At 68.6% G+C, this 54301-nt stretch carries 65 protein-coding genes and 1 tRNA gene (1 of these 66 cut by a window edge); 34 read left to right on the plus strand and 32 right to left on the minus strand.

All coding sequences use genetic code 11. From position 1 onward, the window contains the following. Positions 1–50 precede the first annotated feature (50 nt). The 7 genes from Aco04nite_RS40960 to pdxH all read right to left on the minus strand — a co-directional run bounded on the left by Aco04nite_RS40960 (position 51) and on the right by pdxH (position 5957). Positions 51–812: a DUF4230 domain-containing protein gene (locus tag Aco04nite_RS40960; RefSeq protein ID WP_213002577.1), complete on the minus strand. Its 762-nt coding sequence runs from the start codon at positions 810–812 to the stop codon at positions 51–53. Positions 813–873: 61 nt separating this feature from the next. Next, positions 874–2034, minus strand: coding sequence for an acyl-CoA dehydrogenase family protein (locus tag Aco04nite_RS40965; protein WP_213002578.1), 1161 nt, complete (start codon positions 2032–2034; stop codon positions 874–876). A gap of 18 nt (positions 2035–2052) precedes the next feature. After that, positions 2053–2349, minus strand: coding sequence for a type II toxin-antitoxin system VapB family antitoxin (locus Aco04nite_RS40970; protein ID WP_203836935.1), 297 nt, complete (start codon positions 2347–2349; stop codon positions 2053–2055). Between the two features lie 130 nt (positions 2350–2479). After that, on the minus strand, positions 2480–3085 hold the full coding sequence (locus tag Aco04nite_RS40975; RefSeq protein WP_213002579.1) for a nitroreductase family protein: 606 nt from the start codon (positions 3083–3085) through the stop codon (positions 2480–2482). 4 nt (positions 3086–3089) lie between these two features. Next, a complete protein-coding gene (locus Aco04nite_RS40980) occupies positions 3090–4019 on the minus strand; it encodes an aldose 1-epimerase family protein (protein ID WP_213002580.1) in 930 nt (309 codons plus the stop codon). Positions 4020–4029: 10 nt separating this feature from the next. Then, positions 4030–5334: an MFS transporter gene (locus Aco04nite_RS40985; RefSeq protein ID WP_213002581.1), complete on the minus strand. Its 1305-nt coding sequence runs from the start codon at positions 5332–5334 to the stop codon at positions 4030–4032. Beyond that, complete coding sequence (gene pdxH, locus Aco04nite_RS40990; RefSeq protein ID WP_213002832.1) at positions 5331–5957, minus strand: pyridoxamine 5'-phosphate oxidase; 627 nt, start codon at positions 5955–5957, stop codon at positions 5331–5333. Before pdxH ends, Aco04nite_RS40985 begins: the two co-directional genes overlap by 4 nt. 208 nt (positions 5958–6165) lie before the next feature. On the opposite strand from pdxH, the gene Aco04nite_RS40995 reads away from it, so the two are divergent. From Aco04nite_RS40995 to sepH, 4 genes are all read left to right on the plus strand, one after another. Beyond that, positions 6166–7290, plus strand: coding sequence for a citrate synthase 2 (locus Aco04nite_RS40995; protein WP_213002582.1), 1125 nt, complete (start codon positions 6166–6168; stop codon positions 7288–7290). 26 nt (positions 7291–7316) lie between these two features. Further along, positions 7317–8438, plus strand: a complete 1122-nt coding sequence (serC, locus tag Aco04nite_RS41000; protein ID WP_213002583.1) for a phosphoserine transaminase — start codon at positions 7317–7319, stop codon at positions 8436–8438. 60 nt (positions 8439–8498) lie between these two features. After that, on the plus strand, positions 8499–9767 hold the full coding sequence (locus Aco04nite_RS41005) for a pyridoxal phosphate-dependent aminotransferase (RefSeq protein WP_213002584.1): 1269 nt from the start codon (positions 8499–8501) through the stop codon (positions 9765–9767). 295 nt (positions 9768–10062) lie between these two features. Beyond that, positions 10063–11148 (plus strand): septation protein SepH, encoded by a 1086-nt coding sequence (gene sepH / locus Aco04nite_RS41010; RefSeq protein WP_213002585.1) that lies wholly within the window; start codon positions 10063–10065, stop codon positions 11146–11148. A gap of 8 nt (positions 11149–11156) precedes the next feature. Here sepH and Aco04nite_RS41015 read toward each other — a convergent pair whose 3' ends face one another. Continuing rightward, positions 11157–11576 (minus strand): hypothetical protein, encoded by a 420-nt coding sequence (locus Aco04nite_RS41015; RefSeq protein ID WP_213002586.1) that lies wholly within the window; start codon positions 11574–11576, stop codon positions 11157–11159. Positions 11577–11667: 91 nt separating this feature from the next. Beyond that, complete coding sequence (locus Aco04nite_RS41020; RefSeq protein ID WP_244876671.1) at positions 11668–12855, minus strand: CynX/NimT family MFS transporter; 1188 nt, start codon at positions 12853–12855, stop codon at positions 11668–11670. Positions 12856–12877: 22 nt separating this feature from the next. Between Aco04nite_RS41020 and Aco04nite_RS41025 the strand changes: the two genes are divergently transcribed. Next, positions 12878–13546 (plus strand): FadR/GntR family transcriptional regulator, encoded by a 669-nt coding sequence (locus Aco04nite_RS41025; RefSeq protein ID WP_213002587.1) that lies wholly within the window; start codon positions 12878–12880, stop codon positions 13544–13546. Here the strand turns inward: Aco04nite_RS41025 and Aco04nite_RS41030 are convergent. The 3 genes from Aco04nite_RS41030 to Aco04nite_RS41040 form a co-directional block, all read right to left on the minus strand. Continuing rightward, positions 13529–14890, minus strand: coding sequence for an MFS transporter (locus Aco04nite_RS41030; protein ID WP_244876672.1), 1362 nt, complete (start codon positions 14888–14890; stop codon positions 13529–13531). The two genes, Aco04nite_RS41025 and Aco04nite_RS41030, sit on opposite strands and share 18 nt — an antisense overlap. 71 nt (positions 14891–14961) lie before the next feature. Continuing rightward, positions 14962–15405 (minus strand): MarR family winged helix-turn-helix transcriptional regulator, encoded by a 444-nt coding sequence (locus Aco04nite_RS41035; protein WP_213002835.1) that lies wholly within the window; start codon positions 15403–15405, stop codon positions 14962–14964. Positions 15406–15507: 102 nt separating this feature from the next. After that, positions 15508–16983: an NCS2 family permease gene (locus tag Aco04nite_RS41040; protein WP_213002588.1), complete on the minus strand. Its 1476-nt coding sequence runs from the start codon at positions 16981–16983 to the stop codon at positions 15508–15510. Positions 16984–17394: 411 nt separating this feature from the next. On the opposite strand from Aco04nite_RS41040, the gene Aco04nite_RS41045 reads away from it, so the two are divergent. Further along, positions 17395–17607, plus strand: a complete 213-nt coding sequence (locus Aco04nite_RS41045; RefSeq protein ID WP_213002589.1) for a DUF2530 domain-containing protein — start codon at positions 17395–17397, stop codon at positions 17605–17607. 390 nt (positions 17608–17997) lie between these two features. Here Aco04nite_RS41045 and Aco04nite_RS41050 read toward each other — a convergent pair whose 3' ends face one another. Then, positions 17998–18840 (minus strand): DUF3027 domain-containing protein, encoded by an 843-nt coding sequence (locus tag Aco04nite_RS41050; protein ID WP_213002836.1) that lies wholly within the window; start codon positions 18838–18840, stop codon positions 17998–18000. A 119-nt stretch (positions 18841–18959) separates the two neighbouring features. Here Aco04nite_RS41050 and Aco04nite_RS41055 point away from each other — a divergent pair, with 119 nt between their 5' ends. The 3 genes from Aco04nite_RS41055 to Aco04nite_RS41065 all read left to right on the plus strand — a co-directional run bounded on the left by Aco04nite_RS41055 (position 18960) and on the right by Aco04nite_RS41065 (position 22862). Continuing rightward, on the plus strand, positions 18960–20942 hold the full coding sequence (locus Aco04nite_RS41055) for an MFS transporter (RefSeq protein ID WP_213002837.1): 1983 nt from the start codon (positions 18960–18962) through the stop codon (positions 20940–20942). 124 nt (positions 20943–21066) lie between these two features. Beyond that, on the plus strand, positions 21067–21930 hold the full coding sequence (mqnB, locus tag Aco04nite_RS41060; RefSeq protein ID WP_213002590.1) for a futalosine hydrolase: 864 nt from the start codon (positions 21067–21069) through the stop codon (positions 21928–21930). A gap of 113 nt (positions 21931–22043) precedes the next feature. Further along, entirely contained in the window at positions 22044–22862 is an 819-nt protein-coding gene (locus tag Aco04nite_RS41065) for a 1,4-dihydroxy-6-naphtoate synthase (RefSeq protein ID WP_213002591.1), read from the plus strand. Positions 22863–23027: 165 nt separating this feature from the next. On the opposite strand, the gene Aco04nite_RS41070 is transcribed toward Aco04nite_RS41065, so the two are convergent. The 3 genes from Aco04nite_RS41070 to Aco04nite_RS41080 all read right to left on the minus strand — a co-directional run bounded on the left by Aco04nite_RS41070 (position 23028) and on the right by Aco04nite_RS41080 (position 24282). Beyond that, entirely contained in the window at positions 23028–23414 is a 387-nt protein-coding gene (locus Aco04nite_RS41070) for a cold-shock protein (protein WP_213002592.1), read from the minus strand. A gap of 62 nt (positions 23415–23476) precedes the next feature. Continuing rightward, complete coding sequence (locus tag Aco04nite_RS41075) at positions 23477–24097, minus strand: HAD family hydrolase (RefSeq protein ID WP_280519485.1); 621 nt, start codon at positions 24095–24097, stop codon at positions 23477–23479. Continuing rightward, on the minus strand, positions 24094–24282 hold the full coding sequence (locus tag Aco04nite_RS41080; protein WP_213002859.1) for a hypothetical protein: 189 nt from the start codon (positions 24280–24282) through the stop codon (positions 24094–24096). Before Aco04nite_RS41080 ends, Aco04nite_RS41075 begins: the two co-directional genes overlap by 4 nt. An 85-nt stretch (positions 24283–24367) precedes the next feature. On the opposite strand from Aco04nite_RS41080, the gene Aco04nite_RS41085 reads away from it, so the two are divergent. Beyond that, the gene (locus tag Aco04nite_RS41085) at positions 24368–26785 is read left to right on the plus strand and encodes a helicase-associated domain-containing protein (protein WP_213002594.1); all 2418 of its coding nucleotides are present in this window, start codon (positions 24368–24370) and stop codon (positions 26783–26785) included. 189 nt (positions 26786–26974) lie between these two features. Continuing rightward, positions 26975–28636 (plus strand): DNA repair helicase XPB, encoded by a 1662-nt coding sequence (locus Aco04nite_RS41090; RefSeq protein WP_213002595.1) that lies wholly within the window; start codon positions 26975–26977, stop codon positions 28634–28636. 408 nt (positions 28637–29044) lie between these two features. Here Aco04nite_RS41090 and Aco04nite_RS41095 read toward each other — a convergent pair whose 3' ends face one another. The 4 genes from Aco04nite_RS41095 to ligD (Aco04nite_RS41110) form a co-directional block, all read right to left on the minus strand. After that, positions 29045–30451 (minus strand): HAAS signaling domain-containing protein, encoded by a 1407-nt coding sequence (locus tag Aco04nite_RS41095; RefSeq protein ID WP_213002596.1) that lies wholly within the window; start codon positions 30449–30451, stop codon positions 29045–29047. A gap of 149 nt (positions 30452–30600) precedes the next feature. Beyond that, on the minus strand, positions 30601–30942 hold the full coding sequence (locus Aco04nite_RS41100) for a PadR family transcriptional regulator (RefSeq protein ID WP_203836898.1): 342 nt from the start codon (positions 30940–30942) through the stop codon (positions 30601–30603). Positions 30943–30974: 32 nt separating this feature from the next. Continuing rightward, positions 30975–31895 carry a non-homologous end-joining DNA ligase gene (ligD, locus tag Aco04nite_RS41105; RefSeq protein WP_213002597.1) on the minus strand — a complete coding sequence of 307 codons (921 nt, stop codon included), beginning with the start codon at positions 31893–31895 and terminating at the stop codon, positions 30975–30977. Continuing rightward, entirely contained in the window at positions 31885–32841 is a 957-nt protein-coding gene (gene ligD / locus Aco04nite_RS41110; protein ID WP_213002598.1) for a non-homologous end-joining DNA ligase, read from the minus strand. Before ligD (Aco04nite_RS41110) ends, ligD (Aco04nite_RS41105) begins: the two co-directional genes overlap by 11 nt. A 199-nt stretch (positions 32842–33040) precedes the next feature. On the opposite strand from ligD (Aco04nite_RS41110), the gene ku reads away from it, so the two are divergent. Genes ku through Aco04nite_RS41125 form a run of 3 tightly spaced genes read left to right on the plus strand, consistent with a single transcriptional unit; the run spans position 33041 to position 35834 of the window. Continuing rightward, positions 33041–34012 carry a non-homologous end joining protein Ku gene (gene ku, locus Aco04nite_RS41115; protein ID WP_213002599.1) on the plus strand — a complete coding sequence of 324 codons (972 nt, stop codon included), beginning with the start codon at positions 33041–33043 and terminating at the stop codon, positions 34010–34012. Positions 34013–34031: 19 nt separating this feature from the next. Beyond that, positions 34032–34514, plus strand: coding sequence for an NUDIX domain-containing protein (locus Aco04nite_RS41120; protein WP_438874991.1), 483 nt, complete (start codon positions 34032–34034; stop codon positions 34512–34514). A gap of 42 nt (positions 34515–34556) precedes the next feature. Further along, positions 34557–35834: an MFS transporter gene (locus tag Aco04nite_RS41125; RefSeq protein ID WP_213002601.1), complete on the plus strand. Its 1278-nt coding sequence runs from the start codon at positions 34557–34559 to the stop codon at positions 35832–35834. Here Aco04nite_RS41125 and Aco04nite_RS41130 read toward each other — a convergent pair. From Aco04nite_RS41130 to Aco04nite_RS41165, 8 genes are all read right to left on the minus strand, one after another. Next, the gene (locus Aco04nite_RS41130) at positions 35818–36912 is read right to left on the minus strand and encodes a geranylgeranyl reductase family protein (RefSeq protein WP_213002838.1); all 1095 of its coding nucleotides are present in this window, start codon (positions 36910–36912) and stop codon (positions 35818–35820) included. The two genes, Aco04nite_RS41125 and Aco04nite_RS41130, sit on opposite strands and share 17 nt — an antisense overlap. A 133-nt stretch (positions 36913–37045) precedes the next feature. After that, a complete protein-coding gene (locus Aco04nite_RS41135) occupies positions 37046–37567 on the minus strand; it encodes a DUF6226 family protein (RefSeq protein ID WP_213002602.1) in 522 nt (173 codons plus the stop codon). Positions 37568–37606: 39 nt separating this feature from the next. Beyond that, the gene (locus Aco04nite_RS41140; protein WP_213002603.1) at positions 37607–37798 is read right to left on the minus strand and encodes a DUF397 domain-containing protein; all 192 of its coding nucleotides are present in this window, start codon (positions 37796–37798) and stop codon (positions 37607–37609) included. Between the two features lie 453 nt (positions 37799–38251). After that, positions 38252–38446 carry a DUF397 domain-containing protein gene (locus tag Aco04nite_RS49320; RefSeq protein WP_244876673.1) on the minus strand — a complete coding sequence of 65 codons (195 nt, stop codon included), beginning with the start codon at positions 38444–38446 and terminating at the stop codon, positions 38252–38254. A 70-nt stretch (positions 38447–38516) separates the two neighbouring features. Further along, on the minus strand, positions 38517–39410 hold the full coding sequence (locus Aco04nite_RS41150; protein WP_213002605.1) for a helix-turn-helix domain-containing protein: 894 nt from the start codon (positions 39408–39410) through the stop codon (positions 38517–38519). Between the two features lie 181 nt (positions 39411–39591). Then, on the minus strand, positions 39592–40035 hold the full coding sequence (locus Aco04nite_RS41155; protein ID WP_213002606.1) for a DUF6232 family protein: 444 nt from the start codon (positions 40033–40035) through the stop codon (positions 39592–39594). 249 nt (positions 40036–40284) lie between these two features. Beyond that, positions 40285–40728, minus strand: coding sequence for a DUF6232 family protein (locus tag Aco04nite_RS41160; protein ID WP_213002607.1), 444 nt, complete (start codon positions 40726–40728; stop codon positions 40285–40287). Positions 40729–41053: 325 nt separating this feature from the next. Then, on the minus strand, positions 41054–41407 hold the full coding sequence (locus Aco04nite_RS41165) for a DUF1304 domain-containing protein (protein ID WP_213002608.1): 354 nt from the start codon (positions 41405–41407) through the stop codon (positions 41054–41056). A gap of 166 nt (positions 41408–41573) precedes the next feature. Here Aco04nite_RS41165 and Aco04nite_RS41170 point away from each other — a divergent pair, with 166 nt between their 5' ends. Then, the gene (locus tag Aco04nite_RS41170; protein ID WP_213002609.1) at positions 41574–42050 is read left to right on the plus strand and encodes a DUF2231 domain-containing protein; all 477 of its coding nucleotides are present in this window, start codon (positions 41574–41576) and stop codon (positions 42048–42050) included. A gap of 62 nt (positions 42051–42112) precedes the next feature. Further along, a complete protein-coding gene (locus Aco04nite_RS41175) occupies positions 42113–42676 on the plus strand; it encodes a type 1 glutamine amidotransferase domain-containing protein (RefSeq protein ID WP_213002610.1) in 564 nt (187 codons plus the stop codon). A gap of 82 nt (positions 42677–42758) precedes the next feature. On the opposite strand, the gene Aco04nite_RS41180 is transcribed toward Aco04nite_RS41175, so the two are convergent. Continuing rightward, positions 42759–44507: a metallophosphoesterase gene (locus Aco04nite_RS41180; protein ID WP_438874988.1), complete on the minus strand. Its 1749-nt coding sequence runs from the start codon at positions 44505–44507 to the stop codon at positions 42759–42761. A gap of 122 nt (positions 44508–44629) precedes the next feature. On the opposite strand from Aco04nite_RS41180, the gene Aco04nite_RS41185 reads away from it, so the two are divergent. Next, a tRNA-Thr gene (locus tag Aco04nite_RS41185) sits at positions 44630–44703 on the plus strand. A 71-nt stretch (positions 44704–44774) separates the two neighbouring features. Here Aco04nite_RS41185 and Aco04nite_RS41190 read toward each other — a convergent pair. The 3 genes from Aco04nite_RS41190 to Aco04nite_RS41200 all read right to left on the minus strand — a co-directional run bounded on the left by Aco04nite_RS41190 (position 44775) and on the right by Aco04nite_RS41200 (position 46782). Further along, positions 44775–46034 (minus strand): tyrosine-type recombinase/integrase, encoded by a 1260-nt coding sequence (locus Aco04nite_RS41190; RefSeq protein WP_213002611.1) that lies wholly within the window; start codon positions 46032–46034, stop codon positions 44775–44777. 2 nt (positions 46035–46036) lie between these two features. Beyond that, a complete protein-coding gene (locus Aco04nite_RS41195; RefSeq protein WP_213002612.1) occupies positions 46037–46243 on the minus strand; it encodes a hypothetical protein in 207 nt (68 codons plus the stop codon). Between the two features lie 131 nt (positions 46244–46374). Continuing rightward, positions 46375–46782, minus strand: coding sequence for a helix-turn-helix domain-containing protein (locus tag Aco04nite_RS41200; RefSeq protein WP_244876674.1), 408 nt, complete (start codon positions 46780–46782; stop codon positions 46375–46377). A 209-nt stretch (positions 46783–46991) separates the two neighbouring features. Between Aco04nite_RS41200 and Aco04nite_RS41205 the strand changes: the two genes are divergently transcribed. From Aco04nite_RS41205 to Aco04nite_RS41285, 17 genes are all read left to right on the plus strand, one after another. Beyond that, the gene (locus Aco04nite_RS41205) at positions 46992–47270 is read left to right on the plus strand and encodes a hypothetical protein (protein WP_213002613.1); all 279 of its coding nucleotides are present in this window, start codon (positions 46992–46994) and stop codon (positions 47268–47270) included. Between the two features lie 69 nt (positions 47271–47339). Then, a complete protein-coding gene (locus Aco04nite_RS41210; RefSeq protein ID WP_213002614.1) occupies positions 47340–47723 on the plus strand; it encodes a hypothetical protein in 384 nt (127 codons plus the stop codon). Between the two features lie 29 nt (positions 47724–47752). Then, on the plus strand, positions 47753–48052 hold the full coding sequence (locus tag Aco04nite_RS41215; protein ID WP_213002615.1) for a hypothetical protein: 300 nt from the start codon (positions 47753–47755) through the stop codon (positions 48050–48052). Beyond that, complete coding sequence (locus tag Aco04nite_RS41220) at positions 48049–48504, plus strand: hypothetical protein (protein WP_213002616.1); 456 nt, start codon at positions 48049–48051, stop codon at positions 48502–48504. The genes Aco04nite_RS41215 and Aco04nite_RS41220 overlap by 4 nt, the downstream gene beginning before the upstream one ends. Continuing rightward, positions 48497–49054, plus strand: coding sequence for a sulfotransferase family protein (locus tag Aco04nite_RS41225; RefSeq protein ID WP_213002617.1), 558 nt, complete (start codon positions 48497–48499; stop codon positions 49052–49054). The genes Aco04nite_RS41220 and Aco04nite_RS41225 overlap by 8 nt, the downstream gene beginning before the upstream one ends. Before the next feature lie 7 nt (positions 49055–49061). Beyond that, on the plus strand, positions 49062–49406 hold the full coding sequence (locus tag Aco04nite_RS41230; protein ID WP_213002618.1) for a hypothetical protein: 345 nt from the start codon (positions 49062–49064) through the stop codon (positions 49404–49406). Continuing rightward, positions 49403–49714 (plus strand): hypothetical protein, encoded by a 312-nt coding sequence (locus Aco04nite_RS41235; protein WP_213002619.1) that lies wholly within the window; start codon positions 49403–49405, stop codon positions 49712–49714. The genes Aco04nite_RS41230 and Aco04nite_RS41235 overlap by 4 nt, the downstream gene beginning before the upstream one ends. Next, positions 49711–50019 carry a hypothetical protein gene (locus tag Aco04nite_RS41240; RefSeq protein ID WP_213002620.1) on the plus strand — a complete coding sequence of 103 codons (309 nt, stop codon included), beginning with the start codon at positions 49711–49713 and terminating at the stop codon, positions 50017–50019. Before Aco04nite_RS41235 ends, Aco04nite_RS41240 begins: the two co-directional genes overlap by 4 nt. A gap of 63 nt (positions 50020–50082) precedes the next feature. Continuing rightward, entirely contained in the window at positions 50083–50400 is a 318-nt protein-coding gene (locus Aco04nite_RS41245; protein ID WP_213002621.1) for a hypothetical protein, read from the plus strand. A 73-nt stretch (positions 50401–50473) separates the two neighbouring features. Beyond that, positions 50474–50863 carry a hypothetical protein gene (locus Aco04nite_RS41250; protein ID WP_213002622.1) on the plus strand — a complete coding sequence of 130 codons (390 nt, stop codon included), beginning with the start codon at positions 50474–50476 and terminating at the stop codon, positions 50861–50863. Further along, positions 50860–51132 carry a hypothetical protein gene (locus Aco04nite_RS41255; RefSeq protein WP_213002623.1) on the plus strand — a complete coding sequence of 91 codons (273 nt, stop codon included), beginning with the start codon at positions 50860–50862 and terminating at the stop codon, positions 51130–51132. Before Aco04nite_RS41250 ends, Aco04nite_RS41255 begins: the two co-directional genes overlap by 4 nt. 579 nt (positions 51133–51711) lie before the next feature. Beyond that, positions 51712–52557: a hypothetical protein gene (locus Aco04nite_RS41260; RefSeq protein WP_213002624.1), complete on the plus strand. Its 846-nt coding sequence runs from the start codon at positions 51712–51714 to the stop codon at positions 52555–52557. A gap of 2 nt (positions 52558–52559) precedes the next feature. Continuing rightward, positions 52560–53222: an ATP-binding protein gene (locus Aco04nite_RS41265; RefSeq protein ID WP_213002625.1), complete on the plus strand. Its 663-nt coding sequence runs from the start codon at positions 52560–52562 to the stop codon at positions 53220–53222. Continuing rightward, complete coding sequence (locus tag Aco04nite_RS41270) at positions 53219–53485, plus strand: hypothetical protein (protein ID WP_213002626.1); 267 nt, start codon at positions 53219–53221, stop codon at positions 53483–53485. The genes Aco04nite_RS41265 and Aco04nite_RS41270 overlap by 4 nt, the downstream gene beginning before the upstream one ends. Next, positions 53482–53682: a hypothetical protein gene (locus Aco04nite_RS41275; RefSeq protein ID WP_213002627.1), complete on the plus strand. Its 201-nt coding sequence runs from the start codon at positions 53482–53484 to the stop codon at positions 53680–53682. The genes Aco04nite_RS41270 and Aco04nite_RS41275 overlap by 4 nt, the downstream gene beginning before the upstream one ends. Positions 53683–53735: 53 nt before the next feature. Further along, positions 53736–53999 (plus strand): WhiB family transcriptional regulator, encoded by a 264-nt coding sequence (locus Aco04nite_RS50140; protein ID WP_369076669.1) that lies wholly within the window; start codon positions 53736–53738, stop codon positions 53997–53999. Beyond that, positions 53996–54301, plus strand: the start of a protein-coding gene (locus Aco04nite_RS41285; RefSeq protein WP_213002629.1) for a hypothetical protein. It continues 318 nt past the right edge of the window; only the first 306 of its 624 coding nucleotides appear in the window; it begins with the start codon at positions 53996–53998; its stop codon lies off the right edge, out of view. The genes Aco04nite_RS50140 and Aco04nite_RS41285 overlap by 4 nt, the downstream gene beginning before the upstream one ends.

The following is a 54301-nucleotide window of genomic DNA, read 5'->3' on the forward strand; positions in this document are numbered from 1 at the left end:
TGACCATCCCGGCCCCCACCCGTCAACAGTGAGAAACCCGCAAAAAGGAATCAGGGCTTATCAAACGACACAGTCACAGTCGTGTACCCGAGCCGAGCGAAAAGGCTCTGCAGCATCTTCTCGGTATTGACCTGGGCCCGCTGATCCAACCCGCTGGAGTTGGCAGCCTCAGTGATCCGCTGCTGGGCGAGCTGATACACCCGCTGCTGCTGATTGATGTCGCTCTTGAACGCATCGCCGATCCGATTGAGCAACCCCCGCTCCTCGGCGACGACGTAGCTCTTCTGCATGTCGAGGGCGGCCTGCCCCTGCTGCGGGGCGGGGAGCGTGATGGTGATCTTCTTGTTGGCCTCGTCGACGGTGAGGGCCTTGTCGGAGAGCTGGGCGAAGTCGACGTATTCCTCGACGGTGCCGGAGCCGACGAAGAGGGTGCGCTGGTTGATCAGGAAGTCGGGGACGTTTTCCTTGTTCTCCTGGAGGTCGACGATGACCTGGAAGGTGCCGTCGGCGGCGACGTAACGGCTCAGGTCGCGCATCGACTGGAGGAGGACCGGCTGGCTGCGGTCGGTGGTCTTGTCGGCGAACGGGTTGTCGAAGCTGGGGAGCACGTTGACCGCGCGCAGACCCAGGCAGGACGCGACGATGAGCGCGAAGACCACGCCGGTGAAGATGAGGACGCGTGCGAAGCCGCCGATGCGGCGGGGCGCTTCCTGCTCCTCCAGCGTGGGCGCGGGGGCGGGCGGTGCCGCACCCTCCTCAAGGGCCAACGGATACTCCCTGGTCGGCTCGTCGATATCGGGCGATTGCGCCATCGGAGACACCCCCTTCACCTCAGGTCTTCTATACCCACGTTAGAGAGGGGGTACGACATTTTCAGCCGGCGAACGCGTTCAGACCGGTCAATTTCTGGCCGATCACGAGTTGGTGCACCTCGGAGGTTCCCTCGTACGTGAGGACGCTTTCGAGGTTGTTGGCGTGCCGGAGCACGGGGTACTCCCCGCTGATGCCGTTCGCACCGAGGATGGTGCGGCACTGGCGGGCGATCTTCAAGGCTTCGCGGACGTTGTTGAGCTTTCCCATGCTGACCTGCGCGGGGGTCGGTGAGTCCAGCCGGCCGAGGTGCAGCGCCAGCAGGTAGCCCTTCTGCAGCTCCAGCGTCATGTCGGCCAGTTTCGCCTGGGTCAGTTGGAAGCCCGCGATCGGCCGGCCGAATTGCGAACGGCTCCCGGCGTACTCGAGGGCGGTTTCCAGGCAGTCGCGGGCCGCGCCCAGTGCGCCCCAGATGATGCCAAAACGGGCTTCGGTGAGGCAGGACAGCGGGGCTTTCAGGCCGCGTGCGAGGGGGAGCTGCGCCGAGGCCGGGAGCCGGACGTCGTCCAGTGTGATCTCCCCGGTCGAGGAGGCGCGCAGGGAGAGTTTCTTCTTGACCTCGCGGACGCTGAAGCCGGGGGTCGAGGTCGGCACGGCGAAGCCTTCGACGCCGGCGTCGGAGCGGGCCCAGATCACGGCGACGTCCGCGACCGGGGCGTTGGTGATCCACATCTTGCCGCCGTTGAGGATCCAGTCGTCGCCGTCGCGGCGGGCGCGGGTGGACATGTTGGCGGGATCGGAGCCGTGGTCGGGCTCGGTGAGGCCGAAGCAGCCGATCAGTTCGCCGGCCGCCATGCCGGGCAGCCACTGCTGCTTCTGCTCTTCGCTGCCGAATTTCCAGATGGCGTACATCGCCAGCGAACCCTGCACGGAGACCAGCGAGCGCACGCCGGAGTCGGCTGCTTCGAGCTCCAGGCAGGCCAGGCCGTACTGCACCGATGACGCCCCCACGCAGCCGTAGCCGGTCAGGTGCATGCCCAGGAGGCCGAGCTTGCCGAACTCCAGGGCCAGCTCGCGCACCGGGACCGTGCCGCTTTCGTACCAGTCGGCGATGTGGGGGCGCACCCGATCGTCGACGACGCGGCGGGTGACGGCGCGTACGTCGCGTTCCTCGTCGCTGAGCAGATTGTCGAGCTCGAGCAGATCCAGCGGGGAAGCGGCCATGCCCTAAAACTAGCGGTGTTAGTTGTTGATGACGAGTACCCGGGCGTGGATCTGGTTTCGCTGCTGCAGGGCCGCCCGCAACGCGCGGTGCAGACCGTCCTCGAGATAGAGGGCGCCGTGCCACTCCACGACGTGCGGGAACAGGTCCCCGTAGAACGTCGAGTCCTCGGCGAGCAGCTTGTCCAACGCCAGCTCACGCTTGGTGGTGATGAGGTCGGCCAGGCGGATCGGCCGCGGTGGGATCTCCGCCCAGGACTTCAGCGTCGTGTGATGATCGGGGTACGGCGCTCCGTCCCGCACCGCTTTGAAGATCACGACGGCACGCTCCCCTCCGGTCACTCGACTGGTCACTCGATGGTTGAACTACCCACGGACAAGTGGATACGCCCTGTCAGCCTAGCGAGCCACCGGCCCAGCGGCCGGGCCCCACCTCGTCAACCTGAGATCAGGCGTTCCACCGGCCATGATGCACCACCTCGTCCACCGGCCGGTGCCCCCGCCGCAGTGACGGAGACCTCTTGTCCTCCGCTTTGTAACCCACGGTGAGCGCTCCCACCGGCATAAACTCCTCCGGTACGCCGAAAGCCGCCCGGAACGACGCGATCTTCTCGGGCGGAATGCCGAAAAAGAGTGAGCCAAGTCCCTCGTTCACCGCAGTGAGATGAATCAGCAGAGCGGCGAAACCGGTGTCGATGTCCCAGTAGGGCACGGGCCAGTGGCTCTCGGCGCGGTCCTCCCAGCCCTTGTCCGGCTGGGCATAGCGCTCCAGATAGACCGACTTGTTGGAGAGCGCGACGATGATCAGGGGCGCCGAGCTCATGCGCTGCAGCCAGGAGTCGGCCTCGGCGCCACTGTCCGTCGTCGAGGACCAGTAGAGAGCGCGGTCCTCGGGGCTCTGCAGCACCAGGAAACCCCAGCCCTGCGAGAAACCGGCCGAGGGTGCCCGCAGCGCGTGCTTCACCAGCTTGTCGACGATCTCCGGCGGCACCGGGCGGTCCGGGTCGTACGTGCGGACCATCCGGCGCCGGCGGAGAACCTCGTCGAATTCCACGAGCTCAGCCCTGCGAGGGGCGCACGCCCCAGGAGGCACGCCAGGTGGTGCCGGCGGCCAGCACGATCAGGTCGCGACCCGAGCGGTACGCATCCGGCGGACACGTCATCGGCTCGATCGCCACCGACCGGCGGAACCGTTCCCCGTGCAGGGTGTCGCCGGTGAAGACCTGCCACCAGCGGAAGCTCTCGTCGCCCCAGACCGTCACGGAGCTGCTGCCGTCGGGCGCGGCGATGGTGACCGAGGAGCCACCGTCCTCGTCGGCGATCAGGTCGCCCCACGTGGTGTCGAGCACGGCCGAGGCGATCCGGCGGGGCTCGGTGTAGTCGAACTCGGTGCCGGCGACCTTGACCGCGCCGATCGGCAGCAGCCGCCCGTCGGCGAGGATCTTGCTGCGCCCGGGGACGCGGAGCAGGATGTCGTCGACGGCGACACCGGGAAGCTGCAGGTACGGGTGGACGGAGAAGCCCCACGGCGCGTCCTCGTCACCGGTGTTGGTGACCTCCTGGTCCGAGCGCAGGCCGTCGGCGGAGACGCTCCAACGCGTCCGCAGGGTGAGCCCCCACGGGTATCCGACCTGGGCGGGCAGGTCGTACTCCAGCGTCACCGAGTCGGCGGTCTGCTCGGCGAGCTTCCAGCGGGACCAGTTGACCAGCCCGTGGATCGCGTTGTGCCGGGCCGGCTCGGTCAGCGGGAGCTGGTATTCCTTGCCCCCGAACGAGTAGTGCCCGTCGCGGATCCGGTTGGGCCAGGGCGCGAGGAGCGTGCCGGCCGACGCCGGGGTGATCACGTCCGGCCCGAAGCCGTCGAGCACCTCGCGGTCACCGACGGAATAGCCCCGGAGCACCCCGCCGACCTCGGCGACGGTGGCCTTGTGGCCTTCCGCCTCAATCGTCCACTGGGTCCCGGATTTCGCGGCCACAACGTTCGTCATGGGCGAAAGATTAGTCCTTGGTCTCCTCGGCCGAGGGCGGACGGTATCGAAGGAGGGCGGGGAAGGCCGCGGCAAGTGCGAGCGCGAGTCCGGCGGCGACGAATCCGCCGCCCGCCCAGGACGCCGTCGGCCCGGTCAGGTCGGCGGTGGCGCCGGCGCGGAGATCACCCAGGCGGGGGCCGCCGGCCACCACCACGGTGAAGACGCCCTGAAGCCGGCCCCGCAGCCGGTCGGGTGCGTAGACCTGCAGGATCGACTGCCGGTAGACCGCGCTGACCAGGTCTGCCGCGCCACCGACCGCCAGCAGGAGCACGGCGAGCCACAGGGAGTGAGCGAGCCCCGCGAAGCCGATCGCGACGCCCCAGCCCGCCACCGCGATCACGAGCGCGACGCCCTGCCGTTTGACCCGGCTGATCCAGCCGGATGTGAGTCCGCCCACAACCGAGCCGAGCGCGATCGCGGCGAACAACCAGCCGACCGCGGCGCCGCCGCCGAACCGTTCCTCGGCGATCTCCGGGAAGAGGGCCCGCGGCATGGCGAACACCATCGCGACGATGTCGACGCCGAAGGAGAGGAGCAGCACCGGCTGGGTGACCAGGAAGCGCAGGCCGACCAGGATGCCGCGCAACCCGGCCGTGGGCTTGGGAGCGCCCTCCTCCAGCTCGATCGGCGGGATGGGCGGGAGCCGGTAGGTGGCCCAGAAGGACACCGTGAACAGGATGGCGTCGACGGCGTACGCGATGGTCACGCCGTTGTCGGTCGAGAACGCGCCGAAGATCAGGCCGGCGGCCAGCGGACCGAGCACGCCGCCGGCGGTCGTGGTCGTGTAGTTGAGGGTGTTCGCCGAGGGCACCAGCGACGCGGGGACGATCCGCGGGATGATCGCCTGCCGGGTCGGCGAACTGACCGCGAAACCGGCCGACTGCACCGCCGTGAGCACCAGCAGCAGCACCGGGCTGTGCACGCTGAGCAGGCCCTGGACCAGCAGACCCAGCGTGGAGATCCAGGCCAGCATGGAGCTGGCGAGCAGCAGTTTGCGCCGGTCGATCACGTCCGCGGCCGCGCCACCCCACAGACCGAAGATCAGCAGGGGTACGAGGCCGGCGATGCCCAGCAGCCCGACCCACGCGGACGAGCCGGTGATCGCGTACATCTCGACCGGGACGGCGACCGACGTGAACTGGAAACCGAAGAACGAGATGCCACTTCCGAGCCACATCCGCCGGTACGCGACCTCGCGCAGCGGGCGGACGTCGATCACCCAGCGCTCACGTTCGACGACCTTCTCGGCGGCCTCGACGGGCTCCTGGCTCACGGGGCGAGCCTCTCGATGACCCAGGAACCCTCGACGCGGCGGTAACGCAGCCGGTCGTGCAGGCGGTTGGAGCGTCCCTGCCAGAACTCCACGGTCTCGGGCACCACGCGGAAGCCACCCCAGTGCGGGGGCGCGGGGATGTCGCCCTCGGTGCCGAACCGCTCGACCACCTCGGCCAGGCCCGCCTCCACAGCGGCCCGGTCGGGCAGCACCTGGCTCTGCGGGCTCGCCCACGCGCCGAGCTGCGACCCGCGGGGACGGCTCGCGAAATACTCCTCGGTCTCGGCCCGGCTCACCTTCTCGACCCGGCCGGCGACGAGCACCTGCCGCTGGATCGCGAACCAGGGGAAGACCAGGGCGGCCTGCGGGTTGGCGGAGAGCTCCGAACCCTTGCGCGAGGTGTAGTTGGTGAAAAAGACAAAGCCACTCATATCGTACGCCTTGAGCAGCACGGTCCGCGAACTCGGCCGGCCGTCGGCGTCGGCGGTCGAGACGACCATGGCGTTGGGCTCCGGCAGCGCGAAGTCCTCCGCGTCGGCGAACCAGCGGGCGAACTGGTCCGGCCAGTCGGCGGCCAGGTCCGTTTCGAGCAGGGAACCCCGCTCGCGGTAGTCGCGCCGCATGCCGGCGAGCGACTGTGGGTCAGAGGTCACAGAACCTTCTCTTTCTCCGGATCAGCACCACGAACCTAGATCTGCTTCGCGCGGGCGTCCCCTCGGCGAGGATAGGTGTCGCAGACAGCACATTTCCGCGGGTCGACCGTCAGGGTGGGCGAGCGGCAAGATGAGACTCCCGCGGCTTACGTGGAGCCGAAGGTCCCAGGAGGCACAAGTGTCCGATTCCAACCGGGACCCGGCGTTCAAGCCGGGTCTCGAAGGCGTGATCGCTTTCGAAACCGAGATCGCCGAGCCGGACAAGGCGGGTGGCGCCCTGCGCTACCGGGGTGTCGACATCGAGGACCTCATCGGTCAGGTCTCCTTCGGCAACGTCTGGGCACTGCTGGTCGACGGCCGGTTCGGGCCGGGTCTGCCACCGGCCGAGCCCTTCCCGGTGCCCGTGCACTCCGGCGACATCCGCGTCGACGTGCAGTCCGCGGTCGCCATGCTGGCGCCCTACTGGGGGCTCTCCCAGATGCTCGACATCAACGACGAGCAGGTGCGCAGTGACCTGGCCCGGGTGTCGGTGACCGCGCTGTCGTTCGTCGCGCAGGCCGCCCGCGGGCTGGGGCTGCCCGCCGTGCCGCAGAAGGACATCGACAAGGCCCAGACGGTCGTCGAGCGGTTCATGAAACGCTGGCGCGGCGAGCCCGACCCGCGGCACGTCAAGGCCGTCGACGCCTACTTCATCTCGGCCGCTGAGCACGGCCTGAACGCCTCCACGTTCACCGCGCGGATCGTCGCCTCCACCGGCGCCGACGCGGCCGCGTGCATCTCCTCCGGCATCGGCGCGCTGTCCGGCCCGCTGCACGGCGGCGCACCCTCCCGCGTGCTGCACATGATCGAGGCCGTCGAGCGCAGCGGCGACGCCGAGGGCTACGTGAAGGGCGTCCTCGACCGCGGCGAGCGGCTGATGGGCTTCGGCCACCGCGTCTACCGCGCCGAGGACCCGCGCGCCCGCGTCCTGCGCCGCACGGCCAAGGAGCTGGGCGCGCCCCGTTTCGAGGTGGCCGAGGCCCTGGAGCGCGCGGCCCTCGCCGAGCTGCAGGCCCGCAAGCCCGACCGGATCCTCGCGACCAACGTCGAGTTCTGGTCGGCGGTGATCCTCGACTTCGCCGAGGTTCCGGCGCACATGTTCACCTCGATGTTCACCTGCGCCCGGGTGGCCGGCTGGAGCGCTCACATCCTCGAGCAGAAAAAACTCGGTCGCATCGTGCGGCCCAGTGCGCGTTATCTGGGACCCGACTCCCGCAAGCCGCAGGACGTCGAAGGCTGGGACGCCGTCCCCCATAATCTCTGAGACACCCCGCTCCGGAAGGACCCCCTGTGACTGACCCGATCCGCATCCCCGACGACCTCAAGCCCGTCGACGGTCGGTTCGGTTCCGGGCCGAGCAAGGTCCGCCCGGAAGGGGTCGAGGCGCTGGCCCGTGTCGCCACCACCTTCCTGGGCACCTCGCACCGGCAGAAGACCGTCAAGGACGAGGTCGCGCGGCTGCGCCGGGGCATCGGCGAGTTCTTCGGGCTGCCCGACGGCTACGAGGTGATCATCAGCAACGGCGGGACCAGCGCGTTCTGGGAGACCGCCACGTTCGGGCTGATCCGGGAGAAGGCCCAGTTCGCGGAGTTCGGCGAGTTCGGGGCGAAGTTCGTCAAGGCCGTCACCGACGCCCCCTTCCTGGCTGACCCGACGGTGCACAAGGCCCCCGGTGGAGGCGCGGCCTATCTGCGTGCCGAGGCAGGAGTCGACACGTACGCAAGCGTGCAGAACGAGACGTCAACCGGCGTCGCCGTGCCCGTCAAGCGGGTCACGGGCGCCGACCCCGGCGCGCTGCTGCTGACCGACGCGACCTCCGGCGGCGGCAGCCTCGACGTCGACCTCACCGAGACGGACGTCTACTACCTCGCGCCGCAGAAGGCGTTCGGGTCGGACGGTGGGCTGTGGATCGCCCTGATGTCGCCGGCCGCGATCGACCGCGCCTACAAGATCAAGGAATCCGGCCGCTACATCCCGCAGTTCCTCGACCTGGTGACCGCGATCGAGCAGTCCCGCCTCGAGCAGACCTACAACACCCCGGCACTGGCCACGGTCTTCCTCGCGGCCGAGCAGGTCGACTGGATGAACGCACAGGGCGGCCTCGCCTGGGCGGCCAAGCGCAGCGCCGAGAGCGCTGCGGCGATCTACGGCTGGGCGGACCGCTCCGCGGTGGCGACCCCGTTCATCACCGATCCGGCCCTGCGCTCCAACGCGGTCGCCACGATCGACTTCGCCGACGGCGTCGACGCGGCGGCGATCGCCAAGGTGCTGCGAGCCAACGGCATCGTGGACACCGAGCCGTACCGCAAGCTGGGCCGCAACCAGCTCCGGGTCGCGCTCTACCCGACCGTCGACCCGGCGGACGTCGAGGCGCTCACTCGATGCATCGATTTCGTCGTCGATCGACTCTGAACCATGCGGCCGCGCCTCCCGTACTGACAGGCGGCAATGTCGCCGATGGCGGGAGGCGCGATGGCACGGACTGGAATCGACACCTCGATCCTGCACAAGGGTGCGCACAGTGCGTCCTATTTTGATCTTGCTCGAAACGCGGGCGAGGGTGTGGAGATCGTCGACTTCTGCATCCCGTGCAACCCGTACTTCCCCACGCCGGAGATGTTCGACGAGCTCTCCCGCGACCTGAAGAACATCCTGAAGTACTACCCGAGCGACTCGGCCAGCATCACGGCCAAGCTGGCATCCGTGCTCGGCCTGCACCCGCAGACGGTGACGATGGCGAACGGCTCCACCGAGCTGATCACCTGGATCGACCACCTGCTGATCAAGGAGAGCGTGGCGATCCCGATCCCCACGTTCGGCCGGTGGACCGATCAGCCGCTGGAGACCGGCAAGCGGGTCGACATGTTCCCGCTGCAGGAGCGCGACGGCTTCCGGCTCAACCTGGAGGAGTACGTCCGCTTCATCCGTGACCGCGGCACCCGCGTCGCGGTCGTGTGCAACGTCAACAACCCGGACGGCAACTACCTCGCGCGGCGTGACGTGGTGCGGTTCATGGACGCGCTCAGCGACCTCGACCTGGTGGTCATCGACGAGTCCTTCATCGACTTCTCCGACGCCGAGCAGTACCCGTCGGTCGGGCCGGACGCCGTCATCCGCCCCAACGCGGTCGTCCTGAAGAGTCTGGGCAAGAACTTCGGCCTGCACGGCATCCGCTTCGGATATCTCATGGCCAACCCGGCGATCGCCGGCAAGATCGGCAAGGCCCTGCCGAAGTGGAACCTCAACTCGCTCGCCGAGAAGGTCGTCTACATGATCCAGGACCACGAGGCGGAGTACGAGGACAGCCTGCGCCTGCTCAGCCGGGACCGGCGCACGATGGCCGCGGAGCTCGCCCGGGTCCCGGGGCTCACCGTGTTCCCGTCGCAGGGCAACTTCATCCTGGTCAAGCTTCCGACGGAGTGGTCGGGGACCGGGCTGCGGGACTATCTGGTGGCCAACCACGGCGTCTACACCCGTGAGTGCGGCAACAAGCTCGGCATGACCAGCCAGTTCATGCGGCTCGTGGTGCGGCCGGCCCGGGACGTCGACCGGCTGCTCGACGGGATGATGGACTACGGGCGGCAGTTCCGGGTGCGGGCGGCCTACCAGGAGATCGCGTACGAGGAGGACAACCGTGGTGTCTGGAGCCCGGCCGCCGAGGAGCAGCCCGACAACCTGATCCAGTACCCGTCGACGCACCGCTCGCCCGAGTATGCCGGCCGGCGGGTCGTGAACGGCTGAGCCGAGCCGGTGTTGCAGGACAACCCGGAACCTTCTTCCGGAGCTTGTTCATCGACGCGCCGGGCTGGGTATACGTGCGCCACGCCGGTTGCGGTTGCCTGCTCTGGCCCGCGTACGTATAAATGGTCCTGGTTGTTCAGTTCTTGAAGATCATCTTTGCAGGTCAATGCTTTTGACGGCGTGGCTTACCACCATTGGGTGACCGAGGCGCGTACCGTGTTCCGAAACGCGCCCGGGTGGCTGACTCTCGGGAGCACGGACCCACGAGCGTTCAGGAACGGGACGGAGGCAACGCATGCGGCCGGTACGCTTCGTCGCCCTCTCCGAGGACGGTCAGGCTCTGGTGCTCGCCGATGAGGTGGGCCGGCTCCTGGCTCTCCCCATCGACGACCGGATCAGCGGCGCCCTGCACCACGAGGCGGGCAGCGCGACGACCGTCGCCGGCACCGCCGTGGCAGTCGCCAACGCCGAGGTCATGGCCTCACTGTCGCCTCGCGACATCCAGGCGCGCATCCGCTCCGGCGAGTCCGCCGAGGACGTCGCCCGGGTCGCCGGTGTCCCCGTCGACCGCGTCCTGCGCTACGCGGGCCCGGTGCTGCAGGAGCGGGCCATGCTGGCCCAGCACGCGCGCCGCACCCGGCTGAAGACCTCCGACTCGGGCGCACCGCTCGCCGAGGTGGTCGACGGCCGGCTCGCCCAGCACGGCATCGACACCGAAAAGATCTCGTGGGACGCGTTCCGGCGCGAGGACGGCACCTGGCGCATCATCGCCACCTGGCCGTCCGGCAAAGCCACCGCCCAGGCCGTGTGGAACCTCGACAAGGGCCGCCAGGTCGTCTCCCCGCACGACGACATGGCGCAGTATCTCTGCGCCGAGCGCCCCACCCCGATCCTCGGCCAGGAGCCGGCTCCCGAGCGCGGCGCTCATGAGCGCGGCGGCCACGGTCTCCCCGGCCCGTCCCGCATCGCCGAGCCCACCCGCGGCGGCCGCGGCCTGCCGGCTTCCGACGCTCCCCGGACAGTTCGTGACCCGATCCGGGCCGGCCGGGACGCGTTGCTTGCCTCACTCGACCGGCCGCTCGGCAACGACCGTCCGGGTCGCGGTCTCGAGCCCGCCGCGCAGGAGACCACCCGGCGTCCCGTTGCCGGGGGTGCCGCTGCGCTGCTCGGCGGCGGATCCGGTTCCGCGTTCGACGACGACGCCGACCTGCCCAAGGAGGTTCCGGCGGTGCCGAGCCTCGCGGTGCTGCGTCCCCGTCGCACGGTCGGCGCCCAGAACGAAGCCGAGACCGACGAGACGTCGGCCAAGCCCCGTAAGCGCCTGCCGAGCTGGGATGACGTGCTGTTCGGCGGCGGGCCCGCGGCTCGCGAGAGCTCCTAGAGCCGCACCTAGCGGAGCTTGAGCCCGGCCGCCTTGAGCTCTTCCTCCACGCGCAGCCGTTCCAGGTCGCGGTCCATCCCGTCGAGCACGGCCAGTTGATGGCTCACCCCGAGCGCCTCGCTGGCCATCTGCAGATTGTTGTCATAGGCCAGCTGCACGGCGGCCTGCCAGCGAACCGACTCGGCGCACAAACCACTCGTACGCTCGCGGGACAACCGGCGCAGCTCGGCGGCGACGTATTCGATGCACGGGTCCGGCCAGGGTGGACGCACCCAGACGCTGCAGTCCGCGGCGAGGTGCCGATAGGCGTCACGGTTTCGCCGCGCACGGTTGTCCGCCGCGCGGCGATCAGGGTGCGACATGACGGTGCGGACGCCGGGCACGACGATCACCGGCAGCAGCACCGCTAGAAGCACAACGATGTGCATGATTGCCACCGACTGAAACTAAGCCAACGGTAATTGGAACGGACAGAGCCGTTCGGATGACTTGAGCTGCCAGTATTCCGACAGATCCACGTCAGCCGATCCGGCGGTCACGCCCTGCGAACCAGCCGGCGATCATCTGCGGGACCGTCAGCAAGGTCATCAGTGCCAGCGGCACGTGCCAGGTGCCGCTGCGTTCGTAGAGGGCGCCGACGACGAACGGGCCCGGGATCGACAACAGGTATCCGGTGCTCTGCGCGAAGGCGGAGAGCCGGACCACCACCGCGGGCGTCCGGCCGCGCATCGCGATCATGGTCAGTGCCAGCGGGAAGGAGAGGTTGGCGACGCCGAGCAGAACCGCCCACAGCCAGGGTGCCGCGGTGGGGGCGGCCCACAGCCCGCCATAGCCGGCGACGCCGAAGAGGCCGATGGCGACGGCGACCCAGCTCTGGCTGGTCAGCCGGCCGACGATCGCGGAGAGCGCGAACGAGAGCGGCACTCCGAGCACGGAGGTGACCGCGAAGAGCAGGCCAGCGGTGCTCGCGGACAGGCCCGCGTCCCGGAAGATCTGCGGGAGCCAGCCCATGATCACGTACGCGGCGGTGGACTGCAGGCCGAAGTACACGGCGAGGGCCCAGGCGACGGGGTGGCTCCGGAGGCGTACGGGGACCGCCTCGGCCTGGGCGGGTCCCCGGTCACGGTCGCGGGCCAGCAGGATCCATGGGGGTACGGCGACGGCGGCCACAAACGCCCACACCACCAGCCCGAAGCGCCAGTCCCCGCCGAACAACCCGCTGGTCAGCGGCACCGTCACGGCCGCCGCGGTGGAGGCGCCGAAGTTGAGCGCGACCGAGTAGAGGCCGGTCATCAGGGGCACCCGGTCGGGGAACCGCTGCTTGACGACGACCGGTAGGAGCACGTTGGCCAGGGCGATTCCGGCCAGGGCCAGCGCGGTGAAGGCCAGGAAGAGCGGCGCGCCGCCGGCGAACGGGCGCACGGCCAGCCCCAGCGTGAGAGCGGACGCCCCGAGCGCGATGGCGCCGCCGGTGCCCCAGCGCCGGGCCAGCAGCGGCGCCGAGGAGCCGATCAGGGCGAAGCAGAGCGCGGGCACGGAGGTCAGCAGGCCGGCGAGCGCCGCGCTCATGCCCAGGCTCAGCCGCACCTCCTCCAGGACCGGGCCGAGGCTGGTGACCGCGGGGCGCAGACTGATCGCCATGAGAACCAGACCCGTGACGGCCAGGACACGGGAGGGGGTTCTGCTGCGGGTCTTGGCCATCGTCATGAGCCCATCATAGAATCATGGGATGAATATGGGCCCCGTCCCCCGGGCGGAAAGTCTCTCCGGACGGGTGATCACCCGCCTCCGCCAGCAGATCACGTCGGGTGCGTGGCCGGTGGGCTCGCGCATCCCGACCGAGCCGGAGCTGGTCGCCGAGCTGGGCGTGGCCCGCAACACGGTGCGCGAGGCGGTGCGGGCGCTTGCCCACAACGGCCTGCTCGACATCCGTCAGGGCTCCGGCACCTATGTCGTGGCGACCAGTGAGCTGGCCGGGGTCATGCAGCGCCGGTTCGCGGACGCCGACCCCGGACACGTTCGCGAGCTGCGCGGCACACTCGAGGCCGCCGCGGCCGGGTTCGCGGCCCGGCGGCGCACCGATGACGACCTGGAACGCCTCGACGCCCTGTATGCGCAGCGCGAGCGGGCCTGGTCCGACGCCGACCGCGACGGGTTCGTCGACGCCGACGCCGCGTTTCACCGGGCCGTGGTCGCCGCCTCGCACAACGAGGTGCTGATCGAGCTTTACGCCGACCTCGGTCAGGTCATCCGGGAATCGCTGAGCGGGCATTTCGGCACCGCCCTGCGCCCCGAGGAGTACATGGACCACAGCGGCCTGGTCGACGCGATCCGGGCGGCGGACCCGGCCTCGGCAACCGCCGAGGCCGCGGCCCACATCTCAGGCCGCGGCCTTTGACGACCGCGAGGTAGCCACGAGCGGCTGACCGGCCGGCGCGTCCGGCTCGGCAAGCGGCGCATCCGATGTGAGAGGCGCTTCCGGCGCGGTGCGAATGAGGGTCAGGCCCGGCCGGGCGCCGCCGTGCACGCTGAGCTTGTCGCCGCTGACCCGCAGCTGCCACACCAGCGCCGCGGTCCCCGCGACCAGGCAGAACAGGCCGGCGACCCAGATGCTCGACGGCACTCCGTAGCGCTCGCCCCACCAGCCTGCCAGCGACGCGCCGATCGGCGTCGTGCCCAGGAAGACCAGCACGTAGAGCGCCATCACCCGGCCACGGAACTCACCGTGCACGCCCATCTGCACCCGATGGTTGGCGGCCTGCGCCAGGTATATCGAGAAGAAGCCGGTGGGTACGAGCAGGATCATCGCCACGATGAAGTTCGGCGCGAAGCCGACCGCGACCTCGAAGACGCTGAAGGCGAGTGCCGCGCCGAGGACGACGTACGCCCCGGGCCTGGCCCTGCGTCGGCTGCCCGCAAGCGCCCCACCGAGCGCACCCACCGCGAGCGCCGTGGTCAGCAGCCCGAACGTCGACGGACCGGCATTGAAGTTGATCTTCGCCAGCGAGGCGAGGGTGACCGGGAAGTTGAAGCCGATCATGCCGACCGCCGCCATGAGCACTATGGGCAACAGCAGGTCGTGACGCCGCCACACGTACCGGAGGCCGTCGATGATCTTCGTGTCGCCCTTCTTGACCGCCTTGTTGGAGCGGTAGAGCGCCGCGACGTTCATCGACGTGTACGTGAAGATCGGCGCGATCGCGAGCACCGTACTGATCAGGAACACCGGCCCGGTCCCGAAGATCGCGAGGGCCAGACCGGCCAGAGCCGGGCCACCGATGCGGGCGGTGTTGAAGGTCGCGGCCGACAACGCCAGCGCGTTGGGCAGCAGCGGCATCTCGACCAGCTCCGAGACGAACGCCTGGCGCACCGGGGTCTCGACGGCGTTGGCGATGCCGAAGAGGCTGGCGAACAGGAAGACGTGCCAGAGCTCCACGATGCCGCTGGCGACCAGGATCGCAAAGACGATCGCGGTGACCGCGAAGACCGAGTTGGCGATGACCAGCAGCACCCGCTTGTCGTAGCGGTCGGCGAGCTTGCCGCTGAACAGCGTGAGCAGCAGCACCGGCAGGAACTGCAGCGCGGTGACCACCCCGAGCGCACCCGGAGAGTTGCCGGACAGGTCGAGGACCAGCCAGTCCTGGGCGGTGAACATCATCCACACGCCGACCAGCTTCACGAGCTGGCCGATCGAGAACAGCCGGTAGTTACGGACCCGCAAGGAACTGAAAACTTCCCGCACTCGGGTGCGCCTCCTCCATCGGTCGTACGCGTACTGACGTCGCGTGACGGAACGACGGGAGGCAGTGGCCGTCAGGCCCTGGCCACCTGCTGGAGAATCTCGGCGGCCCGTTCGAGCGCGTCGCGTTCCTCCGTGCTGAGCTCCTCCAACTGCTGGGCGAGCCACTCGTTGCGAGCCTTCTCGAACTGCACGTACACAGCCCGGCCCCGCTCGGTCGCCGCCAGGATGACCTGGCGCCGATCGGTCGGGTGGGGTGTCCGCGCGACGAGCCCGCGCTCCTCGAGCTTGCCGACGATCTTCGTCATCGTCGGCGGCTGAACCCGCTCCACGTCCGCCAGCTCCCGTGGGGTGAGCGCCCCGGCCAGCTGAAGGCTGGTCAGCGCCGAGAGCTGACTGAACGTCAGATCGCCCACGGGACGCTCCTGGCGCACCCGCCGGTTGAGCCGGGTGATCGCTTCGCGCAGCGAAATGGCCAATTGCTCGGCTGTCGCCCGCTCTGCCACCGACCGCTCCATCACAGTTATTTAGCCTAGCTAATGAGCTTGGCTAACGACATGTTCCACGCGTATGACCGTGGTCACCGGGCACGGTAACGCACCCGGTGACCACGGTTCCTGTCAGAGCAGGGTCTCGAGCGGCCCACGCAGGAAGTACAGAACGAAGAGCGCAGCCACGCCGTAGAGCAGCGGGTGCACCTGGCGAGCCTTGCCGACGGCGAGCTTGATGACGACGTACGCGATGATCGCGGCACCGATGCCGTTGGAGATCGAGTACGTGAACGGCATCAACGTGATCGCGAGGAACGCCGGGATCGCGATCTCGTAGTCGGTCCAGTCGATCTGGCGCACCGACAGCATCATCAGGAACCCGACCACGACCAGCGCGGTCGACGCCGCCTCGAACGGCACCACCGTGACCAGCGGCGCGAGGAACATCGCCACCAGGAAGAGCCCACCGGTGACCAGGTTGGCGACGCCCGTACGAGCACCCTCGGCCACACCGGACGCACTCTCGATGAATGACGTGTTACTGGACACACTGGCCGCACCACCGGCCGCGGCGGCAACCGAGTCGACCAGCAGGATCTCCCGGGTCCGCGGCGGCATCCCGTCCTCACCGACCAGGCCACCCTCCTGCCCGACGGCCACCATCGTGCCCATCGTGTCGAAGAAGTCGGTGATCAGCAGCGTGAAGACGAACATCAGCACGACCAGCACGCCGGCCCGCGACCACGAGTCCAGCACGTTGAACTTGCCGAGCAGCGACAGGTCCGGCAGATCCACGATCTTGTCCGGCAGCGTCGGTACGTTCAGCGACCACCCCTCCGGGTTCGGCTTACCGTCGACGAACGACGGCCCGATGTGCCCGATCGCCTCCACGATGATCGCCAGCACGGTGCTGGCCAGGATCCCGATCAGGATCGCGCCCTTCACCTTGCGGACGAAGAGCACCAGCGTGATCAGCAGCCCGACGCAGAAGACCAGCAGCGGCCAGCTCGTGAGCTTCCCACCGATCCCCAGCTCGACCGGCACGGTGGTCCCCGACGCATCCGGGATGCGCCGCACAAACCCCGCGTCGACCAGCCCGATGATCATCAGAAAGAGGCCGATGCCGACCCCGATCGCGGTCTTCAGCTGCGTCGGCACGGCCTTGAAGACCGCCGTCCGCAGCCCGGTCAGCACCAGAATCGCGATCAGAACGCCTTCGATGAACACCAGACCCATCGCGTCGGCCCAGGTCATTTCCGGAGCGATCTCGTACGCGACCAGCGCGTTCACTCCCAGCCCGGCCGCAAGCGCCAGCGGGAACCGCGCCACGACGCCCATCAGGATCGTCATCACACCGGCCACCAGCGCCGTACCCGCAGCCAGCGCCGTGATCGGCAGTTTCGCCCCGGTCGCATCCACACCCGCCGCGAGAATCAGCGGGTTGAGCACCACGATGTAGGCCATCGTGAAGAACGTGGCAAACCCACCCCGAACCTCACGCCCGACCGTCGAGCCCCGCGCGGTTATCTCAAAGAACCGATCAAAACCATTCTTAGGTGTACGCCCAGACGAGTCGACACTCGCATCGGCGGAAGCAGTGGACATGTACGCCTCCACGCAGGATCAAACACTGTTACCACGCGCATCGAAGCAGGTTGTCGTCCCCGTTGAAAGATCAGCGGTGTTACAACCGTCACGCGTCCCCACGGGCGATCTCCCGGGACGTACCCTCAAGCAGTGGCTGACCTGTCCCCCGCACCCTCACCCTCGGCCTCCCCTGCCCCGGGCGAGCCTGCCGCGGCCCAGCCTTCCCCCGCCCAGCCTTCTCCGGGCCAGCCTTCTCCGGCCCCCGCTGCTTTGAGTTCCGGTCCCGGTCAGGTCTCGGCTTCAGGTTCGGGCTCGGTCTCGGGTCCAGGTTCGGCCTCGGGCCCGGCTTCGGCTTCGGAGGGGACGCGGCTGCACGGCCTCGACGCGGTCACAGGCACCAAACCCCGCCCGGAACCCCTCGACCCACCGATGGTCCCATTCGCGCTCGGCGGCATCGCCATCTTCATCCTGGCCGGCGCGATCCTCCTCATCGCCGACGCCCGCGACTCCTGGCTCTGGACCTGCCTCGCAGGCATCATCTGCGGCATCCCGGGCCTACTCACCATGCTCCGCCACGACGCCAACCGCCGTCGCCGACGAGCCCTGTCCCACCCCGAGTTCACCATCAACGACCCAGCCTGAGCCCCGAGTCAGCCTGGCACCACGCTCAGCCGACCACCCGGGCTTGCGTCACCGCCGCCGCTGAGCCATACACACACATCGGTCTGCCTGGCGCCCACGCTCAACCCGCTCGCCGTCACCCTCAGCCGAAAGCCATGGGTTCACCTGGCGCCACGCACAGCCCATATGGCCTCGCCCTCAGCCGGAAGGCATGGGTTTGCCCGGCACCCATGCACAGCCCACATGGCCTCGCCCTCAGCCGGGAGGCATGGGTTTGCCGGGCGCCCGCGCACAACCGGACGGCCGGGATCTGCGTGATCGCCGCGCTCAGCCGAGCGCCTCGGTTACGTGGCGTCGCCCTCAGCCGGACGCCTCCGGTAATACCGGGCGTTGCGGCCTCGGGTGGGGCGGTCAGCTGTGGCCGTAGTCCTCGGCGGGTTCGCCGGCCTCGACCGAGCCGTGGGCGCGGCTGACCGCGACGGCTTCGACCTCGCTGTCGTCGTAGACCGTCGGGAGCTCTTCGACCGGCTGCTCGGCCGAGCCCATGAGGGCTTCCGAGTGGGCGCCGCAACCGTGATCGGCGCTGACGGCCTTGGCGTCGTCGGGGGCGTAGAGGTTGCCGCAGACGCCGAACATCGTGCGCATCGATCCGGCGAGCGGGAGGTAGAAGCCGCAGGTGCCGCAGCGGGCATTGCGGGGCGCGGCGGTGGAGATCGGGGCTTCCGGGCCGGCCTCGCCGTCGTACCAGCGCTGGGCGGTCTCGATGCGGCCCTCGCGGGACATCACCCGGGGGCGGCCGAGGCCGAGCTCCCAGGAGACGTCCTCGACTGCGGGGTCGTCGCTGAGCACGTAGCCCTGGGCGAGCCGCTCGTCGTCGGGGTCGGTCGGCATGAGGTCGCCGACACCGAGGTCGCCGGGCTGGACGCGCTCGTTCCACGGCACCCAGCCGGGGGCCAGGAGCGCGCCCGGGCCGGGCAGCAGCACGGTCTCGCAGACGGTGACGTGGCGGGAACGCGGCACCCGGGTCACCGTGACGGCCCACCGCCAGCCCTTGTAACCGGCGAGATGGCTGTCGAAGAAATGGGTCACGACCCGATCGCCCTCAGCGATGGCCTCGATGTGGTCACCGACGTCGGCGGGATCCACCTCGGTGATGGCACCGCGGGCCACCCCCACCGCATCTGCGCAGACCTGATCGAGGCGGGCGGCACGGGCTACGGCGGTCTTGGTCGTCACCTCTCTATTGTCCCCCAACCGAGAAGTTCCCACGCAACGACTCCCCCAGATACGTATCACCAGGTCACTGCGGCCCCATCCGAAAGTTCGCCGACACCGCCCTCCCGGAGGTGGCAGGGATGAGAAAGGATGGAGCGATGCCGCTGCTTCCCACGATCGGACGCACCGTCGGCACCGGTATCAAGGCGTTCCGGATACTGGTGCGAGGCGGCCTGCGGAGCAGCGCCTGGGCAACCCGTACGGTCGGCGACGCCCGGGCCCGAGGCGCCGCCAACGAGACCGGCATGATCCGGCTCTTCGACCTGCACGCTCTCTCCTGTGCGGGCGACACCCTGATCACCATCGGCCTGGCCGGCACGATCTTCTTCAACGTCCCGCTGGGCGAGGCCCGCGGCAAGGTCGCGCTCTATCTGCTGATCACGATGATCCCGTTCGCCCTCCTCGCCCCCGTGGCGGGCCCGCTGCTGGACCACTTCCGCCACGGCCGCCGTTACGCCCTGGCGGTGACGATGCTGGGGCGCGCATTCCTGGCGTACGTGATCTCCGACAATCTTCTCGGCTGGGGCCTCTACCCCGCGGCTTTCGGGGTCCTCGCGCTCTCCCGCTCGTACGGTGTAGCCCGCTCGGCGGCAGTCCCCCGGCTTCTCCCGGAGGGCGTGGGCCTCTCCCAGGTGGGCGCCCGCGCAAGCGTCTACGGCACCTTCGCGGGAGCGGTGGTCGCCCCGATCGGCCTGCTCGCGTTCAAGTTCGGCCCCCAGTGGCCGCTACGCGTCTCGTCGATCATCTTCCTGGTCGGCGTGGTGGTCGCCCTGCGCCTGCCACCCCGAGCGGATTCCGACCCCCCGGAAGCGGTCCCCCGGCCGTTCCGCACGATGCTGCGCCTGCGCCGCGGCACGGACCGGCCCCTCTCCGGCAGCCTGGTCATCAACACCCTGATCGGCAGCGCCAGCTTCCGCTGCCTGTACGGCTTCATGCTGCTCTACTTCGCCTTCGCCGTGAAGGCAGGCGGCCTGAGCACCAGCTTCTTCGGCACCGACATCGGCAGCCAGGGCGCGGTGGCCCTCGTAGGCGGCTCCCTAGCAGTAGGAACATTCCTGGCCACGGCGGTCGGCACCCGCCTGCGCATCCGCCGCCCGATCGCCCTGCAGTCGAGCGGCCTGACCCTCACCGCCGGCGTAGCCGTCCTGGCCGCGGTCTTCTTCACCCTGCCGATGGTGGCCCTGCTGTCCCTGGTGACTGCCGTCTTCAGCGGCATCTCAAAACTCGCGGTCGACGCGAGCATCCAGGAACGGGTCCCGGAACGCCTCCGAGCCAGCGCCTTCGCCCACTCGGAAACAGTCCTCATGATCGCCTGGGTCCTCGGCGGAGCCATCGGGATCATCCCCCTGGACGGCCACCTGGGCATCATCGTGGCAGCAGCCCTCGCCGTGACAGCCGCAGTCCGAGGAACGATCACCGCGAGAGCCCTCCGCAAGGAACGCCTCCACGGCCGCCCCGACCAGCCCACCGAAGACTCCCCCATCCCCACCTCCCCCGCAGGCGCCGCACCCCATTCCCCACCAAGCACCCCGACACCCGAGCCCTGGCCGTCCGCGCCCTCGCAGTCCCCCCAGGCCACCCCGACCCCCAGCCGTGGTGACCAGCAAACCGACAGCCGCCCCGCACCCGAGCACCCGGCCGCCAACCACCCCACATCCGGGCAGCCCGCTGCCAATCGCCCCGCTGCCGGGCAGCCTGCCGCCAGCCGCCCCGCTTCCGGGCAGCCCGCTGCCAGCCGCCCCGCTGCCGAGGCGACTCCTCCGCCGGCGCCACCGACCCGCAAGCGCGGCCTGTTCTCCCGCTCCAAGACGAAGTCCCCGGGCATCGAGACGACAGCACCAGCCGGCCGTGGACCCGACGCGTCAGCCTCCGGCCGAGGCAGTGAGCCGTCGCCCCCTGGCCGCGAAAACGGTCAGGCCCGCCCCGACCACGGCAGCACGCCGGTCACCGATCAGCCATCCCGCTCCTCGAACCGGACGGCGCCGAAGAACGATGCACCGGCCCCGCCGGGCTTCCACCTCTACCGCCCGTCATCGGCGACATCCGGCGACTCCACCAACCCCGACGAGAGCAGCCGGTGACGTCCGAGCAAGCTCCATCAACACCCCGCCCACCGTGCACCCCGCCCAAACGCCACACCCCCGGTCGCCCGTTCCCCAACCGCACAGACCACCGTCGCCCAGCCCAACACCAGCGAGGCCGCCCATGACCGCCACCCGACTTCTCATAGTCACGGCAGTCGAACCCGAGGCCGCTGCCCTCCGCGCAGGCATCACCCAGCCGCCACCCACCGCCAGCAGCGCCTCACCGTCAGCCCACGCAGCGGCGCCATCGATCACCCACCACGGAGCGGTAGCCGGCGCGCAACCCGGGACGGTGTCGGTCACCCATGCTGAGGCCGAGCGAGGCACCCACGCGGACGCGTCTCAGGTTGTCCACGTGGAGGCGGTCGGTGTCGGTCCAGCTGCTGCGGCTGCCGGGACCGCCCGGTTGATCGCCCTTGCGGAGGCCCGCGGTGAGCCCTACACCGCGGTCATCAGCGCAGGAATCGCCGGCGGCTTTGTCGGCCGCACCGAAGTCGGCGCCACGGTCCTCGGCACCAGAAGCATCGCCGCCGACCTCGGAGCCGAAGCACCCACCCAAGCCGAAGCACCCACCCAAGCCGAAGCAACCGGACCAGCGGAACCAACCGAACCCGGCGCAGCGTCCGGTCGGGGCTTCATCCCGATCGAGGAGCTGGGGTTCGGCAGCAGCATCGTCGCCGCCGATGCCGCGCTGCTTAAAATGCTGTCATCCGCTCTCCCTTACGCAGTCGTAGGTGATGTCCTCACGCTCGCCACGGTGACCGGCACCGCAGCGACCGCCGCGGCCCTGCGGGCCCGCTTCCCGGATGCCGTGGCCGAGGCCATGGAGGGCTACGGCGTGGCGATTGCCGCTCGAGCTGCCGGCCTTCCCTTCGTCGAGTTGCGCACGATCTCGAACCCCGTCGGGCCTCGCGACCGAGCCGCCTGGCGCCTTGGAGAAGCATTTTCCGCCCTCACCGAAGCCGCCCGGAAGGCCTGTGGATAACCCTGTGGACAACCGCGGGCAGGGCGTGGGCAGGGTGTGGGCTACGCAACGTGTGGCAAGTCAGACAGGGTCGGGGCGGCGTGTTGGCGGGGGCCCGTCGATACCGTGATGGCGTGGCACTTTCACTAGCGGTCTCGCCCTGTCCCAACGACACGTTCGTCTTTCATGCGCTGGTGCACGGGCTCATTCCGGGCGCCGAGGCGGTTGATCTGACGTTCGCCGATGTCGATGTGACCAATACGGCAGCCGAGCGGGGCGAGTTCGATCTGGTCAAGGTGAGCTATGCGGCGCTGCCCTGGCTGCTCGACGACTACGAGCTGATTCCGTGCGGCGGTGCGCTCGGGCGGGGCTGCGGGCCGCTGGTGCTCACCAGGGATGGTCACGACGGCGATCTCAGCGGGGCGACCGTGGCGGTGCCCGGTGACCGCACCACGGCGTATCTGTTGTTCCGGCTCTGGGCGGCCGACAATGCGCCGGCGAAGATCGAGGTGGTCCCGTTCCACGAGATCATGCCGGGGGTGGCCGAGGGGCGCTTCGATGCCGGGCTGGTGATCCACGAGGCTCGATTCACCTACCCGCGTTACGGGCTGACGTCGCTCGTGGATCTCGGCGAGTGGTGGGAGTCCGACACCGGGCTACCGATCCCGCTGGGTGCGATCCTGGCCCGCAAGGGACGCGTCGACCCGGTGGAGGCCGCCGAGTGGATCCGCACCTCGGTGAGCATGGCCTGGGCAGACCCGGATGCGAGCCGCGAGTTTGTGCTGGCCAACGCGCAGGAGATGGAGCCTGAGGTCGTGCAGCAGCACATCAACCTCTACGTGAACGAGTTCACTCTGGATCTCGGCAAGGACGGCCTGGCCGCCGCCGACGCCCTGCTCAGCCGCGCTGCCGCCGCCGGAATCACGCCGCCGGTCCCGAGCCTGCTCAAGTAGGTCCCAAGCCCGCTCAAACAGGCTCCGAGCCCACTCCAACAGGCCCCGAGCCCGCGCAAGCGGAATGGGGCCGTGCGTGTCACAACGGGACCTGGCCGGGCTGGCAAGCAATCAAGCCAGCAAGCTAAAGGCCGCCCAGAAAACCCTGGGCGGCCCAAAAACAAGCTATATCTCCAGCTCACTGGCCACGGCATGCACCAGCTGAGCGATCTTCTGAGCGGTGCGTTTGTCGGGATAGCGCCCGCGACGCAGGTCCGGCTGGATCTTCGCCTCGATCATCTTGATCATGTCCTCGACCATGCCGTGCAGTTCGTCGGCGGGGCGGCGGCGCAGTTCGACCACCGACGGCGGGGCGTCCAGCACCTTGACGCCGAGTGCCTGGGCACCCTTGCGACTGTCCACCACACCGAATTCGACTCGCTGGCCGGCTCGGAGATCGGCGACCCCGGACGGCAGGGCCCCCTTGGGCAGGAAAACGTCCCCGCCTTCGTCACTGGTGACGAAACCGAACCCCTTAGCCGCGTCATACCACTTCACTCGACCCGTGGGCACCGCTGACCTCAACTTCACTCAATGGACTCACTTGCTCACGGCAAGGTTATCCAGCGGGTGGGTCAGGTCCCAACCGTTATCTCGGCCAGGAGTGCGGGCAGGGCGGTGAGATCGGTTAGTACGTGAGCCGCGCCGGCCGCCGTGAGCTCGGCGGACGAGCAGGGCCCGGTGGTGACGCCGATGCCCGGGACGCCGGCGGTGCGGGCCGCGATCATGTCCGCTTCGTGGTCGCCGACGTACCAGCGGACGCCGTGTTCGGTGATCGCGGTCGCCTTGCCCTCGGCGAAGAGGTCACCGGCGAGCTCGTCGTAGGCCAGACCCAGGTGGTCGAGGTGCAGGACGGCGAGCCGCCCGAGTTTCGAGGTCACGACAACAACCCGGAACCCCATGTCACGTACGGCCGCCAGCGCCGCAACCGCACCCGGCATAGGCACCGACGGCGTGATGGCGTAGTCCGGATAGAGACCCCGATACGTGGTGACAGCGTCCTCGAGGTCGGCCGCCGGGAACCAGTTGGCCAACTCGGTGCGCAGCGGCGGTCCCAGCCGGGTGACCGCGAGGTCGGCGTCGACATGAACGCCCGTTTTCGCGGTCAGTGCGCGATATGCCTCGCGGATGCCCGGCCGGGAGTCGATCAGCGTCATGTCAAGATCGAAGCCGACCGCGGGTGTGGCAGAGGTCACGCGTGCGGACCGGACCCACCAAGCTGGTCGCCGTGGACCGGCGGCTTGTAGGTGACCCGGTCGACGGGCATGGGGAAGGTCTGGTCATCGCCGAACGGAGAAGGAGCGGCCGCGCGGTCGGAGAAGATCTCCGATACCTCGAGGTGCCCCTCTTTGAAGGCCGGCTTCTTCTTCTCTGCTGCCACAGGTGACTCCCCTTGAGCGCTGGAAAAGGCCCGGCCACGCCCCGGACCCCCGCCCATGGTCCCACGGCGGCTAGCGTTGAACGCGATGGCCACCGCATTTGCCGATCAGCTGAGAGCACTCGCTGATGAAGATTTGGGCGCACTCATCCAGTTGCGTCCTGATCTTGTCGTGCCCGTTCCCGCCGATGTCTCCGCTCTTGCCGTGCGCGCCCAGTCCCGGGGCTCGGTGGCTCGCTGCCTTGACGCGCTCGACGAGTTCACCCTCGCCGTGCTGGACGCTGCCCGGTTGACCCGGGACGAGCAGTCCGCCCTGACCTCGGTCGCCGCGATTCTGGAGCTGGCTCCGGAGGGGCGCGAGGCGATCGGGCGGTTGCGGGCCCGGTTCCTGCTCTACGGCCCCGACGACGCTCTGCACGTGGTGGGGACGGTCGACGAGGTCACCTCGCCGTACCCTGCCGGCCTTGGTCGTCCCGCGGACTACCTCGATCCCCAGGCGGCGGCGCTCTGCGCGGATCGGGCCAAGCTACGGCGTACGGTCCTCGCCGCTTCACCGGCCGCACGGGCCGTGCTGGACCGCCTGGCCGAGGGTCCGCCCGTCGGGGCTCTGAGCGCCGGCGGCAAGGTCGCCGAGCCGGTGCAGTGGCTGATCGACAACCACGTGCTGGTTCAGGTCTCCGAGGTCGGCCGCGCACCCCGGGCCGACGGTGAGCTGGTCGAGCTGCCCCGCGAGGTCGGAATGCTGCTGCGCCGCGATTCCGGGGCGCTGGGCGAGCTGCGCCCGCTCCCACCGGTGCCGCAGGGTCCGATCCGCGATCCGAAGTCGGTGGATTCGGCCGGTGCGGGTCAGGTCATGGAGGCGGTCCGCAACACCGAGATGCTGCTGGAGGCGTTGTCCGCCGAGCCGGCGCCGGTGCTCAAGACCGGCGGCCTGGGCGTGCGGGATCTGAAGCGCCTCAGCCGGGCGGCGACCCTGGACGAGCCGGCGACCGCCCTGTTGGTCGAGGTGGCCCATGCCGCGGGCCTGCTGGCGGAGACAGACGTCAGCGGCAGCGGCCGTGGGGTCACGACCAGTCGGGCCACGGGTACGCAGGATGAGATCTTCATGCCCACTGGCGCCTACGACCTGTGGCGGGCCCTGAGCATCGCGCAACGCTGGGAGACGCTGGCCAACTCCTGGCTCGCGATGACCCGTCAGCCTGGCCTGATCGGGCAGCGCGACGACCGGGACCGGCCGATCAACGTCCTCGCCCCGGACGCCGAGCGGGCGGGCGCACCCCAGGCCCGCAGGGAGGTCCTCGCCGCGCTCGCAGCCCTGGGGCCGGGAACAGCCCCGAAGGCCGATGACGTCCTCAACCTGCTCGCGTGGCAGGCACCCCGCCGGGCCCGCGGCCGTGAGGGTGCACATCGTGACGCTCTCAACGGCGCCGCGTTGCTGGGCATCACCGGGCTCGGTGCTGCCACCTCGTACGGCCGGCTGCTGCAGTCCGTCGTCGACCCCGATGAGCATGACCCGCTGGGCACCGGCCCGGACGGCGGCCGGGCACCAGGGGCGTCGGACGCCGTACGCACCCTCGACGCACTCCTGCCCGCCCCGGTGGATCACGTACTCGTCCAGGCCGACCTGTCCGTGGTGGTGCCGGGCCCGCCCGAACCGGAGCTCGCCGCGGAGCTGGAGGTCGTCGCCGAGCTCGAATCGGGCGGCGGCGCGAGCGTGCACCGGGTCACCTCAGCAAGCGTGCGCCGGGCTCTCGACGTCGGGTACGCAGCCGCTGACCTGCACGACCTCTTCCAGCGCCGATCGCGTACCCCGATCCCGCAGGCCCTTTCCTACCTGATCGACGACGCGGCACGTAAGCACGGCGGGCTGCGCGCGGGGTCGGCCGGTTCCTACGTACGCAGTGACGACGAGGCACTGGTCGCCGAGGTGCTGGCCGATCGGCGGCTCGGCAACCTGGCACTACGCCGGCTCGCCCCGACCGTGCTGGTCAGCCCGCTGCAGTTGGCTCGGCTCCTGGGCGCGCTCCGCGACAACGGGTACGCCCCCGTAGCCGAGGACGCCGTGGGCGCGGCGGTGCTGAGCAGGCCCAAGATTCGGCGCGCTCCCACCCGTACCCCCCTGTCCATGAGAGCGGGCGACCAGGCCGGACCCCCCACGCTGGCCGGCCCCCGACTGGCCGGGGTGGTCGAACAGATCCGCCGCGGCGACATCGCCACCCGGGCGGCACGCCGCGCCCCCGTCACAGTGCGCGCGGCGAACGGCCAGAGCGTCCCCGGGTTGACCTCCGTGCAGGCCCACACACAGGCCATGGCAGTACTCCAGCAGGCCGTACGCGACAAGGCCCGGGTCTGGGTCGGCTACGTCGACTCGCACGGGGCGACGCTGTCGCGCCTGGTCCGCCCGGTCTCCCTCAGCGCGGGCTATCTGCGCGCGGAGGACGAACGGACAGAGACGTTGCATACGTTCGCCTTGCACCGGATCACGGCGGCGGTGCTCGAGGAATAGCGGGAGCCGGGTTCGCGCACCCCCGATTTTTCGCCGCGCGCGACCCAACCCGCCTCTTAGCTAAACGCGCAGCCCTGCCGAAGCGTTGCACCAGGAATCAACCTTCTTCAGTCCGTCGTTCGCCGTGTCAGACTGGAGGGTCTTCTGACACGCGCAGCGTGCGACAAAAGTTCGTGGAAGGGCATCCTGGTGAGCGGCGGACCTCTGATTGTTCAGTCCGACAAGACCCTGTTGCTGGAAGTCGACCACCCTGATGCGAAAGCGTGCCGGATGGCGATCGCGCCGTTCGCCGAGCTGGAGCGCTCGCCGGAGCACGTGCACACCTACCGGCTGACCCCGCTGGGCCTCTGGAACGCCCGCGCCGCAGGTCACGACGCCGAGAACGTCGTAGATTCCCTGATCAAGTACTCCCGTTACCCGGTGCCGCACGCCCTGCTGGTCGACGTGGCCGAGACCATGGACCGCTACGGCCGGCTCCAGCTCGTCAACGACCCCTCGCACGGCCTGGTCCTGCACGGCCTCGACAAGATCGTGCTGATCGAGGTGGCGAAGAGCAAGAAACTCGCCGGCATGCTGGGCGCCCGCATCGACGACGAAACCATCGTGGTGCACCCCTCCGAGCGCGGCCGGCTCAAGCAGGCGCTGCTCAAACTCGGCTGGCCGGCCGAGGACCTCGCCGGCTACGTCGACGGCGAGGCGCACGAGATCTCACTCGCCGAGGACGGCTGGACGCTCCGCTCGTACCAGCAGGAGGCCGTCGACGGTTTCTGGGCGGGCGGCTCGGGCGTGGTCGTGCTCCCCTGCGGCGCCGGCAAGACCCTGGTCGGCGCGGCCGCGATGGCCACCGCCCAGGCCACCACGCTGATCCTGGTCACCAACACGGTCGCCGGCCGCCAGTGGAAACGCGAGCTGGTCGCCCGCACCTCCCTCACCGAGGACGAGATCGGCGAATACTCCGGCGAACGCAAAGAGATCCGCCCGGTCACCATCGCCACCTACCAGGTCCTGACGTCCCGCCGCGGCGGCGCCTTCACCCACCTCGACCTCTTCGGCGCCCGCGACTGGGGCCTGGTCATCTATGACGAGGTCCATCTCCTGCCGGCACCGATCTTCCGCTTCACCGCAGACCTCCAGGCCCGGCGTCGCCTGGGCTTGACCGCCACTCTGGTACGCGAGGACGGGCGCGAAGGCGACGTCTTCTCCCTCATCGGCCCCAAGAGGTACGACGCACCCTGGAAGGACATCGAGGCCCAGGGCTGGATCGCCCCCGCGGAGTGCACCGAGGTCCGCGTGACCCTCACCGACGCCGAACGCATGACGTACGCCGTCACCGAGGCCGAGGAGCGCTACCGCGTCGCCGCCACCGCCCGCACGAAGCTCCCGGTCGTCCGCGCCCTGGTCGAAAAGCACGCCGGCGACCAGACGCTGGTCATCGGCGGCTACATCGAGCAGCTCCACCAACTCGGCGAATACCTCGACGCCCCGATCGTCCAAGGCTCCACGACCAACAAGGAACGCGAACGCCTCTTCGACGAGTTCCGCTCCGGCCGCCTGCGAACCCTGGTCATCTCCAAGGTCGGCAACTTCAGCATCGACCTCCCCGAAGCCGCCGTCGCCATCCAGGTCTCCGGCACCTTCGGCTCCCGCCAAGAGGAAGCCCAACGCCTCGGCCGAGTCCTGCGCCCCAAGGCCGACGGCCGCCAGGCCCACTTCTACACAGTCGTCTCCCGAGACACCATCGACACGGAGTACGCCGCCCACCGCCAACGTTTCCTCGCCGAACAGGGCTACGCCTACAAAATCGTCGACGCCGACGACATCCTCGGCCCAGCCCTCCCCCAAATCGACTGACATCCCGCACCGCCGCGGCGCGAAGACCAGCCCCCGGCCGCGGCAACGACTGTCAGCCCGCCGTCCGGGGTCACGGCACGGCACGGGGGCCAGTTAGCGGTCCGGGTCGGCACGGCCCGGGTCATGGCACGGCCGGGGTCAGCTAGCGGTCCGGTCGGCCCCGGTCATGGCACGGCCGGGGTCAGCTAGCGGTCCGGTCGGCCCCGGTCATGGCACGGCCGAGGTCAGCTAGCGGCCCGGGTCGGCCCGGCCCGGCCCGGGTCATGGCACGGTCGGAGTCCAGGTCGGCACGGTCCGGGGTTATGCCACGGTCCGGGGTTAAGGGACGGTCCGGGTCAGTTCGCGGTCCGGGGTCAGTTCGCGGTCTGGGGTCAGATTCGCGGTCCGGGGTCAGTTCGCGGTCTGGGGTCAGTTCGCGGTCTGGGTCGGAGCGATGGTGGTCGGCAGCGTTGTGGGCGTTGTGCCGCTGGTCGTGCCGGCCTCGGTGGTGGCGGGATCTGCCGGGATGGCCTGATCCGCCGAACCCTCCTGCTCAGCCGTGTTTGTCTCATCAGCCGGGTCTGGCAGGCCCGCCGGGTCCGCCGGGATGACCGAGTCGGGCAGCGGGCCGGCCGGGACCGCGGTGCCTGACTCGGAGATGTCGGAGCTGTGCGTGAGGGCGAGCCCGAGGCCGCATCCGATGAAGGCGAAGACGACGATCGCGATCCCGCCGATCAGCAGGGCCCCGAACCAAGGTCGCGTCGATCGTGTCATCCGGATCGGGGCCAGCGGCATGCCCGCGATCGGCGGTATCGTCGAGTAGGGCACCCCGCTGAAGCTCGGCGGGAACGGGCCGCGCCGGCCGCCACGCGACGCACCGTGCGGCGCCGGTGCCGGGGCCGAACCCGAGAAGCTGGAGCCTTGCCGTTGGCCCGAGCCCCGAACTCGATCGGGCGCCGGCGGAATGGCCGGGGCAGACCGCGGCGGGACATAAGCTTCGGGCTTCGGCGCGGGCGGCACGTAGGCCTCCGGCACCGTCGCCACGCCGCCACCACCCTGTCCGACCTCGGCAGACACCGGTCCGGCAGCTCCTGGGGCCGGCACTGAAGCCGCCCGACCCGCCACGCTGACACCCAGCAACGACGCCGGCCCATAAGCAGGAACCGCAGTCGCCAAACCACCGGCTGCCGGCCCACCACCCGCCGCAGCAGCACCCGGCCCACCAACTGCCGACCCAGCAGCAGCCGACCCAGCAGCACCCGGCCCACCAACTGCCGGCCCAGCAGCCGATTCACCAGCCGGTGAAACCACAGCCGACATGCCGCCCGAGCCCGCAGCCCCCGGGACAGCGGACGGCCCGGACGCCGCCATGGCCATCGGCGCGGAAGCCACGGAAGCCCTCCCGCCAGCAAAAGCCGGACCATCAGAACCCACGGCAGCTGGAGATACGCCGGCAGAGCTCGGGGCCGGTGCGGTGAGGGCCACGACGGCGCGGCCGGAGAAGCGGGCTGCGGCGCCCTCGAAGATCGAGGGGATCGCGGCCTGGCTTGCGGTGCTGCCCAGACCGGCCTCCTCGAAGGCCGCAGCCGCGATCGCCGCCGGGCTGCCGAGACGTTCGAGGATGTCGAGCAGTTCGGTCTCGCCGAGAGCGGGATGCTCGGCGCGTTCGTTGGTGATGTGGGCTTCGAGGTCACGCAGGAGCTCGCGGCGCTGGAGCACCGGTAGACCGCTGACGTGCTGTTCGAGCTCGCGCAGATACTCCGCGACAAGCCCGTCCAGAGCCTCCCGGCTGTCACGCCCATTGGCAGGAGCACCGGCGGCAGAGCCGACCGGCACGCCAGCAGCAGCGTCAGCCGAGATAGCAGCGGCAGAGCCGACCGGCACGCCAGCAGCAGCGTCAGCCGAGACAGCAGCGGCAGAGCCAGCCGGAATGCCAGCGGCAGAGCCGGCCGGGGCGCCGGCGGAAGTGGTGTTGATTTCGGCGCTCACTGGTCACCGGTCCCTACGAGGCGGTCGACGGTCTGGCGGAACGAGGTCCATTCCGTGCGGAAGTGGGTGAGCGCTGACCGGCCGCTGTCGGTCAGGGCGTAGTACCGCCGGGGTGGACCTGAGGGGGATTCGCTCCATTTGCTGTCCAGCCAGCCGGCTCGGCGCAGGCGGGAGAGCAGGGGGTAGATCGTGCCTTCGGTGGCGGTGAGGTTGGGTTCGTCGCCGAGGCGGCGCACGATCTCGGTGCCGTACCGGTCTTCGTGCTCGACCATGGCCAGGACGCAGAACTCGAGGGTTCCGCGTCGCAGGCCGGTCGAGAGCTGAGCGACATCCGCCATGCGTCACACGGTACCTTGCGCCGCAAGGTACCTCAAGAAGCAAGCAGGTCAGGCAGCAAAGGCCCAGGTGAGAGCAGATCAGCGAGCAGATCCCCGTGTGTGGACAGTCGCGAGAGCAACTCCCCCGCCGAGAATTGCCGCGCCGGCGAAGCCCCCGTAGCCATAGCCTCAACCTCGTCCCACGTCAACGGCGTCGAAGCGGTCGGCGAGGGCTGAGCGCGCAGCGAATAGGGCGCCACGGTCGTCTTGGCCGCCGCGTTCTGGCTCCAGTCGATGAAGACCTTTCCGGGCCGCACCGCCCGCGCCATCTTCGCGGTGATCGAGCCCGGGACCCGCGCGGACAATTCCTCCGCGACGCGCTTGGCGTACCCGGTGACAATCTCGGCATTCTGCCGGGCGGAGATCGGCACGCAGAGTTGCATCCCCTTCTTTCCGGAAGTCTTCGGGTACGCGCGGAGCCCGTCCTCGCTCAACCGATCCCGCATGAGCATCGCCACGGCACAGCACTCCTGCAACGCGGCCGGAGCCCCGGGATCGAGGTCGACGACGAGCAGATCCGGATCACTGCCGACCCGCCACTGCGGCGTGTGGAGCTCCAGTGAGGCGAGGTTGGCGACCCACACGAGCGTGGCCAGCTCGTCGACGACCACGAAGTCGATCGTTTCGCGGGATTTGGTGGAGCCGGGTACGGGCAGCGTCTCCAGCCGTACCCATGAGGGTGTTCCGCCCGGGGCGTTCTTCTCGAAGAAATGCGCGCCGTCGACGCCGTTGGGGTATCGGATCCGCGTGAGCGCCCGGCCTTCCAGATGCGGCAGGAGCAGCGGGGCGACCCGGGTGTAGTAGTCGATGACCTCGCCCTTGGTGAATCCCGCGCCGGGATACATCAGTTTGTCGAGGTTGGACAGCTCGAGATCGCGGCCCTCGATCTGGACCGGGAACCGTTCAGCTGCCATCGTCGGGCTCCTCCTCCACGCACTCGGCCGGCGTCTTGTCGGGGCGCAGCCGCAGGAAGCGGGGAAAACGCAGCCGCCCGTCCGGGGTCAGGTTGCCGTAGCGCACCTCGACCACCAGGTCGGGGCTTACCCAGTGCGCGCCGCGGGCATCCTCGCGCGGCACGGCTCCCGCGGCGAACGGCGATTCCCGTGCGACGAGCGGGGCCAGCGCGGAGAGCAGATCGTGCTCGGCTGCGGCTCCGATGCCCCCGCCGACCCGGCCCCGGAAGCGCAGCTGTCCGCCCGGCTCCGGCACGCCCACGAGCAGCCCGCCCAGTTTGCGTGCCCCGGACCGCCACCCGCCGATGACGTAGTCGCCGGTCCGATCGAACTTGACCTTGATCCAGTCCGGGGTACGGGCGCCCGGCAGGTACGGGGAGTCCAGCCGCTTGGCCATCACCCCTTCGAGACTGTTCTCCCGGGCGGCCGTCTCGGTGGCGGCTCCGTCGGTGAACGCCGGCGGTACGGTCCACCGTCCGACGCCGAGGTTGAGTTCTTCGAGACGAGCGCGCCTTTCCGCGTACCCGAGGCCGAGCAGTGATTGTCCGTCGTAGCGCAACAGGTCGAAGATCATGTAGGTGACCGGCAGCGTGACCGCGAGGCGCGCCGCCTTGCTGGTGTCCCGCACGTGCATGCGTTCGGCGAGCGAGGTGAACGACGGCCGGCCGAGGTTGTTCAGGACCACCATCTCGCCGTCGAGCAGGGTGTCGGGCGGCAGCCGCAGCGCGGCGATCTCGGGGTAGGCCGCGGTGACCGACGTGCCGGACCTGGCCCAGAGCCGGGGCGGCCCGCCCCCGAACGACGCGAGGACCCGGACACCGTCCCACTTGAACTCGTAACCCCAGTTCCCGCCCAGCGGCAGCGGGCCCGCGGAGGCGAGCATCGGCGACAAGGGGGCTCCCGGCACGTGATCACCATAGGCAGCGGTACGCCCGCGGGACGGAAAACCGGCAATCGATCATCCCAGGGCGGCAAGCACCGTTTAACACATTTATCGACATCGAGGTACATACCGCAGTCATGACGCTGCACCGAAACCTTACGCACACGCCCCACGAGTGCCATCCTTGATCGAAGAGGCAGCTCACGAGGGGCAGGAGTCGGCCATGCGGGCGATCTGGAAGGGCGCGGTCTCGTTCGGCCTGGTGTCGATCGCCGTGAAGCTCTATTCGGCTACGGAAGAGAAAGACATCCGCTTTCACCAGGTGCACCGCACCGATGGGGGCCGGATCAAATACCAGCGCACCTGCTCGGTCGACGGCGAGGTGGTCAGCTATGACGACATCGCCAAGGGGTACGACATCGGTGGCGGCGAGATGGTCGTCCTGACCGACGACGACTTCGCCGATCTGCCGCTGACCACGTCACGCGCGATCGACGTGCTGCAGTTCGTCCCCGCGGAGCAGATCGACCCGCTACTGTTCGCCAAGGCCTACTACCTGGAGCCGGAGGGGCAGGCCGCGAAGCCGTACGTCCTCCTGCGCGATGCCCTCACCGAGTCCGACCGGGTTGCCGTGGTCAAGATCGCGATCCGGCAGCGGGAACAGCTCGCCACTCTGCGCGTACACGACAATGTCCTGGTCCTCAACACGATGCTCTGGCCCGACGAGGTCCGGACGCCCGAGTTCGGCTTCCTCGACGACGACATCGAGACGCGGCCCGCGGAGCTCGCCATGGCAAGCTCGCTGATCGACTCGATGGCCGGCAGTTTCCAGCCCGACGAGTTCACCGACAACTACCGGGCCGCGCTCCAGGAGGTCATCGACGCCAAGGTCGAGGGCCGCGAGGTGGTCGCCCCGGAGGAGCCCGAGCAGGCCCCGGCCGCCGCGGTCGACCTGATGGCCGCACTCAAGGCCTCGGTCGAGCGTGCCAAGCAGGCACGCGGCGAATCAGCGCCCACCAAAGCCGCTCCCGCAAAAGCCACGCCCACAAAAGCCACTAAAGCCGCGCCCGCGAAGAAGGCGGCTGAGCCGACCCCCATCAAGAAGGCGGCCGCGAAGAAGACCACGGCAACAAAGACGACCACGGCCGCGAAAAAGTCCACCCCCGCGAAGAAGGCGGTCAAGAAGTCCGCCTGACTACCATGATCCCGTGGGAATGACGTGGGAAGAGTCCTATCTCGGCCGGGTACGAACCAGCGTGGGCGACACCGACACCCTGTTGTTCGTGGGCGCACGAGGCGTGATCATCGATGACCAGAATCGGCTCCTGATGATCCAGCGCTCCGACAACCACCGGTGGGCGATCCCGGCCGGCGCGATGGAGCTGGGCGAGGACATGGAGCAGTGCGCGATCCGCGAGACCTGGGAGGAGACCGGGCTGCGGGCGACATCGCTGACACCGTTCATGTTCGACACCTCGCGCACCTACACGAACCAGTTCGGGCACACGTACCAGCAGATCGTGATGTCTTTCCGGATCCACACCTGGGAGGGTGAGCTGCAGCGGGTGACGGAGGAGTCGGTCGACGCCGGCTTCTTCCCGCTGGACGCGCTGCCGGGGCCCCAGTCGGCGCTGGTCGACGAGATCCTGGGTGACCTGGCGACCTTCGAGAAGACCGGCAAGCTGGTCCTGAGGTAATTCCGTCGCGCGCCGGGCTGTGTCTGGTGCACGATCTCGGGCGTGACAAAGCGGCGCTTCGGACTGGATCTCACGCCGCTGCGTACCTCCCGCGACTTCCGGCTCGTCTTCACCGGCGGGGCGGTGTCCGGGTTCGGGTCGTTCATCACGTACGTCACGATCCCCTACCAGGTCGCGAAGCTCACCGACGATCCGCTGATGGTCGGCCTGCTCGGCGTGTGCGAGCTGGTCCCGCTGCTGGTCATGGCGTTCGTCGGCGGAGCGCTCGCCGATTTCCTCGACCGTCGCCTACTGGTCCGTGGCGGCGAGTTCGCACTGGCCGGGCTGTGCGGGATCCTGCTGCTCAACGCCCTGTCCCACGAGCCGCATCTCTGGTTGCTGTTCGTGATCGCGGCGCTGACCGCGACGGTTGACGGTCTGCAACGCCCGGCACTGGAAGCGATGCTGCCCAGACTGGTACGCCCGGAGGAGCTCCCGGCCACCATGGCCATGAGCTCGCTGGGCATGCAGGTCGCGCAGCTCGGCGGTCCAGCGGTGGCGGGCCTGTTGATCGCGTCGGTGGACCTCTGGCTCGTGTACGCGTTCGACCTGCTCACCTTTGCCGCCTCGGTGATCTGCCTGAGCCTGGTGAAGGCCGTCCCGCCGCCCCCGGACGCCGACCGCCCGTCGTTGCGCTCGGTAGTCACCGGTCTGCGGTACGCCCGCAGCCGCCCCGAGCTGCTCGGCACGTACCTCGTCGACATCAACGCCATGTTCTTCGGCATGCCCCAGGCGCTGTACCCGTTCCTCGCGATGCAGCTCGGCGGTCCGCGCGTGCTCGGTCTGCTCTACGCGGCGCCGTCGGTCGGCACCCTGATCGCGACGCTGACCTCGGGCTGGACCGGCCGGGTGCATCGGCACGGGCTGATGGTGATCGTCGCCGCAGCGTTCTGGGGCGTCGGCATCGTCGGCGCGGGCCTGTCCGGGACGCTCTGGCTGACGCTGTTCTGCCTGGCCTTCGCGGGCGGCGCGGACATGATCTCCGGCATCTTCCGCTCGATCATGTGGAGTCAGACAATCCCGGACCATCTGCGCGGCCGGCTCGCGGGCATCGAGATGCTGTCCTACACCACCGGTCCGATGCTCGGCCAGCTGCGCTCGGGCCTGATGGCCCGGACCAGACTGGGTGTGGGCGGCTCCATCTGGGTGGGTGGCGTGCTCTGCATCGTCGGTACGCTCGGACTCGCGCTCGCCCTGCCGCAGTTCCGGCGGTACAACGGCGAGGACGGGCTCGCCCGCAAACAGGCCGAGGACGAGGCCTGGCTCACCCGAACGCCTTGATTGCGGCCCTGACCGACGATTTCTCCAGCACGGTGGCCATAGCCAGCTCACCGCGGCAGAAAGCCTCAAAAGCACGCCACCCCAGCGGCGTCGAAAAGGCCGTGTGCATGAGCCTGCGGCGCCTTTCAAAAAGCCTCAGCAACGTACGCCCGGCGGCCATCTCCGGCCCCAGTTCGTTCACAACCATTTCTTCGTACGCGTTGAGCTCGTCCTTTGCCGCCGCCTCGCCCGCCCACGTCCCGGATCGCAGCGCATAACTGATGCCTTCCCGCGTCCACGGTTCCAGCAGCCCGGCCGCGTCCCCGACCACGATTACCCGGCCTTTTCGCAGCGGCGCATCGGGGTTACGGCAACGCGTCAGGTGGCCGGAATCGCGAATGACTGTGCGTCCCTCGAGCCCGAGCTGGGAAAGGAAGTCAGCAAGGTACCGCTTGGTCTCCGCGCCCCGGCCCTTCGCCATGATCACGCCGACGGTGAGCTGGTCATCCTTGGGAAAGACCCACCCGTAGGAGCCGGCAACCGGACCCCAGTCGAGCAGCACCCGCCCGCGGTACGACTCCCGGTCCGCGGCGGTCGCCTCGATCTCGACCTCGAGCCCGAGATCCTGCTGGTCGAACGTGACCCCGACGTGCCGGGAGCTGATCCCCGCCGAGCCGTCGGCGCCGATCACCGTACGCGCGGTAATCGTCTCGCCGTCCGCCAGCGTGACCGTCGCGGCATCCTCGCCCTGGTCGATCGTCTTGACCTGACACAACTGCCGGACCTGCGCCCCGGCCGCGACCGCAGCCTCGTACCAGGCGAAGTCGAACTCGTCACGGCGGACCATGGTCAGCACCGGCCGCTGCGTCGCGTGCCGCGTGAACGCCCGTTTCCCGCGATCGGTGATGGTGACGGCGTAGATCTCGTCGCGCGCCGGGACGCTGATCCGCGACTGCGCGAGCCGCAGCGAGTTGCCGAGCAGGCCACCGCCGCAGGTCTTGTAGCGCGGATGCTCCGCGCGCTCCAGCACCACCGTCCGGGCCCCGCCTGCCGCTGCGGCATACGCAGCAGCGAGCCCACCCGGCCCGGCCCCGACCACAGCCACGTCCCACTCCGCTACCACGAGCGGGAAGTCTATCGACCCACGGTTCAGGCCACCTGGCTCAGGGCTTTTGGCTCAGGGCTTTTGGCTCAGGCCACTTGGCTCAGGCCACTTAGCTCAGGATTTTGGTTCAGGCCCGCCGGGTCCAGGGCGACCACTGCACCGGCATGGCGAATCCCTCCCGGCGCGCGGCCCGGGCCTCCACCGCGTCGACCGGCGCTTCCCGGCTCACCGTGATCTCGGGCCCGATCAGCCGGGTCTCGAGCCAGGACCCGCTGAGCCCCCGCCGGATCCGCTCCCACAGCCCACCCTCAACATGGGCGACCGCAAGTTTCCGCAGCTCATCAATGTCGTCCTGATAGCCCGGCAACGACTGCTCGAACCAGCGACCGAGCCGGAGCACGATCCGCGCCGAGGTGTCGGGAAAGCAGATGGCGAGCGGCCCCGCAGCCGGACTGTGCGGCATCAACCGCACGGTCCGGACCACCTCGTCGCCCTCGCCGAGCGGCTCTTTCGTCTCCCGCCGTTCGACGACGTACCGCCCGGCCAGCTCGTCCAGCAGCGCTTCGGCCGCTGCGACGAGCTCCTGGAACCGCTCGGACTCGACGACCGTCACCGGCTGGGGCTCGACTCGCGAAGGGAAGTCACCCATTGAGGCAGTATGCCCCCGCATGCCGGCCCCGAACCGCCGTTACTCGAACTCCCCCGCCCGCACGCCCGCGAGGAAGTCCCGCCACGCCGCGGCATCGAAGCGCAGTGGCTGCGCCTCGGGATACTTGCTGTCCCGCACCAGGTAGTCGTCGCCGTCCTTGGCGACCTCGACGCACGTCCCGTTCGTGCACCTGCTGCTTTTGCGCCAGGCCGGATCCGCATTTTCGATCATGCTGTCACCTCCGCACAGTCCTCACCCAACGTTAAGGGAACCCGGCTGAATCGGGCGGACGCTGACAATGAGTGAACGTGATTCCCGGCGAGCGACTTTCGGCCAAAGACAAACTCGCCTTACCCTGCGGCACCCCTGCGGATTACCACTTCAAACGGTTTCCCCGAGATACACGTTAAGTGACCGGAACCGCGCGTGGCAGGAATGAGTAGGCGGGTGATCGTCGACCAACTGATGATTTGCGGCAAATAACCACAAATGGACATATTAGTTTGTCCATTCTGCGCACCTTATGACGCGTCTTCCGTGCGCAGGACGGTTCACCGGCCGGATTTGGACGCTTTTGGCACCAGGTTGCGAGGATCAAGAAGTGCGGCGACATCTATTTCAATGGCCGCCCAGATTCACCCGGTGCAGCATCGCGAGCAAGCGCCCCCGAACGGCCATGGCCTGCTAGAACGAGAACTGACCCTCGTTGACGCCGCGGACGAACGCCGTCCACTCGTCAGGGGTGAAACGAAGCGGCGCCTGTGCCGGGCTCTTGGAGTCGCGGATCAGGTACTCGTCGGCGACCTGCGCGACTTCGACGCAGGTTCCGTTGCTGCAGTAGGAGCTCTTGCGCCACTCGGGCGTCTCGGTAACTGACACTTGCTTCTCCGGTCTCTCGTGCACCGCCGTTGGCGCACCGCGGAACGTGATCAAAGTTATTTTGCTACTTTTATGGCGATTTTGTCTCCAAATCCTTGATACGTTGGTCGACTCGCCCAATTGTGTCGGACTCATCGGCCGCCAAGGTCCACAAGTGCTCGAACCGGAGACGATGCCGCGCGGTGGTCGCGCGATCCTCGACGATCTCGTCGGTCATCCCGTTCTCGCGATACATGATCTCGCTGTCGCTGTCGCTCCCACTCAGCGCCATGAGGTCATAGGTGCCGTTGTTGTCGATCGGGTAATCGAAATCGAACGGCAGCATGCGCAGGTGGAGCTGCCCGCTCTTCGCGGCTGTGCGCAACTCCCGCAGCTGATCGGCGAAGATCGCCGGCCCGCCGATGGGGCGCATCAGGACCGACTCTTCGAGCAGTATGTAGATCTCCACCGCGTCGAGCCTCGCGATCAACTGCTGTCTGCGCTGCTCACGGGTCCGCAGCAGGACCCGCACCCGCGCCTCGCCGAGATCCTCCGCGAACTTGCCCGTCAGGGCCGCCGCGTAATCCGGAGTCTGCAGGAAACCTGGCATGTAGTAGATCGAGTAGGACCGGATGGCAACCGCCTCGGCCTCGTACTCGATCAGGCGCAACGTGGCATCGGAGAGCATCTCGCGGAATTCCGGCGCCTGGTACCACGCCTTGCGCTGCCGGGTCCGGGCGATCTTCGCGGCGGTGAGGAGTTCACTGACGCGGTCGCGATCCTTGATCCCGTAGCGGGAGAGAAGGGGACGCAGATCGTTCGGCGCGATGGTCACGTCGCCGTTCTCGATACGAATGACTTTGCTGAGCGACCATTCCATCTCGTCAGCGACCTGCTGCTGGGTCAGCGAGAGCGACTCGCGGGCCTCACGCAGCGCCAATCGCACACGGCGGCGCGCGACGGTCGGCGAGACAGCCTCAGCCATAAGTCCTTCATCGTCGAAGTGTTCGGAGCCTACGGATGTTCACCGTGCGACCTCGCTGTCTGCCAGTGCGCAAGCAGCGAGATCGCGCGTCATGCTACTCATCGCTTCACCCGCCCCCGTCCGCGCCCTGCACCCCGTCCGGCCGATGTGAGATCAGCTCGATCCGGGCGGCACGGAGGGCTCAGGCAGCGGCCAGACCATAGCTGTCATGGCCGGGCTGGTTGACCTCGATTGTCCGGCGCAGAGCCCTGGTGACCTGGTTGAACACCCGGAGATCGGGTGACGAGTAGATGATCACCCGGGATCCCCGCAGGGTCGCCTCGACGTTCCAGACCCGGGTCGCCCGGCGCCGCGGTGAACGCACCGCCACCGCCGCGATCGCGGTCGCGGTGGCGGCCAGCGCATAGCCCGCGAGCTGCCCCATGACGGCCCAGCTTGCACCCGCCAGGGTGACGAGTCCGGCGGTGGTCGCCGCCATCGCGACGATCCCAACCCGGCTCGCCTCACCGCGGACGAGGCGAACTTCCCGGAGCTCCCCGATGGGGACGATCTGAGTCGTCGACGCGCGCCAGACGAAGTATTCATCGGTAATGAGAACTTCACGGCTGCGGTAGTAGGTACGCATCTGTGCTGGCCCCTTCCCTGACGAGGGCGAGGGAGAAAGGCCGCCGACACGGCCAAGAGAGATTCCCGCCTCGCGAGCCGGGACGGCGGTCCAAGAGTGCAACGGCACCCGGTTGCCGCCGGGTGCCGTTTCTGAATTCGTCTCGAATCTCCGCCCTTACCGTTCGCAAGAAGTACAGCACGTCCACCGAGCAGATCGCCACCACTCAATGTGCCACATCGCAGATTGCGAACAAGCCGGTCCACGGGGCTAGGCGGCTCCGGACAATCCGTCCCGGACAGCGGGCGGGCGGCCATCCTCGATCGCGCGCCGCAATGCCCGGCTGACCTGGTTGAACACCCGCTCGTCAGTCGACTCGAAGAGGACTGCCCGCTCGCCGTGGTAGATCCCCTCGAGCACCCAGGGCTGTGGCCGGCCGCGCAATGCCAGCATCGCGAGGACCGCACCGAGGCCCGCGAGCCCCAGCAGAACGATTGCGGACTGCGAGGAGAGCTGCCACATGGGTGCGGCCACGGCCAGGGCCAGAACGGCGCCGCCGAAGAAATACGGCGCGGTACGGGCGGCGACACCGGCCCGCGTGATGCAGACGTTACGCAGGTCGCGGACCAGGAAGGCCCTGGTCGTCGTACTCGTGCGACGGATGAAGTGCTCGCTGGTCACCACCGCTTCGAACCCGCGGAAGTAGATACGCACGGCAGATTCCCCCTCCCGGCCTCCTTGCGAGGAGAGGGAAGGCGAGCCACCATTGGCGCAGAGAGATTTCCCCGCCTCGCTCGATATTCCTGTGCGCGGCAAGCCCAATGCGGCAGGCCCCGTGCACGTCAGGCTTGATGCAGGTCAGGCCCAATGCGCAGGGGTCCCGAGAGGCGACAACGGCACCCGGTTGCCGCCGGGTGCCGTTGCTTCAGTCGCCTTCGGCACTGCCCTCATTGCCTGCTCTCAGTACAGCACGCCATCCGGCAGCCCGCCACACATCAACCTGCCATATCGCAGACTGCGTACACGCCAACTTCGGCCCTCAACGAGCGAGCAGAACCGCCAGCAGCGCGAGCGCACCCGGGATGACCTGCACGTACAGAATTTTGCGAGTGGACGTGATCGCGCCATAAATTCCGGCGATGATGACGCAGCACAGGAAAAATATCTGGAAGTCCACCCCGTCCGTGACCAGCCCGTAAATCAGACCAGCAGCCAGGAAGCCGTTGTAGAGCCCCTGGTTCGCCGCGAGCGGTGCACTCTGCTGAGCGAACTCCGCGGTGATACCGAAAGTGGCACGCGTACGTTCCGTCCGCCAGAGGAACATCTCCAGCACCAGAATGTAGACATGGATGAGGGCCACGAGGCCCACCAGAATTTTCGCGGCCAGTTCCATGACCACAGCGTATCGGCCGAGGTCCCAGCGTTGATCATCACGGTCCTCATCGATGCGGTGACGCGGGCGACCCGGCGTTTCGGGGTCACATCACCCGGGTAGGCCAGACCTCGACCGCGTGAGCTCGACCGCTTGAGTAGCAGCCCAGGGGAGGGTGACGACCAGTATGGACAGCCGACTCAGAATCGCCGGCCAGGCAGTACAACCGGTGCTCGTGATGTTCCCGCTAGGCCTGTTCTCGATGGCCGTCCTCTTCGACCTCGGCAACCTTCTCGGCGCCCCCGACATCCTGGGCGCCCTCGCCTACTGGAACGTCGTGGCGGGCCTGATCGGCGGAGTCCTGGCCGCCGTCGCCGGTGCGATCGACCTGATGTTCGTCCCCAACGGCACCCCGGCCAAGCGCATCGGTGTCCTGCAGGGCCTGGCCAACATGGGGGTCCTGATCCTCTTCGCGGTCATCCTGATGCTCCGCATGAGCCACCCCGACCGCGTGGCAGGCGGCGGCATCTTCGCCGTCGAACTCCTCGCCCTCGTCGGCGCGGTCTTCGGAGCCTGGTACGGCGGCGAGCTCGTCAACCGCCGCCAGGCCTACGCCCAGGCCCGTTCCCAGCAGGCCCGCTCCAACCCGGGCCGCATCTTCTGACGTTTGCTACCTCGGTCCCCGGGCACTCGACAAGGACAACGCCGAGAGAACAGGGGCCGACCATGACAACCTCTCTGAAGAACAAGCGAGTCGCGTTCCTCGCGACCGACGGCGTCGAGGAGATCGAGTACACCGAGCCCCGCATGGCCGTGGAGAACGCGGGCGGCACGGCGGAGCTCGTCTCTCTCAGGCCCGGCACCATCCAGGCCATGAACCACCTCGACAAGTCCACGACACACACGGTCGAGAAGCAGGTCAAGGATGCCAGCGCCGATGACTACGACGCCCTCGTCCTGCCCGGCGGCGTAGCTAACCCGGATTTCCTGCGCCTGGACGCGGACGCCATCCGCTTCATCGGGGACTTCTTCACCGCGGGCAAGCCGGTAGCAGCCATCTGCCACGCCCCCTGGACCCTGATCGAAGCCGGCGTGGTCGACGGCCGCACCATGACCAGCTGGCCGAGCCTCCGGACCGACCTGGCCAACGCCGGCGCCACCTGGGTCGACGAAGAGGTCTACACAGACCGCGGCCTCATCACGAGCCGCAAGCCGGACGACCTCCCGGCCTTCTGCGCTGCCCTGCTCAAGGAGATCGCCGAGGGCTCCTACGCCCTCCAGAACGCCTGAGCACTCCCCGATGGCGCACGGACGGATCCGTGCGCCATCGGCCTGCCCGGGGTCTCGGCCTCTCAGGGGATCGGCCTGCCTGTCAGGGCGTCGGGGCGTCCACGACGATGGGCGGCTCGATCAAGTGGGGCCTCAGCGGGGTAGCCGGGCGCAACCAGGAGGCTTCCGGATCGGCCTCGGGGACCGGCGTCCATTTGCGGCCGACGCGCTCCACGCCGATGGGGTAGATGGTCAGGGCCCCGTCGGGGGTGATGTGCAGACGCAGGAAGCTTTTCGCGTCCTCGATGCCCTGCCCGGCGAAGAGCTCGTTGGTGTTGACGTCGAAGAAGCCGGCCACCAGAAGGTAGAGCGACAGCAGCTGGGTGCCCAGGATCGCTGAGACCGGTCCGTAGAGGATCGCGGCTACCACCAGGGGGCCGGGCCAGGACCAGGTGTGGAACGGCAGCTGAAGCCAGAGCCAGGTGCCACCGGCGGCGAGAGCGATCTGGGCGAAGCCGTGCACGAGGCCGAGGATCCAATGCCGGGCGTGGTCTTTCTCGCCGGCGCTCGGGGGCTGGGCGAACAGCACCGCACCGGCGAGGATCAGAACCAGCATCATGACGAGCGGGATGCTGAAGAGGCGCTGGAAGATGCCGCCCTCGCTGGCCGCGCCCGCCATCGCCAGCATCGTCAGGGTGTGGATGATGCCGATCATGGTGGTGAACCCGGGGTTGCGCGTCGGGACGTTGCGGAACACCCCCCAGCTCATCCGGCGCGACTCCGCCTTGGTGGGGAACGTGGTGACCAGGTCGTAGTCGCGGCTGCGGCTGGCGCTGCGGGTCAGGGTCTCGGGCGGCGGCACCTGCAGCTGCTCCGGAAGGTTGTGCGTGGCGACCAGATAGGCGCCGCCGCCCCCACAGGTGATCAGCTCCCGGTCCTCGCCGGAGTAGCGGGCGTAGTGATGCAGATCTCCGGAGACCAGCACCCGGACGTGTGCCCCCGTCGGCGCCAGGATCGTCCGGATGAAGTAGTCGACCGCGTCGTACGTCTCCGGGCGTTTGGCGGCCTTGACCCAGGTCGGTGACGGAGTCATGAGGATGACCCGGTCGTCGGGGCCGAGCGCGCGGGCGGCCTTCTCGAAATACAGCAACTGCGGATCGTCGATGTACGCCCCGAACTGCTCGTCGATCGCGAACAGCCACCATTTCGCGGGCAGCTCGACCGCGAAGTAGGACCGGCGCTGCTGGGTGCGCCAACCGCCGATGTGCCCGTCCTTACGCCGCGCGAACAGGCGCAGGAATGCCGTCAGCCCGTCGTACCAGTCGTGGTTGCCGGGAAGGGCGAAAAGAGTGGGCTGCGGTCCCGTGGCCGGCGCTTCGGGCAGAGCGGCACGATAGGGGCCCTTCATGCGGTTTTCGTAGCCGTCACCGTTGGCAAGCGGATAGACCTGATCGCCACCCATGAGCAGCACCTGACCGCGGGGCAGCCTACGGCCGTCGATCTCCAGCTCCGGCTGCGCCAGCAGGTACGCGATGGAATACGTCGCGTCGAACCCGTCACCCAGGTCAGCCACGTAGTCGAACCACAGCTCCCCGTCAACGCCCGGCTGCTGGAACGACTCCCCGGAGAGAGCGTTCTGCAGCTCCCGCTTGTCGAGGAAGGAACCGAACAGTATCGCCAGCAGCGCCCGCAGCCCGGTATTGAGCAACAAGAGCGGCGCCAGCCACCCGACCGGCCGCTGCGGCGTAAAACCGAGCTGCTGCGGATCCATGCTGTCGGGTCGCCGCGCCGTAGAAGGCTCGGCCTCGGCAGAACGCTGCCGCGGACGGCGGCGCGGCTCGTGATCGGTCACGCAAGGCACCTTAGCCCGGACGTCTGACGAAAACGCCCGCCAAGTCGCCCACCTGCGAAACGCCCGACGACCCCACCCGTGGCGAGCACCGGCGCGCCCATGCCGTAGACTCAACGTTCGTTGCCGCCTTAGCTCAGTCGGCTAGAGCGACGCACTCGTAATGCGTAGGTCGACGGTTCGATTCCGTCAGGCGGCTCGGCAACGGAAAGGCCCGTTCACCTCGGCATTTGCCGTTGGCGAACGGGCCTTTCTCTCGTCCTGCAAAGATCAACCGTGCAGCTTTCCGTGCATCTGATTCCCGAACAGCGCCGCCCCCATACGCTGCGTAGCCGCGCGGGCCATTTCCGAAGCGACGTGAACGTAGCCGCGGGTGGTCCGGACATCGGAATGACCCAGCACCTCCTGCACCGTGCTGATGTCGGCTCCCAGTGCGAGCATCATCGAGCCCGCGGTGTGCCGGCCGTCGTGCAGTCGAGCCTCGTCGACGCCAGCTTCGCGGCACAGACCCTTCCACTGCTTGTGGTCGGCGGCCGGGTCGATCGGGCGACCGTCCGGCTGGCAGAAGACGAGGTCGTGGTCGACGTAGAGGTCACCAGCCAAGACCTGCTCGATCGCCTGGCCCGCCTGGTGCCGACGCAGAAGAGCGACCACCTCCGTCGGTAGCGGGACCAATCGCTTCCCCGTCCCTTTGGGCTCCTTGAGGAGTAGGCCGCCCTCGAGGGGAATCTCTCCTGACCGGATCTCCATCCTCCGCGCCGGGCAGTTGCCGCCCCGCCGGCGGCCGCAGGAAGGGTTGCAGCCGTGGTCGAACGTGCGCCGGCGCAGCTGCCACCACACACGCATCTCAGCTCTATCCAGATCCAGGTAGGACCAGCGCAGACCGAGCGCCTCTCCCTGCCGTAGGCCGAGACTGAGGCCGACCGCCCAGCGCGCACCGTTGCGCGGAAGCGCCCATGCAGCGTTGAGCACCTGCAAGGCCTCCGCCAGGTCCAACGGGGTCTGCTCTACCGGTCGCGACTCCGGGGAGTCCAGCAGCTTGGCGACATTCCGGGAAGCCACTCCCCGCCGAAAGGCGATCTCCAATGCCCGGGTCAGGATGCGGTGGGCCTTGAGGACCGTGCTCGCGGCCCGGCCGGCCTGGTGCATCTGGAGGTAGACCTGGTCCAGCTGCTCGGGCTGGAGCTGGTCTATCCGGGTACCCCCCATGACCGGGTAGACCCAATTCGTGCATATGGACCGGTAATCGCGGATGGTCCCCGGGTCACACCGCCCGCCGGAGGGGGCGATGGTGGTCAGATAGGTCTCCATCCACTGCTGGACGGTCGGCGCGCGCCCTTGCCGGACGACAGCACCCTTACGCTTCTGATCGAGCAGCTCATCGACACGGTCGATGGCCTCGTTTTCGGTCGGCCTGCTGATATGCCGTCGATCGAGTTTCCCGTTGGGTTTCTTCCCGACGACGACCCAGGCGTGCCAATAGCCGTCGTCGCCTTGCGTGATTCTCGGGTGCGTGCCTCGTCGGGCCACGGCTACCTCCCGTCATCGTCGCCGAGCATGTCTCGCTGGACGTGCTCGTAGACGGACCAGTAATCAACAGCTGGGATGCGGATCTGCGCGATGGCCTTCGTCGTGGCACGTCGGCCAAGACGTGCACCGGCGAACGCAGCGAGGCCCATGAGGGCGATCAGGGCCGGTCCGGACCATGAGCCGGAGAGCCCGCTTGAGATTCGGGACATAGTGGATCGCCTCTCGGTGCTGCCGCCCATGAGGGCGGTGCCCCCGACGTCCGATCCACGTCGAGATGTCCTGCTCTGCGGTAATTGGCGCAGTTAGGCACCAATTGTCAGCAACTCTAGTGATCACTCAACTATTTGCCGCCGCTTACAGACACGCGAGTCGCGAGCGTTTTTAGCACCTCGCGGACAAAGCTCTTGTCCGAGTCACTGACCGCCGGATCGACCAACCCCCGCATGATTCTCCGGATGTCCGGCGGGATCGGAGGATCAGGGGCAGGGTCGTCGCGCTCATCCTCAACCCCCAACGGCCGCAACGCCACGCCGGCAGGAACCCCGAGGCCGTCGCAGAACTGGACGATCTTGCCGACCTCGGGGGTCGTGTTGAAGTCGCCCCGCTTCCACCGGTGGAAGGTGGAAACACTGATCCCCGTGGCGCGCTGGATGTCGATGTCAGTCATCCCCTGGTCCCGTGCAGACCGCAGAATGCGGGCGATCACGCGGGCGAAGCGCTGCCTGCTGACCTCGGGGGTTTGACTCACGGCCCAACGGTAGGGGCTGCGACTGATCTGCCGATGCCGTGCGCGGCAGCGCTGCCGCCGGTGGCAGCGAGATCTAGACATCGGCCAGACGATCAAAACCCTGTGGGCAGTGGCAGGCATCGGTACATCATTCACTGCCATGCATGTCAGTAAAACTGGCTGAACGGATGACCCGCTGTCATGCATGGCAGCGTGCTAGCGTCACTGCCATGCATGACAGTGAGGTCACTTCCAGTGTCATCCGTGACAGTGCAGCGCGGTTTCCGAAACCGGATCGCGTTGCCTACCGGGTCCGGGACGCCGCCGAGCAGCTGGGTCTGAGCGAGCGCCAGATGTGGCGCCTGGTGTCCACCCGCCAGATCGAGTCGTACAAGACCGACCCGTCCTCGCCCTCGAGCTCGAGGCGCATCTCGCACCAGGCGCTCCTCGACTACGTGGCCGCGGCGACCAAAGCCACCAAGGGCGAGCAGCTCGACAAAGTCGCCTGACAAATGGACCAGCCGCCCCGGATTTGCTCGCCAGCGCTCGGGACGGCCAGACGCAAGGAGAGATACCACATGCAAGACAACCAGCGCTTCGACAAGCGCCTAGCCCAGCTCGAGCAGCTCCACTGGAAGAGCCCGAAACACGAAGTCAACCGGGTCAAGCAGGTAGCGGTTGGGGCCGGATTGATCTTCTTCTCCGCGCTTCAGCTGGTCGGCGTGGTGTGGCTCTGGACGCACGGCCGCTTCGGGGTCCTGATGTCTTTCCTCGGGGTGCTCGCGACGATCGGGATCGTCTGGTCTGCCAAGGCCGGCGTGGAGCTGATCCTCGGTCCGCAGCGGCCGAACTCCCGGCGCAACCAGCGAGCCCTGGCCGAGGCCCGGGAAATCGTCGACACCGACGAGTGGCTGATCGTCATGAACGGTGGCCAACCTCCGCGCGCCGACCGCAACCGATGAACACTCCCACCAGCACAGGAGCACTACTGATGACTAGCTCTCTTGCCCCGCGGTTGCCCCGCGAGCTCTTCGCGACCGGCGTCCAGGTCGTCACCATCGCCCCACTCGGCCCCGGCGTAGTCGCACACCGGTACGCCACCGAAACCCGCCAGGTCCAGGACGACGTCTACCGTGCCCGGCCCAGCGGCCGGACCGAGATCTACCCGGTCGCCGCCTGCGCGGAAGCGGACGCAGACCAGGGGTACCCGTGCTCTTTGCAGTGGGCAGCTGTGCACGGCGCCATCGCATGCACCGAGCCGAAGTGCTTCCCCGAGGCGGTGTCGGCATGACTGCGACGTCAGACCAAGCGCTCGGCGTGGACGAGATCCTTGCCCGCGCTGAGAGGACCTACGACTACGTCCGCCGCGCCTCGGTCGACGGCTTCGTCCCGCTGACCGTCCGCGAGCACTTCAACTACGACATCCCGGTGCTTGTCAGCCGCATCCAGCGCCTCACCAGCGAGCTCGAGCAGGAACGCCGTGAGCTCGGCCGGCTCCGCCTGCAGGTCCGTGGCGGCGAGGGCGGCAACGTCGACCCCGACGTCCAGATCGTCGAGCACCAGGGCGTGCAGCTGCGCGTCATCCCGATGGACCAGCACGACCGCCAGTGCGACGTCCGCGTCGCCAGTGCGCAGGGCACGACCCCTGAGGTTCTGCATTGCCACTTCTGCGGTTTCTGCTTTCTCCAGTCGGAGGCCGTCGCACGCGGCTCCGACCAGGGTCAGGGGGCTACTCGTGGGTAGCCATCACGCAGTCGGCGTCTGCGGCTTCGGCCGGTGCGGCTCGACCATGGTCATGTCGATGCTCGCAGCCGGCGGCTGCTCGCCGGTCGCAGGCTCCACCGAACGCTCGTACGAGCTCCGGGACGAGATCGCAATGGTGACGGCTGAGCCAGCCGGGCACGCGGTGAAGCTGCTCGACCACTTCTACCGAATCGGCTTCCCGGCGGCGCCGGAGTGGCGCTTCGTCTGGCTCGACCGCGACGCGGCCCAGCAGGCCCGCTCGCACGCCAAGCTCGCCGCCGCTGCCTTCGGCTTCGAGATGGACGCCGGGCTCCAGGCGCTCTATGCGGCCTCGTACGCCACCGACCGGCCCGGCCGCCTCGCCAAGCTGCGGGCCGCCGGACCGGTTCTGGTGCTCGACTTCGAGCGGGTGCTGGCCCAGCCGCGCAAGACGGCGAAGTTGCTGCGCCGCGAGGTCTGGCCGGACCTGGACGTCGACGCTGCTGTGGCCGCCGTCCACCAGCGCTCTCCGGAGTGCCTTCCCGATATGTCCTTCGAGCTGGGGAGCTGAGTTACCCGTGCCTATCTCTGACAAGCCCAAGGTCTACCTGACCTCGTTCATGCAGCTCGGCACAGGCGACCACGCCGCGGTGGCGCTGGCTGACGACGGCGAGGTCCTGGCCGAGCACGTCTGCTCGTCTCCGACGTTCTTCCGCGGCGACCTGCACGACCGGCCGTTCCGGCACGACGCCTACCTGCGCAAGTACGGCGCCTGGGGCGACGGCGACCGGTACGAGCTGGTCGAGTGCTGGTCCTTCGAGGTGCCCGCCGAGGTCATCGAGCGAAACCGTCTGCTGCACGCCGAGGAGCAGGACAGCGCGGCTTCCCGTCCTTACCCGTCCGAGGGTGGGGATGGCCGATGACCAGCTACGAGATCACCGACGGTCCGAAGATGCTGCGCGAGACCCTCTGCGTGGCCCAGACCCGGATCGGCAACTCCGACCTCGACCAGGACCGGAAGCGCGAGCACCTCGACCGCCTGCAGCGCCTGATCGACGAGTGCGACCGGCACCGCCCGGTTGGCTCCGACGGCAAGCACGGCGACCGGCACACGCCCACCTGCGGCTGCGAGGACATGCCGAACCAGCCGCATTACCGCACGCCGGTTTGCGACCAGACCTGCAACCTGATCCGGGATACCGCGCCGAAGCTCTCGGGCGGTGAATCGTGACGAGGCTCCTGCGCCGTATCACCTCCGCCTCGCTCTTCAGCCTTGGCGAGGCGCTGATTCGTGGCTCCGAGGCCCTCGACCGCGGCGACGATGACCGTCCTGCACGGATCATCCCGCCGGCCAAGGTGGGCCGCTGGGCCATCTGGGAGGTCCCCCTTCACCCGGCTGCCGAGGACTACCTCCTCGGTCGCTACCGCACCCGCTGGGTAGCCGAGCTGATCGCGCGCCGGATGGTCGTCACGCACAACGTGATGCGCTACGAGGTACGCCCGGTTGATCGGCGCGCGACCGTTACTGGTTCGTAAACACCTGAAATGCACCCGATGCCTCGCCGTCTCAGCACGACCCTCCTAGAAAAGGAACCCGACATGCCCGCTCCCCACAACCACAACGACCTCATCGACCTCGCCGTCCAAGCCCTCGCCGCCGGCGACCGCACCCGCCACCAGATCGCCGCCCGCCTCGGCATCGACCCGACCCCGATCCTCGACTACCGCGACGAAGCCGAACTCGAACGCACCGCACCGGCCCCCGACCTTGACGTCGCCCTGAACGGCCTCACCCCGCGGGGACTCGCCTGCATGCGGGTCGTCGACGGCGAATGGCGGTACACGCTGACGAAGAAAGGCCGCGCCCGGGCCGCCGAAATCGCCGCCGCCGAAGCCGTCACCGGAGACGCAGCATGATCGAGCTGACCGACGAGATGCGCGCCGCGGTGAAACGCCGGATGGGTCTCCCAACCGTCGACGGCCTGGACCCGTGGACCGAAGCCGCGACCAGCTCGACCGGGCGATGATCGCGTACCGCCGCGGCGCTCAGATGACGACCTGGGAGCAGTGCATCGAGCACGACGCCGACCGCACGCTGGCCGGCCTGCGCGCAGCACTCACCGAGATCGGCTTCGACGTCGAGCGCAGAGCTACCAGCCCGAAGCCCGGCTACCGGCCTGTCGTGCACGGCGACGCCCTGAGCAACGGTCCGCGCGCCACGCGCCGCATTCCGGCCAGGGGGAAAGAGGAGGCGTACTGCCTCTGCGGAGAGGTCTTCTCGGACCAGTGCGCAACCACAGCCCTGCAGCTGCTCACGGCCCACATCGGTCGTGAGCAGGCACGCATGGATACCGCTACCAACCCGGGAGATGGAGCATGAGCCGGCACGAGCTCCCCGCGGAGGGCGGCCTCGAGGTGGTGGTCGGCTGGGACCCACCAATGCAGACGTTCTTCGCCTCCGTCCTGGATCGCACGTTGCGCGGTGAGGACCCGGATTACACCAAGGTGTGGATCGGCTTTGCGTCGACGGCGATTCTCGACCCGCGCAGGGTCTGCGACGCCGTGCGTCCGTACGCCAAGGAGATCCCCGACTGGATCCTGCCTGCTCTGCACGCAGACGCACTGGAGGCCCCGGGGGTGCTCTGGTGACCGGGTGGTTCCTGCTGGCCGTGAGCTCCATCGTGGGCACCGCGGCGGTGCTCCTGGCAGTCCGTGCCGCGCTGCGCCGGTGGCAGCGCTGCTGATGTACGACGAGATGTTTCGCGCGAGCGTCGCCGGCCTGGTGCTGGCGGCGCTCGCCGTCGTTGCACTGGCCTGGCTCTGGCTTCGGGATCGACGTTCTTACGTGGGCTGCCACCAGGCACGCATGGATACCACTAGGAATCCGTCAGCACATCAACGGACATGATCCACAAATTTTTTTGATCATCGATGCCGGGTTCTGACCTGCATCACCGCTCGGGGCATCACACCGAAGGAGGCGCGTCACATGCGTCAGTACGAGCCCGATTTGCGTAGAATTGCCCCCACAACTTCAGACCGAGGCCGCCGCAGCAGTGCGGCCGAGCAGGGGGATTGGCGTCCCTCTACCCGGCCGGCTCGGCGCCACCGATCGTCTACACCGACCGGAAGGACACCTGCCCCCATGCTCTCATGGGCCGGTAGCACGCTGACGCGTGTCACCACTTACACATTCCAGCCTTTCACCCTCACGGGTGGTGAGCGCTGATGGCTCGCATTCGCTCGATCAAGCCTGAGTTCTTCACCTCGCTGACCATCGCGAGCCTCCCCCTGCATGCCCAGATGACGTTCATCGGCCTGTGGACCCACGTGGACGACGAGGGCCGCTGCGTCGACGACGCACGGCTCATCAAGGCCGCCATCTGGCCCCTCGCCGAGCGCCTCGCGAGCGACGTCGAGGAGGACCTCAAAGCACTCACTGAGTCCTCACTGATTACTCGCTACAAGGTCGGCGAGCGCTCATTCCTTGCCGTCACAAACTGGCATGAGCACCAGAGGATCAACCGTCCGACGGCCAGCAAGGTGCCGGCGCCCCCGAGCCGCGCTGAACAGGCAAAACGGGCTTCCGAAGAGCAGGCCAGAGCGGGCTCTAGCTGGGAAAACAGCCAGATCTCTGAGCCCTCATCGCAGGCTCACGCACAACTCAGTGAGGACTCACCACCGGAAAGGAAAGGAACAGGGAACAGGGAACAGGGAAAGGAAGAACCTTTTGCGCCGCAAGCCGGCGCCCCCCAAAACCGAAAAGGGACTCGGATTCCCGCTGACTTCACACCCGACGACTCGATGAGGGACTGGGCGAAGTCGAACACCCCCAACGCCATCGTCAGTCTCGAGACGGCCAACTTCGTAGACCACTGGACGGCGAAGTCCGGCAAGGACGCCACCAAGCTCGACTGGGTCGCGGCCTGGCGCACCTGGATGCGCAACGCGCAGAAGTGGTCCAGCGAGGGTTCCAACCGGCAGCAGAGCTCCGCCCCCCGACAGCCGCATCAGGCCTACCGCGAGGACGACGAGCGTCGCAACGACGAGGACTACTGGACGAAGGGGCTCTGACCATGACGCAGACAATCACGGCCATCGACTCCTTCGAGTGCCCTCACGGCTCCGGCCACATGGCCCGATGCTCGACCTGCGCTGCCGATGCGAAGTGCGCCGGCGGCGATGCCCGGAAGCGCTGGCTCAACGCCCGCGCGGCGCTGAGCTTCGCCGAGCGATTCCCGCGCCGCTACCGCGACGCCCACGCCGACCACCCGACGATCGTCACCTGGGCCGAGGCCTACGCCGCGGATCCCGTCGACCTCAAGTCGCTGCTGCTCGTGGGCCCGGTCGGCACGGGCAAGACCCACCAGGCCTACGGCGCGATCCGCAAAGCCGCGGCCTGCGGCCGGGGCATCACCTGGCAGGCCGTCGACTTCGCCGACTTCTGCGCCGAGCTCCGACCGTCCGGCAAGGACCCCGAGGGATCGCTCGCCCGGTACCGCGACGCCGACCTGCTCCTGGTCGACGACCTCGGCGCCGCGAAGTCCTCGGAGTGGGTCGAGGAGACCACGTATCGACTGATCAACGCGCGCTACAAGGACATGCGCACCACGATCTTCACGACCAATCTGGCCCCCGACAGGCTCGCCAGCGGGCTCGGCGACCGGATCGCATCGCGGCTTGTCGAGACCTGCGATCTGGTCCCGCTGCTTGGTTCCGACCGCCGGCGGCAGGCATGAACGGGCCTTCGCGCTTCGAGATCAAACCTGACCAGATCGCGTGCAATGCCCGCGGCGTCGCTCAATGCCGAGATGCGATCGCCCCGTACCTTGCCAGCCGGATCAACCCTGAGCCTGAGCGGCCGCTCACGCCCTCCGAGGAGATCCACCGGCTCGCACTCAAACGCGCCATCGGCGAGCGGCGCAACCAACGGCTCATCGGCCTCGAGCAGGCCAGCGACATCTTCGACCGACTCCCGATCAAGGTGGTGGCACACGCATGACGATCAAGGTCACGATCTCCGAGGGGGACCGCGAGGTGAGCATCGAGGCGACCGGCAACCCGCCGGTCGCCGCGGTCGTCGCCGACGCGCTGACCGCCTGGGCCCGCATCCGGCCTCGCCGGCGAGCGCAGGAGCGGCCGCGTCTCGAGGCCGGCGGCATCGGGTTTTGCGCCGAGCTCGGACCCGATGCCGGATGACCGCCCACCTCGACAGGCACACGCCCAGCCACGCCTCGGCTCGGCCGCCGCTGATGGCCGAGACCGCACCAGCTTGTGAGGGCGCCCCGGACCCGGAAATTTGGTTCCCTGAGCGTGGGTCCGACGTCGCCATCGAGCAAGAAGCCCACGCAAAGGCGGCGTGCTTCCGGTGCGACTACCGCAGCCCCTGCCTCGAATTCGCTCTGGCCACCGACCAGCGGTACGGGATCTGGGGCGGCACCAATCACAACCAGCGCGTACGCATCCTGACCCGGCGGCGGTACGACGAAGCTGCGAACGCGGGGAGTCCACGATGATCGGTCCACAGCACCTGCACTCGATGGCGAACCTGCGGTCGCTGGCTGCGGTCTGGCCGTTGCTCGCTCAGGCCGCCCAGGCGGCCACAGGAGCCTTGGGGGACGACCGGGGTACCGTCCAGGCCTGGCGACCCGGCAGCGGCGTCCACAGCGGCCGGACGGGCCATGATCTGATCGACGCGATCATCCGAAATGGCGCATCCGGGGCAAACCCGTATGCCGAGCGCCTCGACCGGAGCGCCGAGACGATCGTCTGGCTCGCCTCGCACGTGGCGCCGCCGGCGGCCGCAACCGCCCGCGAT

Source organism: Winogradskya consettensis (assembly GCF_018332715.1).
Taxonomy (GTDB): Bacteria; Actinomycetota; Actinomycetes; order Mycobacteriales; family Micromonosporaceae; genus Actinoplanes; species Actinoplanes consettensis.

Bases quoted from the DNA above. Each gene is read 5' to 3' on its own strand.
- Aco04nite_RS41025 (WP_213002587.1), top strand. From the start codon at position 12,878: ATGAATATGGGCCCCGTCCCCCGGGCGGAAAGTCTCTCCGGACGGGTG.
- Aco04nite_RS41215 (WP_213002615.1), top strand. From the start codon at position 47,753: ATGACTAGCTCTCTTGCCCCGCGGTTGCCCCGCGAGCTCTTCGCGACC.
- Aco04nite_RS41275 (WP_213002627.1), top strand. From the start codon at position 53,482: ATGACGATCAAGGTCACGATCTCCGAGGGGGACCGCGAGGTGAGCATC.
- Aco04nite_RS40965 (WP_213002578.1), bottom strand. From the start codon at position 2,034: ATGGCCGCTTCCCCGCTGGATCTGCTCGAGCTCGACAATCTGCTCAGC.
- ku (WP_213002599.1), top strand. From the start codon at position 33,041: ATGCGGGCGATCTGGAAGGGCGCGGTCTCGTTCGGCCTGGTGTCGATC.
- Aco04nite_RS41210 (WP_213002614.1), top strand. From the start codon at position 47,340: ATGCAAGACAACCAGCGCTTCGACAAGCGCCTAGCCCAGCTCGAGCAG.
- Aco04nite_RS41270 (WP_213002626.1), top strand. From the start codon at position 53,219: ATGAACGGGCCTTCGCGCTTCGAGATCAAACCTGACCAGATCGCGTGC.
- Aco04nite_RS41155 (WP_213002606.1), bottom strand. From the start codon at position 40,035: ATGCGTACCTACTACCGCAGCCGTGAAGTTCTCATTACCGATGAATAC.
- Aco04nite_RS41020 (WP_244876671.1), bottom strand. From the start codon at position 12,855: ATGACGATGGCCAAGACCCGCAGCAGAACCCCCTCCCGTGTCCTGGCC.
- Aco04nite_RS41260 (WP_213002624.1), top strand. From the start codon at position 51,712: ATGGCTCGCATTCGCTCGATCAAGCCTGAGTTCTTCACCTCGCTGACC.
- Aco04nite_RS40960 (WP_213002577.1), bottom strand. From the start codon at position 812: ATGGCGCAATCGCCCGATATCGACGAGCCGACCAGGGAGTATCCGTTG.
- mqnB (WP_213002590.1), top strand. From the start codon at position 21,067: ATGACCGCCACCCGACTTCTCATAGTCACGGCAGTCGAACCCGAGGCC.
- Aco04nite_RS41235 (WP_213002619.1), top strand. From the start codon at position 49,403: ATGACCAGCTACGAGATCACCGACGGTCCGAAGATGCTGCGCGAGACC.
- Aco04nite_RS41265 (WP_213002625.1), top strand. From the start codon at position 52,560: ATGACGCAGACAATCACGGCCATCGACTCCTTCGAGTGCCCTCACGGC.
- Aco04nite_RS41175 (WP_213002610.1), top strand. From the start codon at position 42,113: ATGACAACCTCTCTGAAGAACAAGCGAGTCGCGTTCCTCGCGACCGAC.
- Aco04nite_RS41100 (WP_203836898.1), bottom strand. From the start codon at position 30,942: ATGGCGGATGTCGCTCAGCTCTCGACCGGCCTGCGACGCGGAACCCTC.
- Aco04nite_RS41140 (WP_213002603.1), bottom strand. From the start codon at position 37,798: ATGATCGAAAATGCGGATCCGGCCTGGCGCAAAAGCAGCAGGTGCACG.
- Aco04nite_RS50140 (WP_369076669.1), top strand. From the start codon at position 53,736: ATGGCCGAGACCGCACCAGCTTGTGAGGGCGCCCCGGACCCGGAAATT.
- Aco04nite_RS41005 (WP_213002584.1), top strand. From the start codon at position 8,499: ATGGCACGGACTGGAATCGACACCTCGATCCTGCACAAGGGTGCGCAC.
- Aco04nite_RS41120 (WP_438874991.1), top strand. From the start codon at position 34,032: ATGACGTGGGAAGAGTCCTATCTCGGCCGGGTACGAACCAGCGTGGGC.
- Aco04nite_RS41015 (WP_213002586.1), bottom strand. From the start codon at position 11,576: ATGCACATCGTTGTGCTTCTAGCGGTGCTGCTGCCGGTGATCGTCGTG.
- ligD (WP_213002597.1), bottom strand. From the start codon at position 31,895: ATGGCAGCTGAACGGTTCCCGGTCCAGATCGAGGGCCGCGATCTCGAG.
- Aco04nite_RS41055 (WP_213002837.1), top strand. From the start codon at position 18,960: ATGCCGCTGCTTCCCACGATCGGACGCACCGTCGGCACCGGTATCAAG.
- Aco04nite_RS41085 (WP_213002594.1), top strand. From the start codon at position 24,368: ATGGCCACCGCATTTGCCGATCAGCTGAGAGCACTCGCTGATGAAGAT.
- Aco04nite_RS41205 (WP_213002613.1), top strand. From the start codon at position 46,992: ATGCATGACAGTGAGGTCACTTCCAGTGTCATCCGTGACAGTGCAGCG.
- Aco04nite_RS41035 (WP_213002835.1), bottom strand. From the start codon at position 15,405: ATGGAGCGGTCGGTGGCAGAGCGGGCGACAGCCGAGCAATTGGCCATT.
- Aco04nite_RS41045 (WP_213002589.1), top strand. From the start codon at position 17,395: ATGGTCCCATTCGCGCTCGGCGGCATCGCCATCTTCATCCTGGCCGGC.
- Aco04nite_RS41170 (WP_213002609.1), top strand. From the start codon at position 41,574: ATGGACAGCCGACTCAGAATCGCCGGCCAGGCAGTACAACCGGTGCTC.
- Aco04nite_RS41195 (WP_213002612.1), bottom strand. From the start codon at position 46,243: ATGTCCCGAATCTCAAGCGGGCTCTCCGGCTCATGGTCCGGACCGGCC.
- sepH (WP_213002585.1), top strand. From the start codon at position 10,063: ATGCGGCCGGTACGCTTCGTCGCCCTCTCCGAGGACGGTCAGGCTCTG.
- Aco04nite_RS41245 (WP_213002621.1), top strand. From the start codon at position 50,083: ATGCCCGCTCCCCACAACCACAACGACCTCATCGACCTCGCCGTCCAA.
- Aco04nite_RS41220 (WP_213002616.1), top strand. From the start codon at position 48,049: ATGACTGCGACGTCAGACCAAGCGCTCGGCGTGGACGAGATCCTTGCC.
- Aco04nite_RS41255 (WP_213002623.1), top strand. From the start codon at position 50,860: ATGAGCCGGCACGAGCTCCCCGCGGAGGGCGGCCTCGAGGTGGTGGTC.
- Aco04nite_RS41165 (WP_213002608.1), bottom strand. From the start codon at position 41,407: ATGGAACTGGCCGCGAAAATTCTGGTGGGCCTCGTGGCCCTCATCCAT.
- Aco04nite_RS41150 (WP_213002605.1), bottom strand. From the start codon at position 39,410: ATGGCTGAGGCTGTCTCGCCGACCGTCGCGCGCCGCCGTGTGCGATTG.
- Aco04nite_RS41040 (WP_213002588.1), bottom strand. From the start codon at position 16,983: ATGTCCACTGCTTCCGCCGATGCGAGTGTCGACTCGTCTGGGCGTACA.
- pdxH (WP_213002832.1), bottom strand. From the start codon at position 5,957: ATGCGGCGCGACTACCGCGAGCGGGGTTCCCTGCTCGAAACGGACCTG.
- Aco04nite_RS41135 (WP_213002602.1), bottom strand. From the start codon at position 37,567: ATGGGTGACTTCCCTTCGCGAGTCGAGCCCCAGCCGGTGACGGTCGTC.
- Aco04nite_RS40980 (WP_213002580.1), bottom strand. From the start codon at position 4,019: ATGACGAACGTTGTGGCCGCGAAATCCGGGACCCAGTGGACGATTGAG.